This is a genomic window from Klebsiella grimontii (assembly GCF_900200035.1).
Classification (GTDB): Bacteria; Pseudomonadota; Gammaproteobacteria; order Enterobacterales; family Enterobacteriaceae; genus Klebsiella; species Klebsiella grimontii.
Genome location: NZ_FZTC01000002.1, coordinates 1 through 57,671, shown reverse-complemented (window position 1 = coordinate 57,671; position 57,671 = coordinate 1). Strand labels below are relative to the sequence as shown.

General features: G+C 42.3%; 59 protein-coding genes and 1 pseudogene (1 of these 60 running past the window's edge). 42 read left to right on the top strand and 18 right to left on the bottom strand.

Translation table 11 applies throughout. The features are described from left to right. Positions 1-467 carry the 5' portion of a hypothetical protein gene (locus tag KOSB73_RS00835; RefSeq protein WP_042927319.1) on the bottom strand. It extends 301 nt beyond the left edge of the window, so 467 of the gene's 768 nt are visible here — the first part of the coding sequence; the start codon lies at positions 465-467; its stop codon lies off the left edge, out of view. Between the two features lie 22 nt (positions 468-489). After that, a complete protein-coding gene (locus tag KOSB73_RS00830; RefSeq protein ID WP_052544821.1) occupies positions 490-1,197 on the bottom strand; it encodes a hypothetical protein in 708 nt (235 codons plus the stop codon). A gap of 1,428 nt (positions 1,198-2,625) precedes the next feature. Here KOSB73_RS00830 and KOSB73_RS00820 point away from each other — a divergent pair. The 10 genes from KOSB73_RS00820 to KOSB73_RS00775 all read left to right on the top strand — a co-directional run bounded on the left by KOSB73_RS00820 (position 2,626) and on the right by KOSB73_RS00775 (position 12,103). Next, the gene (locus tag KOSB73_RS00820; protein WP_009652482.1) at positions 2,626-2,994 is read left to right on the top strand and encodes a hypothetical protein; all 369 of its coding nucleotides are present in this window, start codon (positions 2,626-2,628) and stop codon (positions 2,992-2,994) included. A gap of 81 nt (positions 2,995-3,075) precedes the next feature. Further along, complete coding sequence (locus tag KOSB73_RS00815; protein WP_042927287.1) at positions 3,076-3,396, top strand: type IV conjugative transfer system protein TraL; 321 nt, start codon at positions 3,076-3,078, stop codon at positions 3,394-3,396. A 16-nt stretch (positions 3,397-3,412) separates the two neighbouring features. Then, positions 3,413-4,276, top strand: a complete 864-nt coding sequence (locus KOSB73_RS00810) for a TraE/TraK family type IV conjugative transfer system protein (RefSeq protein ID WP_009652413.1) — start codon at positions 3,413-3,415, stop codon at positions 4,274-4,276. A gap of 1 nt (position 4,277) precedes the next feature. Then, positions 4,278-5,435, top strand: coding sequence for a TraK domain-containing protein (locus KOSB73_RS00805; protein ID WP_085551590.1), 1,158 nt, complete (start codon positions 4,278-4,280; stop codon positions 5,433-5,435). Then, entirely contained in the window at positions 5,428-5,946 is a 519-nt protein-coding gene (locus tag KOSB73_RS00800) for a hypothetical protein (protein ID WP_223290585.1), read from the top strand. Before KOSB73_RS00805 ends, KOSB73_RS00800 begins: the two co-directional genes overlap by 8 nt. After that, the gene (locus KOSB73_RS00795) at positions 5,906-7,273 is read left to right on the top strand and encodes a TraB/TrbI/VirB10 family type IV secretion system protein (protein WP_170967394.1); all 1,368 of its coding nucleotides are present in this window, start codon (positions 5,906-5,908) and stop codon (positions 7,271-7,273) included. The genes KOSB73_RS00800 and KOSB73_RS00795 overlap by 41 nt, the downstream gene beginning before the upstream one ends. 2 nt (positions 7,274-7,275) lie before the next feature. Beyond that, entirely contained in the window at positions 7,276-7,740 is a 465-nt protein-coding gene (locus KOSB73_RS00790; protein ID WP_044349322.1) for a hypothetical protein, read from the top strand. 1 nt (position 7,741) lies between these two features. Further along, on the top strand, positions 7,742-8,593 hold the full coding sequence (locus tag KOSB73_RS00785; RefSeq protein WP_044349324.1) for a thioredoxin domain-containing protein: 852 nt from the start codon (positions 7,742-7,744) through the stop codon (positions 8,591-8,593). 9 nt (positions 8,594-8,602) lie between these two features. Then, positions 8,603-9,337, top strand: coding sequence for a type IV conjugative transfer system lipoprotein TraV (gene traV / locus KOSB73_RS00780; protein ID WP_072046535.1), 735 nt, complete (start codon positions 8,603-8,605; stop codon positions 9,335-9,337). A 48-nt stretch (positions 9,338-9,385) separates the two neighbouring features. Continuing rightward, positions 9,386-12,103: a TraC family protein gene (locus tag KOSB73_RS00775; RefSeq protein WP_094645256.1), complete on the top strand. Its 2,718-nt coding sequence runs from the start codon at positions 9,386-9,388 to the stop codon at positions 12,101-12,103. A gap of 28 nt (positions 12,104-12,131) precedes the next feature. Here the strand turns inward: KOSB73_RS00775 and KOSB73_RS00770 are convergent, their stop codons facing one another. From KOSB73_RS00770 to KOSB73_RS00755, 4 genes are read right to left on the bottom strand one after another with little or no spacing between them, the layout of a single operon-like run. Next, positions 12,132-12,545: a hypothetical protein gene (locus tag KOSB73_RS00770; protein ID WP_042927279.1), complete on the bottom strand. Its 414-nt coding sequence runs from the start codon at positions 12,543-12,545 to the stop codon at positions 12,132-12,134. Next, on the bottom strand, positions 12,520-13,020 hold the full coding sequence (locus KOSB73_RS00765) for a hypothetical protein (protein WP_098140168.1): 501 nt from the start codon (positions 13,018-13,020) through the stop codon (positions 12,520-12,522). Before KOSB73_RS00765 ends, KOSB73_RS00770 begins: the two co-directional genes overlap by 26 nt. Further along, positions 13,007-13,723 (bottom strand): hypothetical protein, encoded by a 717-nt coding sequence (locus KOSB73_RS00760; RefSeq protein WP_098140167.1) that lies wholly within the window; start codon positions 13,721-13,723, stop codon positions 13,007-13,009. Before KOSB73_RS00760 ends, KOSB73_RS00765 begins: the two co-directional genes overlap by 14 nt. Continuing rightward, on the bottom strand, positions 13,713-14,516 hold the full coding sequence (locus tag KOSB73_RS00755) for a metallophosphoesterase (protein ID WP_098140166.1): 804 nt from the start codon (positions 14,514-14,516) through the stop codon (positions 13,713-13,715). The genes KOSB73_RS00760 and KOSB73_RS00755 overlap by 11 nt, the downstream gene beginning before the upstream one ends. A 144-nt stretch (positions 14,517-14,660) precedes the next feature. On the opposite strand from KOSB73_RS00755, the pseudogene KOSB73_RS31075 reads away from it, so the two are divergent. Beyond that, positions 14,661-14,869: pseudogene (locus tag KOSB73_RS31075) on the top strand (zinc ribbon domain-containing protein); the annotation flags it as partial. 488 nt (positions 14,870-15,357) lie between these two features. Here KOSB73_RS31075 and KOSB73_RS00745 read toward each other — a convergent pair. After that, positions 15,358-16,470 (bottom strand): RNA-guided endonuclease InsQ/TnpB family protein, encoded by a 1,113-nt coding sequence (locus tag KOSB73_RS00745; RefSeq protein ID WP_098140164.1) that lies wholly within the window; start codon positions 16,468-16,470, stop codon positions 15,358-15,360. A 106-nt stretch (positions 16,471-16,576) separates the two neighbouring features. On the opposite strand from KOSB73_RS00745, the gene KOSB73_RS00740 reads away from it, so the two are divergent. The 4 genes from KOSB73_RS00740 to KOSB73_RS00725 all read left to right on the top strand — a co-directional run bounded on the left by KOSB73_RS00740 (position 16,577) and on the right by KOSB73_RS00725 (position 22,305). Beyond that, positions 16,577-17,029 carry an HtdA gene (locus KOSB73_RS00740; RefSeq protein WP_098140163.1) on the top strand — a complete coding sequence of 151 codons (453 nt, stop codon included), beginning with the start codon at positions 16,577-16,579 and terminating at the stop codon, positions 17,027-17,029. Further along, positions 17,019-17,414 carry a hypothetical protein gene (locus KOSB73_RS00735; protein WP_098140162.1) on the top strand — a complete coding sequence of 132 codons (396 nt, stop codon included), beginning with the start codon at positions 17,019-17,021 and terminating at the stop codon, positions 17,412-17,414. Before KOSB73_RS00740 ends, KOSB73_RS00735 begins: the two co-directional genes overlap by 11 nt. Further along, positions 17,399-17,938, top strand: a complete 540-nt coding sequence (locus KOSB73_RS00730) for a plasmid transfer protein (RefSeq protein WP_098140161.1) — start codon at positions 17,399-17,401, stop codon at positions 17,936-17,938. Before KOSB73_RS00735 ends, KOSB73_RS00730 begins: the two co-directional genes overlap by 16 nt. A 125-nt stretch (positions 17,939-18,063) precedes the next feature. Then, positions 18,064-22,305 carry an Ig-like domain-containing protein gene (locus KOSB73_RS00725; protein WP_098140160.1) on the top strand — a complete coding sequence of 1,414 codons (4,242 nt, stop codon included), beginning with the start codon at positions 18,064-18,066 and terminating at the stop codon, positions 22,303-22,305. Between the two features lie 37 nt (positions 22,306-22,342). On the opposite strand, the gene KOSB73_RS00720 is transcribed toward KOSB73_RS00725, so the two are convergent. Next, positions 22,343-23,530 (bottom strand): RNA-guided endonuclease TnpB family protein, encoded by a 1,188-nt coding sequence (locus KOSB73_RS00720; protein WP_098140159.1) that lies wholly within the window; start codon positions 23,528-23,530, stop codon positions 22,343-22,345. Between the two features lie 57 nt (positions 23,531-23,587). On the opposite strand from KOSB73_RS00720, the gene tnpA reads away from it, so the two are divergent. The 5 genes from tnpA to traN all read left to right on the top strand — a co-directional run bounded on the left by tnpA (position 23,588) and on the right by traN (position 30,271). Continuing rightward, complete coding sequence (tnpA, locus tag KOSB73_RS00715; protein WP_065954408.1) at positions 23,588-24,013, top strand: IS200/IS605 family transposase; 426 nt, start codon at positions 23,588-23,590, stop codon at positions 24,011-24,013. A 160-nt stretch (positions 24,014-24,173) separates the two neighbouring features. Next, positions 24,174-24,698, top strand: a complete 525-nt coding sequence (lepB, locus tag KOSB73_RS00710) for a signal peptidase I (RefSeq protein WP_065954409.1) — start codon at positions 24,174-24,176, stop codon at positions 24,696-24,698. Continuing rightward, positions 24,685-26,046: a TrbC family F-type conjugative pilus assembly protein gene (locus KOSB73_RS00705; RefSeq protein WP_065954410.1), complete on the top strand. Its 1,362-nt coding sequence runs from the start codon at positions 24,685-24,687 to the stop codon at positions 26,044-26,046. The genes lepB and KOSB73_RS00705 overlap by 14 nt, the downstream gene beginning before the upstream one ends. After that, positions 26,043-27,080 carry an IncHI-type conjugal transfer protein TrhU gene (gene trhU / locus KOSB73_RS00700; protein WP_009652382.1) on the top strand — a complete coding sequence of 346 codons (1,038 nt, stop codon included), beginning with the start codon at positions 26,043-26,045 and terminating at the stop codon, positions 27,078-27,080. The genes KOSB73_RS00705 and trhU overlap by 4 nt, the downstream gene beginning before the upstream one ends. Before the next feature lie 14 nt (positions 27,081-27,094). Then, positions 27,095-30,271, top strand: a complete 3,177-nt coding sequence (gene traN, locus KOSB73_RS00695) for a conjugal transfer protein TraN (protein WP_065954411.1) — start codon at positions 27,095-27,097, stop codon at positions 30,269-30,271. 71 nt (positions 30,272-30,342) lie between these two features. Here the strand turns inward: traN and KOSB73_RS00690 are convergent, their stop codons facing one another. Beyond that, positions 30,343-31,194 carry a hypothetical protein gene (locus KOSB73_RS00690; protein WP_065954412.1) on the bottom strand — a complete coding sequence of 284 codons (852 nt, stop codon included), beginning with the start codon at positions 31,192-31,194 and terminating at the stop codon, positions 30,343-30,345. 508 nt (positions 31,195-31,702) lie between these two features. Between KOSB73_RS00690 and KOSB73_RS00685 the strand changes: the two genes are divergently transcribed. Further along, on the top strand, positions 31,703-35,647 hold the full coding sequence (locus KOSB73_RS00685) for a conjugal transfer protein TraG N-terminal domain-containing protein (RefSeq protein ID WP_098140158.1): 3,945 nt from the start codon (positions 31,703-31,705) through the stop codon (positions 35,645-35,647). Between the two features lie 33 nt (positions 35,648-35,680). Here the strand turns inward: KOSB73_RS00685 and KOSB73_RS00680 are convergent, their stop codons facing one another. From KOSB73_RS00680 to KOSB73_RS00665, 4 genes are all read right to left on the bottom strand, one after another. Then, positions 35,681-35,977, bottom strand: a complete 297-nt coding sequence (locus tag KOSB73_RS00680; RefSeq protein WP_065954414.1) for a hypothetical protein — start codon at positions 35,975-35,977, stop codon at positions 35,681-35,683. A gap of 425 nt (positions 35,978-36,402) precedes the next feature. Then, on the bottom strand, positions 36,403-36,690 hold the full coding sequence (locus tag KOSB73_RS00675) for a helix-turn-helix domain-containing protein (RefSeq protein ID WP_044349311.1): 288 nt from the start codon (positions 36,688-36,690) through the stop codon (positions 36,403-36,405). A 4-nt stretch (positions 36,691-36,694) separates the two neighbouring features. Beyond that, positions 36,695-37,126, bottom strand: coding sequence for a type II toxin-antitoxin system HicB family antitoxin (locus KOSB73_RS00670; protein ID WP_044349313.1), 432 nt, complete (start codon positions 37,124-37,126; stop codon positions 36,695-36,697). A 43-nt stretch (positions 37,127-37,169) separates the two neighbouring features. Then, positions 37,170-37,340 (bottom strand): type II toxin-antitoxin system HicA family toxin, encoded by a 171-nt coding sequence (locus KOSB73_RS00665; protein WP_375339640.1) that lies wholly within the window; start codon positions 37,338-37,340, stop codon positions 37,170-37,172. Positions 37,341-37,466: 126 nt separating this feature from the next. Between KOSB73_RS00665 and KOSB73_RS00660 the strand changes: the two genes are divergently transcribed. Next, entirely contained in the window at positions 37,467-37,838 is a 372-nt protein-coding gene (locus KOSB73_RS00660) for a type II toxin-antitoxin system PrlF family antitoxin (protein ID WP_223884736.1), read from the top strand. Positions 37,839-37,858: 20 nt separating this feature from the next. On the opposite strand, the gene KOSB73_RS00655 is transcribed toward KOSB73_RS00660, so the two are convergent. Together KOSB73_RS00655 and KOSB73_RS00650 are read right to left on the bottom strand one after the other, a co-directional pair. Continuing rightward, positions 37,859-38,143, bottom strand: coding sequence for a type II toxin-antitoxin system RelE family toxin (locus KOSB73_RS00655; protein WP_004181778.1), 285 nt, complete (start codon positions 38,141-38,143; stop codon positions 37,859-37,861). Beyond that, entirely contained in the window at positions 38,133-38,381 is a 249-nt protein-coding gene (locus KOSB73_RS00650; RefSeq protein ID WP_004181777.1) for a type II toxin-antitoxin system Phd/YefM family antitoxin, read from the bottom strand. Before KOSB73_RS00650 ends, KOSB73_RS00655 begins: the two co-directional genes overlap by 11 nt. 291 nt (positions 38,382-38,672) lie before the next feature. Here KOSB73_RS00650 and KOSB73_RS00645 point away from each other — a divergent pair, with 291 nt between their 5' ends. From KOSB73_RS00645 to KOSB73_RS00560, 17 genes are all read left to right on the top strand, one after another. Continuing rightward, the gene (locus tag KOSB73_RS00645) at positions 38,673-40,472 is read left to right on the top strand and encodes an ATP-dependent helicase (protein ID WP_064371185.1); all 1,800 of its coding nucleotides are present in this window, start codon (positions 38,673-38,675) and stop codon (positions 40,470-40,472) included. Between the two features lie 328 nt (positions 40,473-40,800). Further along, positions 40,801-41,805: a hypothetical protein gene (locus KOSB73_RS00640; protein WP_064371184.1), complete on the top strand. Its 1,005-nt coding sequence runs from the start codon at positions 40,801-40,803 to the stop codon at positions 41,803-41,805. A gap of 135 nt (positions 41,806-41,940) precedes the next feature. Then, positions 41,941-42,294 (top strand): hypothetical protein, encoded by a 354-nt coding sequence (locus KOSB73_RS00635; protein WP_042927270.1) that lies wholly within the window; start codon positions 41,941-41,943, stop codon positions 42,292-42,294. Positions 42,295-42,353: 59 nt separating this feature from the next. Continuing rightward, positions 42,354-43,211, top strand: a complete 858-nt coding sequence (locus tag KOSB73_RS00630; protein WP_064371183.1) for a hypothetical protein — start codon at positions 42,354-42,356, stop codon at positions 43,209-43,211. Beyond that, a complete protein-coding gene (locus tag KOSB73_RS00625; protein ID WP_009652428.1) occupies positions 43,208-44,269 on the top strand; it encodes an ATP-binding protein in 1,062 nt (353 codons plus the stop codon). Before KOSB73_RS00630 ends, KOSB73_RS00625 begins: the two co-directional genes overlap by 4 nt. A gap of 92 nt (positions 44,270-44,361) precedes the next feature. Further along, on the top strand, positions 44,362-45,438 hold the full coding sequence (locus tag KOSB73_RS00620) for a DUF3150 domain-containing protein (RefSeq protein ID WP_044352295.1): 1,077 nt from the start codon (positions 44,362-44,364) through the stop codon (positions 45,436-45,438). Between the two features lie 64 nt (positions 45,439-45,502). Continuing rightward, complete coding sequence (locus tag KOSB73_RS00615) at positions 45,503-47,395, top strand: vWA domain-containing protein (protein ID WP_098140157.1); 1,893 nt, start codon at positions 45,503-45,505, stop codon at positions 47,393-47,395. Between the two features lie 71 nt (positions 47,396-47,466). After that, the gene (locus tag KOSB73_RS00610) at positions 47,467-47,697 is read left to right on the top strand and encodes a hypothetical protein (RefSeq protein ID WP_042927269.1); all 231 of its coding nucleotides are present in this window, start codon (positions 47,467-47,469) and stop codon (positions 47,695-47,697) included. 110 nt (positions 47,698-47,807) lie between these two features. Next, positions 47,808-49,052 (top strand): DUF7146 domain-containing protein, encoded by a 1,245-nt coding sequence (locus KOSB73_RS00605; protein ID WP_044351634.1) that lies wholly within the window; start codon positions 47,808-47,810, stop codon positions 49,050-49,052. Positions 49,053-49,121: 69 nt separating this feature from the next. Then, positions 49,122-49,661, top strand: coding sequence for a hypothetical protein (locus KOSB73_RS00600; protein ID WP_064371181.1), 540 nt, complete (start codon positions 49,122-49,124; stop codon positions 49,659-49,661). Positions 49,662-49,924: 263 nt separating this feature from the next. Then, positions 49,925-50,623, top strand: coding sequence for a hypothetical protein (locus tag KOSB73_RS00590; RefSeq protein WP_223884737.1), 699 nt, complete (start codon positions 49,925-49,927; stop codon positions 50,621-50,623). Beyond that, positions 50,610-50,852 carry a hypothetical protein gene (locus KOSB73_RS00585; protein WP_044352267.1) on the top strand — a complete coding sequence of 81 codons (243 nt, stop codon included), beginning with the start codon at positions 50,610-50,612 and terminating at the stop codon, positions 50,850-50,852. Before KOSB73_RS00590 ends, KOSB73_RS00585 begins: the two co-directional genes overlap by 14 nt. A gap of 69 nt (positions 50,853-50,921) precedes the next feature. Then, on the top strand, positions 50,922-51,362 hold the full coding sequence (locus tag KOSB73_RS00580; RefSeq protein WP_064371180.1) for a hypothetical protein: 441 nt from the start codon (positions 50,922-50,924) through the stop codon (positions 51,360-51,362). Between the two features lie 9 nt (positions 51,363-51,371). Further along, entirely contained in the window at positions 51,372-51,779 is a 408-nt protein-coding gene (locus KOSB73_RS00575) for a hypothetical protein (RefSeq protein WP_064371179.1), read from the top strand. 41 nt (positions 51,780-51,820) lie between these two features. Next, complete coding sequence (locus KOSB73_RS00570; RefSeq protein ID WP_044350441.1) at positions 51,821-52,780, top strand: DNA replication terminus site-binding protein; 960 nt, start codon at positions 51,821-51,823, stop codon at positions 52,778-52,780. After that, complete coding sequence (locus tag KOSB73_RS00565; protein ID WP_044350439.1) at positions 52,777-53,532, top strand: hypothetical protein; 756 nt, start codon at positions 52,777-52,779, stop codon at positions 53,530-53,532. The genes KOSB73_RS00570 and KOSB73_RS00565 overlap by 4 nt, the downstream gene beginning before the upstream one ends. Beyond that, on the top strand, positions 53,532-53,855 hold the full coding sequence (locus KOSB73_RS00560) for a hypothetical protein (protein WP_098140156.1): 324 nt from the start codon (positions 53,532-53,534) through the stop codon (positions 53,853-53,855). The genes KOSB73_RS00565 and KOSB73_RS00560 overlap by 1 nt, the downstream gene beginning before the upstream one ends. Before the next feature lie 14 nt (positions 53,856-53,869). Here the strand turns inward: KOSB73_RS00560 and KOSB73_RS00555 are convergent, their stop codons facing one another. Then, positions 53,870-54,106, bottom strand: coding sequence for a hypothetical protein (locus KOSB73_RS00555; RefSeq protein WP_044350435.1), 237 nt, complete (start codon positions 54,104-54,106; stop codon positions 53,870-53,872). 28 nt (positions 54,107-54,134) lie between these two features. Here KOSB73_RS00555 and KOSB73_RS00550 point away from each other — a divergent pair, with 28 nt between their 5' ends. After that, on the top strand, positions 54,135-54,452 hold the full coding sequence (locus tag KOSB73_RS00550; protein ID WP_044350433.1) for a hypothetical protein: 318 nt from the start codon (positions 54,135-54,137) through the stop codon (positions 54,450-54,452). A gap of 61 nt (positions 54,453-54,513) precedes the next feature. On the opposite strand, the gene KOSB73_RS00545 is transcribed toward KOSB73_RS00550, so the two are convergent. After that, positions 54,514-55,647 carry a tyrosine-type recombinase/integrase gene (locus KOSB73_RS00545; RefSeq protein ID WP_044350431.1) on the bottom strand — a complete coding sequence of 378 codons (1,134 nt, stop codon included), beginning with the start codon at positions 55,645-55,647 and terminating at the stop codon, positions 54,514-54,516. Between the two features lie 174 nt (positions 55,648-55,821). Between KOSB73_RS00545 and KOSB73_RS00540 the strand changes: the two genes are divergently transcribed. Together KOSB73_RS00540 and KOSB73_RS00535 are read left to right on the top strand one after the other, a co-directional pair. After that, positions 55,822-56,076, top strand: a complete 255-nt coding sequence (locus KOSB73_RS00540; RefSeq protein ID WP_064371177.1) for an Hha/YmoA family nucleoid-associated regulatory protein — start codon at positions 55,822-55,824, stop codon at positions 56,074-56,076. Between the two features lie 85 nt (positions 56,077-56,161). Beyond that, complete coding sequence (locus KOSB73_RS00535) at positions 56,162-57,223, top strand: hypothetical protein (protein ID WP_094645203.1); 1,062 nt, start codon at positions 56,162-56,164, stop codon at positions 57,221-57,223. Here KOSB73_RS00535 and KOSB73_RS30585 read toward each other — a convergent pair. Further along, positions 57,204-57,512 (bottom strand): hypothetical protein, encoded by a 309-nt coding sequence (locus KOSB73_RS30585; RefSeq protein ID WP_064371152.1) that lies wholly within the window; start codon positions 57,510-57,512, stop codon positions 57,204-57,206. The genes KOSB73_RS00535 and KOSB73_RS30585 overlap by 20 nt on opposite strands. Positions 57,513-57,671 lie beyond the last annotated feature (159 nt).

The following is a 57,671-nucleotide window of genomic DNA, read 5'->3' as shown; positions in this document are numbered from 1 at the left end:
CTTGTTTCAAACTCATGTCTTACCTCTGTAAACATAGCTATGGTCCGAACACAATTGTTGAGAACAATTTCTAACCTGAACTCAATCAAGAGCAATAGAAAATATGAGACATCGGAAAGTGAATATTTGATTGCTCGTAATCCAATGGCCTGGCAAACACGTTCTGACTTTTCAATCAGTTCCACAACTACAAAATTAAAGTCAAACACATCTAACTCAACATTTTTCCTTACGTTCAAGTCAAGCAAGATAGCTAACCACAGAGGTTGAAATCGTGTATGCATGATAGGGCCTGATAATTTTATCGAATCAGGGCGAGAGCATTTCTTACCGTTAACCAAAAGTGCGCTGATGTCGCAGGACGCTATCTCTATCTTTGAATGATCCAAACTTAGGGAAGCCTTATGGTATTTCTTGAAAAATACCTGCAACACCTCGATTTCTTGAAGATTTTTATGACTATTCATATCCAAATTAGCCCTTAAATACTTAATAAGCATTATCTGACTGATTTACAGATGAGGAGCTTTTAACATCAGAAATAGAGAGTAATTTTACTTGTAAAATACTCATGTTATTGATCCAAAGCCTTTTGGTTGTATAGATCTTGGCATCGATGACATCACCTATTTTATACTGCGAAGGGTAGGTGTCATATAGAATAAAATGCCGGTGTTCAGGGGTTTCCATAAGGAGTGATGAAAATTTCTCTGTTGAGAATTTCCTCGTAAAAACGTCAATATGCTTCACGAAAAGAGTCACAGAAATAGTTACCCCAAGTTTTGCATTAAAAGGCATAACTAACCGACCGCCAGATGGTTTTGTTTTGTCGGCAGCAGGCAAAATATAACGATATTGGAGTCTTGTAGGAAAGTTACTTTTGTTAAGTGATGCATAGATAGATGAATAAAAGTCACCTTTATCTTGCTCCACGAATGCCAACCGTTCAACCAGATGTTTTTTCAAGCAAGTCTGCTCTACTGATTGATTGAAAGGTAGCTTCAGCCCGTGTAGTGCAGCCCATTCATAAACGGGATAAACTTTTTCAAGAGCCGGTGGTAATGACCCGATTCCAGAGCAGACCTGACAATTGATACCAGACCCTAAACAGTTGGGACATGGGCGATGTATATACATGTGACCATCAGAGTTAGGCTGATTATCTACGATGAAAATGTTATCTGTCGTTACCCACATAATTACCTCACCTGAAATATGTTCCAATCCTATCAGGAAAAATTTATCAGGTAAGGGGGTATTTTTTTTTCATTAGTTGATCGATGAAAGGGACTATGGCGCTTAAAGCCGAACATCCCTTTAGAGGTTAAAACTATCGTAAGTCAATTGAGCTTTAGACATGACATTGTATCTGTCATTTCGTTCCTAGAAGATACCTGATGATTTACCAAAGGTATGATGCTGACGTTGGAATTTAATACATTGATGATATGTTTTATATTTTTGGAAAAAATTTTAAAGACCCATTCCGAGTCCATCTTTTCAAAAATCTCTGATTCAGAGAGAATAGAGTTGCTAATAATGCGGCGGGTTTCATAGTTACAATGTCCGTCAATATTGCAACTCAGAACTAACACATTGTTATAAAGCGATATTTTTAGATTTAAACCCGCAACTTCAAGTAACCTCGTTTTCATGATTTTCCATTCACGTCCTGCATCAGAATGATCCTAAATTTACAATTTGAAACGCATTTATGGAAGAGGGTAATGTTGTAAATTTCACCAAAGATGGCAGATTATATTCCAGATTACATGCTGCAACCGTGTACATTTAGGTTAAAAAACTATAAAAATAGATTTAAACGATCAATTTCAATGATTTATATATATCACACTTTCTTCAATATTACTTCATTTTTCGTAACATTTTGAAGCATCTGCAGCCCAAACACCCCCATAATTATGGTAAACCACCAAATTTTGTAGTTTAGTAGCCTCTATAGGTTTGGCCGCTAAGGTGACCTTCTCAACTCGAAACCAACCGTCAAAAGTTACTTTCGTCAATGATAGCTAGATTTCATAACAACAGAAGTTCCAATCTCTTGCTTTATGTTTACTGCTCTCAACTAACCACACTCCTAACGACTATGTTGAGATTATGGACAAGTGTGTCCAAAAGTTACTTTTCCAAGGTAAGGATCTTAACCTGGCAGTATTCTTTTATGGCATAGAAGAATGAATAGTGATGAATTTGATAAAAGTGACTTTTGCATACGGTAAAGTTGAAGCTTGAGAATGAATCTAAAGGACATCTGGTGTGGTTTTGGTGAGTCATAATATGGGTAAAAGTGACTTTTATCAGCTGAAAATGTTGACAAAGAAACAGGGGAGATAGAACAGAATTATCAACAAATCCAAATTATTAACATATCTTTCATGAGGTTACGACATTTTAGACTATGTACTGCGCTCTAGTTCTGAATTTATAACACTATAGGAGATGCTCCTACTTCTATAAAAGTAACTTTTAAATGGATCTCATTTTTTGTTTTTTTTATAAAAAATATCATCCATATATTGAAATTTAAAATTATCTCCTAGGTATTCTGAAATGGCTGGTTAGTCACCAGATCACATAAACAATTTCAGTCTTCAGGAGTTAAACATGATCAACAAATCCATGGCTATGGCCCCGAAAGCAGTTTCTTTCACACTGTCCGAAGGTATGCGTAATCTGCTTAGCAATAAAATGTTCCAGGTATTTATCGCACTGATGTGTGCAGCTCTGTTCTCATCAATCGCGCTGGCTGGCGGTGATGACGGTGCTCTGGGTGAAATTTGGACCCAGTTGTCTGAAGCACTGAGCGGAGCGCCTGGTAAAGCGTTGGCAGCATGTATGCTGATCTCTGCTTTCTATTTCTCTATCGGTCGTCCGAACCCGGGCCTTGCTCTCGTTTCCTTCCTGATGATGATGATTTTGGCTAACGGCGAAAAGATCATCACTGGTTTCCTTGATGCAGGTGTAGCACTGTAAAAAATAAATTTTGCTAAACGGGCAAAACAATACTGAGGGGACGAAAGTCCCCTTTTTTTTACCTATACAATAGGGGTCATTATGAGCAATGGTACTGACACAATGGATAATTACACATACCGGTTTCCATTTAGAATTAATCTCCCTTTGTTAATTCTCTTCTTTGATGCGAAGCAAATAGGGGTCGTCATGGGGTTGCTTTCATTTGGTAATATTTTTGAATGCATGTCCATAGCAACATTTGCAGCAATCGGATATTGGATTGCATACGGCAAAGCTAAGGAGAGTGCGATCAGGGGGAGATTAAAACATAAGTTGTGGTGGAATGGCTTTCTACCGGGTAAATCCGTTTTCCAAAGTCGCTATTTTTCTGACCCCTTTATGAGAAGATTTTACAGCTAAAGTTCCCGGAGAAGTAATGAACGAAAAGAAAAAGTCACTTTTAGATTACGTCACGAGCTTCTTCTCGTTTAAACCTAAGAAGCTGGTTGCTGACAATGTAGTAGATGAAGAGAAAGATGATGGAAGACGTCAAAAGAACGAAAGCTATAGTACTGATAAAATACAACGCAGGAAAAGCATACTCAATGTTTCTGAGGAACTGAATTTACCTAAGAAAGGTAAAAAAACAGGTGCAGAACTGACATATTCCCAGTTAATTCAACGGGACAAGAAACTAATATTAAACAACCGTTTGTTGACTGTTATTGCTGGACTTCTTGTTGTTAAAGTGGTGTTTTTTTCTACGACGGAAGTGATTGCCATACCCCCAGATATGACCGAAGAAGTTTCTGTAGCAGGTGCCAAGGCTAGCGAGTCCTATAAAACACAATGGGGTCTGTTTATCGCCACCACTCTTGGAAACATTAACCCAAAAAATGTCACATTCGTAACGAACTATATTTTAAAAATGTTTCCGGCTGCAAAACAATCAGATTTAGAAGCTGAGCTTAAGAAAGCATCTGATTTGATGCTTGCAAGAAAAGTTGACCAAACTTTTATTCCGGAAGATGTCAACTTTTTGCCTGGTGACAATGTGCTGTATGTTTGGGGCACCCGTAAAACCAAATTTCTCAACGTATCAGATAAGGAACAATCTGAGCGTTGGACGTATGAGATGGTATTAAGTGTTAAAAGTGGTCGCCCAAGAATCCTGTACCTGAACCAATACTCCGGCACACCTAATATCAAGAAAGTAACCGTTAATGGGAAGGTATTGGAAACAGAGTTCACCGAAAATACCGACATGATCCAGCCACAAGATGAAGCAGAAGCCCAATAATATGAAAAGAAAACTCATAGGATTACTTATCACTTTAAACGTGCTTGCTCCAGCTGTTCATGCAGATGAAACATTTAATATTCCTGCTTCGGCAGTGAATACACAAGCTTTTGATGAACCGCCTGATTCCTCTGAAGCTATGAATATTGTGACCAATGCAGTGAAACAGGTCCCCGGTACGGTAACGAGTACTAATGCTATTCAACCGCCAATAAATACTAACCGGCCGACTACAACGTTGCCAGCTGCTCCAGGGCTTTCCCCAGCTAGTGCTTCATCTCCTGCAGTTCGTTCTATGACGGATACATTGATGAATAATGCTCCAGCTGAAGGTCCAGGACAAAAAGCTGTTAATGAAGCAAAAAAACGCTATCAGCCAATGCAAAATGTCACTGTGCCGCCAGGCGGGAACATTGTCTTACCTGTGTCTCTTGGTTTGCAAAACCGGATCCAGACAACATTCAAAAATGTAAGTGTTTCAACAACTGCACCACCAGAAGATACGACCATCTATGTTGATGGAGGAAGTGTTTTTATTACGACGGAGAAAGACGCTCCGGTTGGAATAATGTTATCTGAAGAAGGGGTGCCTGCATCCACTTATAATTTGACCTTGATACCAATTGATGTTCCTGGCGCTATGATTCATGTCCAAACACAGTTAACCCAGAATATGGCTATCGAACGCGATCGCCATATTGCTGAAAACACGAACAAGGAACTTCTGGAGCAAGCTCAGTCCGGTGAACTTGATGAAAAATCGATCGCACAGGATGACCGTAAGCAACGTATCATTGATATTCTTTATCCCGTCGCTAACGGTGAAGTTCCTACCGGCTTCGCGCTTCAGCTTGATAAACTTTCTGTAATACCTACTAAGGAACGGACGCCTTGCAGTTTTAACTTTTATGCAAAACTGGGCCAACGGTTGGTCGGAGCTCGTGAACTTGTTGATGTAATTCTTGTTCAAAATAACTTGACTTATCCATCGGTTATTGATGACCAAAAATGTATTACTCCTGGAGTAATTGCCACTGCAATTTTTGATAAAGCATTCCTACAACCTGGTGAAAAAACGGAGCTGTATATACTTCGTGACAAGCTTTATCAGGAGCGTGAGTCTCGCGTAACTAAGCGGCCAAGTCTAATCAATGATTGATAAGAAAAGTTACTTTTCTAAGTTCAAATTGGCCATTTTGTTTAGTGTTGGTTTGGGTGTGGGTTTTTACATCGCTAACATTGAAAATGAACGCTCTCAGTTTGTACAAATTGTGCCCTCTGAATACAAATCGTTCGAATTCCAAAAAGCTGATTATGATGCTTTCAAAGTATATGACATAGACAATTTGCTCTCTGATGAGATTGACGATCGTGATGCTCATTTAATATCAGGGCAAAAAATACCCACTGAGAGCGATATCAGCCATTTCGAACCAGAAACTCATGAGCAGATTAAGGAGATATCTCAAACTGCACTGGAGAGCGAAAATCAGTTCTATGAGCATCTTGAAAACAACACATTCAAAAATTTACGGGCTGAGCCTCCTTACTCTGTTCCGCAAATCGATGAAAAGGTCAGATCATTGAGGGTAAAGAGATTTTTACCTCCCGGTAATAAAGGTCAACGTAATGAAAACATTGAAGCTGAAGGAATTGTGGGCAGAAAATAAAGCCATTCGTATGGCATTTTTGCTCATCGTCGCATTTGCTGCTCTTGTGATGGTGACCCTCACACTAATGGGGGGGGATGACTCAAGCAAGAAAACGAAAAAAATAAAGCCGGTTACTAATCTGCTTGATACTTCTTCGGTTGAAAATATGGATGAAGAAGGGCAGAAGCGTTTTTTGCAGACAGTACAGATGCAAAACCGTAAAGACCAACAAAGTATGTTGGACCAGGTAAAGCAGATGGAAAAATACAAATCTGAGAATTCTGGTGAGATTAATGAGCTTAGAGGCCAGATTAAGCAGTTAACTCAACAGATTTCAGATATGCAGAATGGTAAAGGTCCGGCAAGCAACCGCAGCCTCGACAGTCGTGGCATTCAACAACCTACTGACAGCCAACAGCCGAATTCTGCATACCAACTTAATGGTAATGCTGCAGGTAATCGCAATCAGGAAATACCTGTTGCTGGGGGGATATCCCCTCAACGAAATCAACTGGTTCGCACCATTACAAGCAACAGCATTACAACGGCCAATAATGGTGTGCTGGAAGTAACTCCTATTGTTGAAAAGAACATTACAAATGCTAACCAAAAGAGAATAGTTAAATCAGGTTCACCTGCGTTAGCTGGTGATGGAACTAAACCCATAGATAGCAACGCAAAACACTCAAGACGTTCAGACGATCAGTATTTGCCAGCAACGTCACAGTTGTATGGAGTCTTGATTACTGGTGTTGAGGCCCCGACATCTCTGTCGTCGCAAGAAGAACCACTTGGAGTGACGTTCAGGGTAAAACGTGATGTGTTCCTGCCTAACAACTACAGAATGGATTTGCGTGACTGCAACCTTTTAGGCACAGCCCGGGGGGATATGGCTTCAGAGCGAGTCTATATCAGAACGACGAACCTTAGTTGCGTGAACTCTAAAGGAAAAAGCTTTGATATTAAACTGGAAGCATACGCCGTCAGTGAGATCGATGGTAAAGCAGGAATCAAAGGCACACTTATTTCCAGAAATGGTAATGCAATCATGGGGAGTGCTCTTGCCGGTGGTTTAAGTGCGCTTGCTCAAGGTTTGAGCCCAAGTAAGGTTAGTCAACTAAATATCGACCCCAATTCACAAGCTCAATATCAGGGACCAAATATTGGTGCGTTAAGTGCGGTCGGTGCGAGCGGTGCTGTATCAGGTGGACTGAATAAAATGGTCGATTGGTACACTCATATCATGGATCAGCAATGGCCGGTTGTTGAACTTTCCCCAGGAATCAACGCTACTTTTGTTGTTCTTAGCGGCGCGTCCATTCCAACAAACTTAGCGGCGAAATGACTATGACTGAACAGAATAATAAAAATGAACATAATGACGCGGACTTTGATCAAGATGTCAAAGAGAGAAAAAATCTGACATTTTCTGTATCATACTCTTTTGCAGAAAAGTCGCTGAAATTTATCATTCTGGCTGCAATTATTTCTGGAGTTGGTGTATTTCTCTGGAAGCAAATAGATGGAAGATTCAGCCTATTTAATGAGTCCGTAAAAATCGCAGTGCTGAACCCTTCAGCACTAAATGAACAATATCTGAAAGCACATAACGGAAATAATAACGATTATATACCCTATATCCGTAAGCTAATGGCGCTTTACCGTGCCAGAGACGTACTTGTCCTTGATATGAATTACGTGATTACCCGACCGTCATCTGTAAGTGAAATTTCTTACATTAGCGACACAGACGTTGAGAGTGAACTCGCTGAATATGGAATAAACCCGAAAATGTTTGAGGAAAAGCAGTAATATGAAAAAGTTACTTTTCAATTTACTCATTTTGATTGCATTACTACACTCGTCATATTCATTCTCGAATGGTCAATACAATGCAGATGCTGCTGCATTAACCCGTTCAGCATCTGATAACGGTCTTGCTCTGAATCAGTCGACACGTGGTTTGGTAAACAAGCTAGGGGCCTACCAGGCGAAGGATGCAATCTACTTACCTACTGGTGGACTTTTCTTATTTGAAGATCAACGAAGTGGTTTGACGATTGTTACAACAACAGGTCGTTACTCATTTTCCGAAGGTAAAGCCTATGACGTAATCCGCAAGACTCAGATTCAGACAATTGCTGATATCAGGAAAAGTTACTTTTTACCGTTGAGTGAAGCACCGTTCAGAACTGAGGATTCCTTTACCATACAGTTTGGGAACCCATCACTAAAACGTCAGGCAGTGATATTTATTACACTGGACTGTGCGGATTGTGTTGCATTTATCGGAAAAATGAATGAAATAAAAAACGATGTGCGTTTTGACATTGTAATTCTACCGAGTCCAGGAGAGGCTGCAAAGAGAGTCAAGCAGATGTGGTGTTCTGTTAAAGCCGGTAAAGTAACTAATTACGATATACTTCAGTCATTATTAGGTAAAGTAAGCGATATTAATACTCGTCTTATTCCACATGAAAGCCTGACTGACTGCTCTGTAGAACCGATCATAACAGGTTTATATCTTGCATCTATTTATAACGTTCAAGGTACACCCTCTGTTGTTCGCGAAGATGGGCTTTTAGGAAATGGGATACCCACAGACTTTAAAGCCTGGTTGAAAGTGAATTTACAACCTTTGCTGCAAAACCCATTTGATAAATAAAGGTCAAATATGAAAATTTTCATAAAACTCATCATATCAGTTGCTGCAGTATCAACATTATCTGGTTGCATCGGACAATCTGAAAGTTCCTGTCCCGGCATTGAGGAGGGGGTACTGTGCATGGGTCCTAGGGCTATTATGGAAGCAACCAACAATCATGACGATCTCAAATATTTAAAGAAGGAAGGTGATGTGGGAAAGCAGGATATTGCGGATAGTCAGTATCCAACTACATTAACACCTCCTCCGGGCGTACAGTATCCTAAGAAACCTGTTGTGAATACTGGGCCAAAACCGTTATTTTCAGGCACTCCGCAGCCGGTTAAACCACTTACAACCGCAAGCTATGTATCTCAGCAACATGTTCCGGCGGGTAAAGGGTTGTATTCAGAATTTGATGGTAAACCTGTTAACCCAACACTTAGCGCTTATCAAGAGCGTCAGTACCAGGTGCAGGGCACCAAACAAGCAGTGATTGCGCCAGAGCCTCTGGCTGTGTTGCGACAAGGCAAAGTTATGCGTGTTCTTATCGCACCCTACACTGACGATAACGACGCGTTAAACCTACCTGGTTATGTATATGTCAATGTCAAACCACAAACATGGGTCGCTGGAGATTCAGCACTGAAAAATCCCGCCCGAATTGTACCTTTGGAAGTTCAGGATCGTGCTCGCGATAACATGCAGCAGCAGCAACGCAGCGCTAAAGGTGTAACGGCTGCTGGAGTCACCGGCTCATTCTAGCTCGTTCCATGAAGAAATGAATAGCACCACGGAATGTAAGGTAAACGTATGAACAATTCTCGTCTTGCAAAAGAACTGGAAAGATTAAATCTTGGACACTTCATTCCTGTAGTGGACAGAATGGTAGACGTTCCATATTTTTTACTGGAAGATAATGCGGTGGGCATGTTTTTCATTTGTAACCCATCTCCAGGATTGTATGACAACCAACAAAACCTGATGACTGATTTGTTTAAAATGGATTTCCCTGCTGAGTCCATTATGCAGATGTCGTTGGTAGCATTGCCTGATGTTAATACGTCACTCTCACGTTGGTTGCGTCGTCGCGGTAATCGAATGGGCGGTCGCGACAATGAAAAAGCAGACCTGTTGACCGTATATTCACTTGATTATCTTTCTAAGAGTCAGTATGACCCGTTGAAAGTTGCTGATGGTGTAAAAATTACCCATGCCGATGATTTAAAACTCAGGAACTTTGAGCTTTGGATAACTGTCAGAATACCAATCAATAGTTTTGTGCCAAATGAATCAGAATCAATTAGGCTGGATGCAATTTATAAAGATTTACTGGCTAAATTGAAAGGGCTTAGTCTATCACCGGTTACTGGTGATGCTGATATGTGGTTGTACACCGTAGATAAAGTTATTAACCCTGGAAAAGATGCTCGCTGGAAGTATGGTGGACTGGAATCGAACTCACTTCAGCCATTAAATCAGCAGGTAAACGTTCCGGGAAGAAAGTTTGAAGTCGGTGAAGATTATTTCGCTTCACTTACTGCTGATGGCGAGGAAACAGCTCAACGATATTTTAAACACCTGTCTATGACAAAGTTCCCTGAGTATGTGAATTTTGGGGCTATATATGAATTAGTTGTTGACTGGATGACAGGAAGCAAAACTATATTCTCACCATTTATAATTAATTTCTGCATTCAGTTTCCGTATCAAAAGAAAATTCAAAAAGAGTATCTGCGTTATAAAGCAATCACAGATAACCAATCCAAAATCCCGATCGTGTTGAAATACCTTCCACGTCTTGCTGATATGGATAAAGATTATTCGGCATTAACCAGAGAGTTAGAAGACAAAGCAAAATTATTAAGAACCTACATGACATTTATTGTTATGGATAACACTTTGGATAGAGTCAAAGTTGCTGCGAAAAGCCTTATAAGTTACTACAGTGAAAAAAAAATCACTGTTGTTGACGATAGTTATATTTGCTTTTCCGGTGTCATGTCAGCTTTACCTCTCTGCAATGACCCTCCCACATTCAGAGATATGGATCGTGGTGATGTGATGACAAATACGGGGGCAGCTCATTTAGCTCCAATTTTTGGCCCATGGAAAGGCAACACACAAAACCCGGTGATACCATTTGTCACTCGTGAAGGGCAATTGGTTATGATTGATATTTTTGAGACTTCTGCATCTTATAATGTCTGCGTTGGTGCAACATCGGGAGCGGGAAAATCATTTGCAGCTAACAATATCATTCTTAACTATCTGTGTTCAGGTGAACATATAAATCCTTTGTATCATTTTGATGATATTAGAGAACAGCTTACAAACGATAAATTTTCCCCTCCACTTGATTTAAGCGGTAAATTTAATGCTTCTGCTGATGGTGCTCAAGTGTTTGTAGTTGATATCGGACGTTCATATCAGGGGCTTGCTGAGCAATTTGAAGACTCTCAGTTTATTGACTTCGGTGTTGATGCTAAGTTTTCTCTTAACCCTTTCGCTTTCATGGTTAAAAAATACACCGATGATGAATCATTGGAGGGAGTAACGGGGAATTCAGAAGGTTCAAATAAGGAATCAGACATTATATCTCAGACAATCATGGTCTTGAATCAAATAAAGCTAATGGCATCAAGCAACGGTAATATTAGTTCTTACCAAGAAGCCGAAATGATTCGACTTATTGTTGAAGAAGCAAAAAACCCGGAAGATAATTATCTTCCTTCTGTTACTGGGTTTGCAGAAAAATGCAAAAAGCAAGATAAACAGGAAATTAAAGATATCGGCGTCCAACTCGGTCCATGGTGTGAAGGAGGTATTTACGGGAAAAGATTTACAACTTCCTTACCACCAATTGATTTTGATAGCCGGTTTATTGTATTAGAGCTGGAAGAACTTAAACCGACCCCTCATCTTCAGTGGGTTGTTTTAATGTCAATTATTCAAGCTGCACAACACGCTATGTTTATTAAGAAAGATGGTCGACGCAGACTGTTTATTCTTGATGAGGCATGGGAATACATAGGTGAAAGTAATGGTGATGATGCTGCAGTCACATTCTTCACTAAATTCCTTGAAGCTGCGTGGCGTCGCTTCCGAAAAACTAACTGTGCAGGCATCTGTATTACACAGAGTTTTGAAGACTTCTACAAGTCTCCAATAGGAATTGCAATCGCGAACAACTCACCATGGAAGTTCATCATGAAGCAATCTCCGGAAGCGATCGATTCAATGCAAAAGAACAAATATATCTCTGCAACAGCATCTGAATATGAAAGAATGAAGTTGATAAGAACTGAAAAATTTGTTTTTTCTGAAATCATGATTCGTTTCGAAAACGTACAGCAGATAGTACGTCTATATGTAGACCGTAAAATGGAACTTTGCTTTACTACAGACCCTGCTGACAGGCGTAAAATCTGGAATCTTATTGAGGACGGATTTACCTACGCAGAGGCTATCGACAGAGTGTATGAACAGGAACAAATTCAATTAGGGCTTTCCAAAAAATTAGTTGCATAAATGAATATAGGGGCTAACGCCCCTTTATTCATTGGATATTTACGCGTTCAGACATTACCGGCCTCAATTCTACAATGACTTTATCCTGTGATTCATCAATGTTAACGCCCAACGGATATTCTCCCGGAAGGGCACTTGTGACGACAACGGGGGGGTTATTCGTAAAGGCTCTCTCAGGCGTTGGAGCTGGTTTGTATATCATGAGGGCAACGTTCCGGTAGTCCTTATATGAGATACCAAATGTTCTTCCTTCCTGTGTATCTGGTATTTCTACTTTCACAGGAGTTACCCCTATTTTTTGTTTTGTGACAACGTTAATGATTATTGCCCCAGGAGGATTCGTATCTATAGTGTAGGAAAAGGCCCATGTAATCCCAGTTGTAAAAAATAAAGTGAATAGAGCGAAACAAGAATTTTTAATCCCACTGGCTATAAATAACATTAACATACTCCTCATATTTTTTAGTTGAAGTAAGCTTAAACCGCATCACCACTTCTACAGGAACGGCCATTTTTTTGTTCTCACTAGATAAACCATTGAACCTTTTGCTTACAAAAACCATTTTAATATCATCTGTATAGCACAATCCTAATAATGCGATATTCGGGACCATAAATGTACTGACCGATGATGGTGGAACTATAATTTCATTCTGAGATTCATATCCACAACGATTCCCATATAAAGCGAGTTTATCAATCATCATAAACTCATTATATCCATTATCTATAATTACATATACTTCTAAACCTGCATTCACTACGTGAACCGTGTATTTAGCTGTAAGTTTACCCGGTACATCGATGGTTTTAACAGGTGTGTAGCTTATCGCAGGTAGATTCCTGTGCCAATCTAAAGGCTGCTGACAAGCAGAAAGTAGCAATGTTACAAATAGAATTAAGCTATTTTTTAACATGAGTCACCCCGGTGGCTTTTATTATAATATTTTCGTTAGGGTAGGCAATAAGGTTCTTTGTGAAATACTGTGAACCTCCTAACATCCCATTTCTCGAAATTATATACACCTCTTTGTCGAGATTTATTGATGTAAACCTGCTAACTTTTAGATTAGAAAATCCACTTTTAATTTTACTGACTTCATCAAAATTTGATACACTGTTTACAACATCATTATTAGTAATTCGAATAAATTCAGGCGAGTCCTTATAGGTGATAATAATGGACTCTTTAGCTGCATTTATTTCTTTACCCGTCACAACTGTTAGAACTTTAGGTTTCTTCTTCCCAACCATATAAACTACAGGAATGAAATCGTAAAATTTCACACCCTCATTAATACGGAGAACTACGTCACTTCCAGGCTCAACCCACACAAAATTTTTACCTATTGATGCAATGGTACCATGTCCATTTTTTGCGGCAATTGAAAAATCAATGTCTGGGAATGTTAACATTAAGGGTGTTATGACAGTTTTATTGGTAATCCTTATATATTTTGTATTGTCACCTTTGTTTTTGAAATAATTAATCTTCGCATTTAAATTATTATTATTTTCTTCTACAATAATATCAGCACTAAGATTAATTCGTGAATCAGCTACAACATAAGTCGCAGGCAACAGTAAGAAGAGCAGGCAGGATACTAATCTAAAATTCATATAAACGCCCCAGTTCAGTATCAGTGATATCAAGAATTTTTATTTTAAAATCCAATGGAGCAGAGGATAACCCATCCCAGTCATTAGGAAACAGGCAAGTAATTTGTTTATTCAGCTTTACGTTGGCTTTCTGCCCATTAGCAATATCTTTAGGTTGTTGGGCACCTAATACTACAAGTGAAACGTTGTCTATTACTTTCCCAGACTCAAGAAAATACCGACTTCTGGTAATGTTACTTGCCATAATACGCAGTTTTTGACTGTCCATTTTGTTTAGGGTTTCTATAATATCTTTCCATTCCCTCCCATAATGGGGAATATCAGACGAACCAATTATGTAAACACCGTGCTTTGTTTTTACATTAATAACCAATGGGTAATCGATTTTGTAGATGTCACGTTCAAGTAAGATTTGATCGTATTGGTCATGCCATTTTCCACCCAAACTTCTCCAGTGTTTACGGGTATGCGTGTCTGGATAATAACGCAGGTTTTTAATGTTTTTTTGAGTTATAGCATCAGTCATGAGAAGCTCATGAAAACCTACGACTGAAAAAAAATGTACTTTTTGATCACCAATTTTTCTTTGTACGATTGACCTCAACAGACTCTTAGCAGATGGTCCCCAGTCAAAAAGGTTACCGGTAGTTATAATTACGAGTTCGTCACCAACCACTGTCAAGCGTGACAAACCTTTGCGCAGTAAATCAAAGTGTCCGTACAGATCACTCACGATAAGAATTCGTCCGTTAAAGCTCGTCAGGTCAATGTTTAAATTTGAAAGAATAGTCATTTTTCACCTCACCTTGATCATACCTTCAAACATACAGATATGAGCTGGCTCTGGAGGCAAAATGCTATTTTTGCCGAATTTTTTTCATGACTTTTAAGATTGTTGAAAAAGTCACTTTTTTACTGTACGTAAACACCATTTTCTGAGGTTATAGGAGTCCCTCCAGCCTATTCCAGTCAGCTGTGCGCTTTTGTGGTCAGAACTCGAAAGAAAACTGTAAGTCTCAAACCAAATTTGCGTATCAGGTATGCGGCTACACTGCGTACGCCGATGTAAACGCCGCAGATTACATTTTAACTTCAGGAGATGCCGTATCGGCCTTTGGTGGGGAGCTGGTGTCGTCAGCCTACCCGTTCGTAGGAACCCTCCAAGGCGATTCAGACTCCGATCTGAACGCTGCAGGAATCCACGACATTCTGGGCGGGGAGGATGTGAATGAATCTCAAATCCAGTTTTTAGTAGGAGCTAATTTGAAGAAGTTCTGATAAAAGTAACTTTTTGGATGTTGACAAATGTTTCTTTCAATTGATGATTTTGTTGAACGAGTTAATAATACGTGTCCTTTACTGTTCGTAGATTACTAACGTTGCGGTTTATATGGCAGAGAACTTCGACGAATGCGCAAATCGGTAGCTTACATGTTAAGATTAGATAAACCTATGGAGTCAGTGAGAAGGTTAACTTTTTTCTCGTTCAGGCTAAGGTAGGAATGGTTTTTGGTATGATTTTTAGAGACATACCATCCACCAAAGCACATGAGTAACTACAGTTGACGTCTTCCCCGCCCGATTTGAGCGAGGATTCCTGTTTCACAGAGCCAGCCGCAACAACATTGAAGTCGTTACGGTCTTACGGTCTCTCCACAGGCTAACACGGCGAGTCCCGCCGCTTTTATATTTCGGGCCGCATTAATATCACGATCATGGACGCTGCCGCATTCCGGGCATCTCCAGTCACGAACACTAAGAGGCATTTTTTGCATGGTATATCCGCAGTCACTACATCGCTTTGAGGACGGGAAAAACTGGTCGATTCTGACCAGCGTTCTCCCGGCCCACTCAGCTTTGTATTCAAGCTGCCGGACAAACTCGCACCAACTTACATCGGCAATTTGTTTTGCCAGTCTGGGATTGCGGATCATGTTCTTCACTTTCAGGGATTCAGCGCAAACAACTTGGTTTTCGTTTATCAGTTTGCGGGATAGCTTGTGCAGGTTATCCATACGGCAATCAGCAATTTTCGCGTGGAGTCGGGCGACCTTCTGGCGAGCCTTCTCGCGGTTTTTCGAGCCAAGCTTTTTCTTACTCAGTCGGCGTTGTAGCTTTGCCAGTTTGTCAGCGAAACGCTCAGTCTGGCGGGGATTGCCGGTTTTGAATCCGGTGTCAGTGGCGAACAGGGTGTTCAGACCAACATCAATACCCACGGTCTTATTCACCACAGGTAGTAACGCTGGCTCAAATTCACAGAGGCAGGAAACAAAGTATCGTCCTGCTGCATCTCTGGAAATGGTGATGGTTGATGGTGCAGAAGGTAAAGGACGCGACCAGCGCACCGCCAGCGGCTCTTTACTTTTAGCCATGTATAGCTTGCCATCACGGTACTTAAACGCGCTGACGGTAAATTCGGCAGATTGTTTATGCCGCTTACTTTTGAAGGTCGGGTATTTAGCGCGGCCTGCGAAAAAGTTTGAGAATGCAGCTTGCTGGTGCCGCAAAACTTGCTGCAACGGGACGCAAGAAACATCGTTAAGCCACTCAAAATTAGGCTCTTTCTTCAGGGTAGTTAAGCGAGCGTTGGCTTGTGTGTAGCCGATTTTCTCCTGGCGTTCGTAGTAGGCATCAGTACGCCAGCGTAGGATGTGGTTATAGACAAAACGCACACACCCGAACGTCTGGGCCAGCAGCTCAGCTTGTTCAGGTGTCGGGTAAAAGCGGTATTTATATGCACGTTTCATGCTTCACATAATATCGGGGAAAATGTAAAATGCAACGCCGAACAAATAGATTGCTCTCCCTTTCCATCCTGCCCGTATTGGGCGAGGTCTCCGCAGGGCTTAACAGATGACAGATGGCATGATTTACCATGGGGTAAGAAAGCATGAACTCCTCAGAATTATTGAGCGTTCAGGCTTAACCTTCGAAGAAGTACCAAATACTTTTGGCTTTGCTGAAACCACTCATAATCCACTTTCTTTGATTCTGGATGGTTACTTTATTCAGATTACTCCTATGGCCCGCGAAGATTACAACTGGGAAATAGCGCCGGTCGACACTGTTATTTTGTCTATTATTATTCCACCTTCACTTGATGAAGATCTGGATGAAAACACCATGACGATTATGTCTGATTGCGGAGTTGCTGAGTTTGAGCTTGAGGACGCCGGGACAAGAATTAACAGACTGATAACATTTGTCGGTGGAGCAACGGCAGGCAATTTCTTACATCAACTGAGGCTTCTTTACATTACAGCCTGCCAAACTCAAGGGGGTTTTGAAGATAACGATGAAACTTAATCTTAAAAAAGTGAGTTTATTTGTATTACCTATGATTTGTCTGGCTTTCATTTATTCACTAATGATGGCCGAGCAGAGCCTGTTAAGTTTTAAACAAAAATCGGTACGTGCTTTAAGCCTTGCTGGAGATGAAGCTAGTTTAAACTTTCAGATAGTTGATAATAAAACAATTCTGATTAACAACATACCTGCTGTCGTAAAAAGAGAATACACTAAAAAATTAACTTCTGAAGAACTTCCCCCCGGAGCACCTTCGGGGAGTTATCTAATACTGGAAACTAATGCTTATATTATTGCCATGAAACGTTCTGGTGAAAACACCTACATTGGGGTCCTTAAAAACTTAGTTAACGAAGGTGAGAGAAATATATGGTGGAAAATTTAACAACAAAGTCAATATGCCAGTCGCAATACAGAAACGAGAAGGTATTTAACTCCGGAAAATCTGCGCTTGAACTCAATACTTCAGCATCCAATGGTGACGTTAACCTGATTCTTACCGGTTCTTCTCCAGAAAAGTCTGGGTCCTTTGACTGGACAGGTAATAAATGTATTTCAACAAAGCTAAGTGACGATGAAGTCATCACTTTATGCATGGTGTTCCTTCGCCTGACTCCTGAGGCATCGCTTAAAGATAAGAAAACGAAGCATCAGGGGATCTTGGTCTACAAAAACATAAAAGTAACTTTTGACGGTAAACCAACAGCTACGCTTGAAGGTGGGGTTCTTGCCATAAACAAGGCAGAAAGTGGAGTCAATTTCGTACATAAAATTAGTATTGAACCTTCGGCTTGTCTGAGGTTAGGCCTTTTCCTCCTCTCAGTCATTCAATCTCGAAATCCTGGCTTACCGCCCGATACGATACTGACGTGCATGCGTCTTAATGCAAGCGCTCGATCGCAAAAGTAACTTTTACCTTATACAAACGCATTTTGCGAAAATTAAATAAAATCACGTCACTTAATTCGGTAATTACGCTTGCCTCATAAGATACAGTAGGTGCAACTATGGCATAACTACGTGCAGAGCTTCCCATGACTAAAATTAATAAAATCTCATTGCTGATGTTCTGTTCTGTGTTCAGTGCTTTGTCTAACGCAGAATCTATCATGGTTTCCGGGACCTTAGAGACCGCCTTACCTGATGTCAAATTTTCGACATCACCACAAGTAAATACAGCGTTTGTAAAAGAAAACACTGTAACTGCCATACCAGTTTCGGATGGATGCGATATATCCTCTGACCCTAATGTCAAAAGCACGGCTGGAAGCCTGAAATGTGTTTTCGAGTGGTTACCCAATAACTCCGGTATGCCGGTTGCCAATGGCTTTTCACTCAAGGGTTACCCCGCAATTGCAGGTGACATTAAATTGCCCTGGCAGATCGCCTACTACTCTGGCTCAGAAAGAGAAAAAGTGATTGTTCGTGAAGGGGAGTATATTTTTAAGACTGTGGAACCCATAGCCCCTGTTTTTTCAAGTATTAAAGGGTCAATGAGTAACGGCACCTCGGGCTCCACACTAATTTCATACATAAAAAACGAGACTCTCTCAAATATTGAGATCTCTGTGGAGCCTCGCGATTACGACATAGTTGCTTCTGTCGGTTCCGGAACCTCATGTGCTATCGCGACTGGCGCATCAAAATGCTCTATCACGACTGGAAGCGTAGGTATCAGTGACGGCAGTTCCGATTTCGGCAGCCGTGATGTAGCCATAACATTGAACTCAGCTAATAACTTTTTTTCCCCACCTATCTCAGCTAATGTGAGACTAAGCTGGGATTACCGTGCTCCGGCAGTCGATAGCACTTTCTGGAACGTATCTAAAGAAGCCCGGGCTTTTAAAGTTGGTGATAAAGACATATTTGTCGGTCCGAAAACAATCGCTGTTGCTGTATCGGTTCCAGCAAAGTCTGATACCGGTGACTGGTGGAAACCAGCGGCAATGTCGCTGACATTAGCTCCTGATGGTAGTTTCTCGCCAACCACAAAAGTTACTTTGGACGATGGTACTGAACTCAATTTTAACAAAATCTGGTCTACTCCTTCCCGGAGAACTCTGCAGCCAGTTGCTGGGTATCAGGAAGTTGCCGGGAAATATGTTTATTTCTTTGATATAAGTGATCTTGCCAGTGCGTCATACATTGCGACTTTCTCTGTCGCAAACACAGCCGGAAACGACTCAAGTTATACAGAACCGGACTCGAAATTAGTACTTTCAGATGAGCCCACAGTTACTGTCTACAAGGAAGGTGCGGAGCTCGTTAAGCGGGATCAAGTCTATTTTCTGAATGAAATCGTTATTGCAGCCTTCCAGGGCGAAGAGGGCGTGGCCGATATAAAAAGCGTTGCTATTGATAATGTCATGGCCTCATACAGCCCAACTAATGTGAAAGGCATTTATCGTTTAAATCAGATGACGTCACTGGAAACAAACAAAGTACATACTTTGACAATTGTAGCTGAAAACGTTAATGGAATATCTAAAACCTATTCGATTGATTTTACCTACATGCCGATGACCTTCACCCTGAAGTCCATCGACTCAGCATCCACAATTTACAGTTACGTACGTCCCTATACCTCTCTGGTCACTCAACAATCAGGAAATACCTGCAAAATATTCTCTACTGAGGAAGATGCTCAGGCTCTGCTTGGTCAGTTCGGCAATGGGATTTACGCTACTGCCTGTTATGTACAGTGGAACAACGTTCCTGCAGGTATGGAGTTTTACTCTAAATCTAAAGTGCCTGGCCTGACGGGTTACTTCTCTAAAGTTGGGGATAACATCCTTGATTACAACGTTTATGTGATAAACACAAAAGGCTCAAAAGCTCTTGCAGCTCATAACCGTAAAACGATCCCGGCAGTAGAACCTTTCGCGCCCGAGATTTCTTACAAGTTAAGTAAAACGGTTAGTACCTTAGGTAAAAATACCGCTCTGGTCTATATCTCTGGAGGCGATGCGGCAAAAGTTCTGGCGAAGTCGGTACCGGCCAACATTGTCTTGACGTCTAAGGTTGAGGGTCAGGATCCGGAAACGACGACTTATAAGAACAAATCGAGTGGTGACACGCCTGTAACTTATTCCGAGCGAATTAAAGTTCCAGCAGCTCCATTATGGACACAAACCAACGTCAACATTGATGTTGCCTATGAGAACGAACCGAGTATTAAGTCCTCCAGTATTCTCAAAGTGTATACCGTTCCTAACTTCAGCATTCGTGCTTACATGAAGGTGGAAGAGCGTAAATCGGCAACGAGCCTCAAAGTGCCTGTGTCGGTTAACATTGGTCAATGGAATAACAGCTGTAGTTGTACTCTATACGACGAAAAAACAATGGGTAACTGGGATGTAGTGGTTTACAAAGTTACTTCAAAATGGGTGACAGATGCTGAAACTGGTAAAGATTATTCAGTTTCTGAACGAACTCCATTGACCGGTAAGTTGGCAGTCAATTCAGAGGGGATTGCAGCTGGCGAGCTTAACATGGATGATCTGACTCTGGGTAGCCACCGGATTATTGCTGTAGCAACAGTAAGGAGCCCGTTTGATGACTTTGAGCTCCAACGTGAAACGTCCACAACTAGTATCCGGGTCTATAAAGGAGCTGACCTTGAAGGTGGTCTTTCTAAATCGCTGATTGTTGGCCGTGTACCACTTTCGGCAATGGTCTCTTTCAGAACCAAAAGTACTGATGATTATGATTCACTTAGCCCGACTGAATGGCAGATCTCCAGTAACAATGGATCTACATGGAGTACTCTCGAGGATATGACTGGTCTTCGCAGTGTCAGTATTAAACAAAAAGAGGTGGGCAAGTGGCTCTATCGTGCAAAATTAACGAACAAATACACGGGTAAAACGTCATATACCGATAATCTCACTGTGGTCGCATACAGAGAACCTAAGCCGGTTATAACGGTAGGCAAGGTGCTTGAGGGGCACAGTATCCCTGTAACGCTGACCGACAACAATGAAGAAATCAAAGGTAGTGCTGTAGACGTGCAATGGTCTGAGGATGGCGAAGATTGGACTGAAGGGGGGGTAAAATACACGATCACCTCCTCGGAGGTCCCGAAGTATATTTTTGCGAAGGTCCGATATACCGAAACCGATGAAATGGCCGGTACATCCGCTTGGAAAGAAACACGAGCTCGTGTAACCGTCATTAAGCACAAGAAATTGTCAGTAAAGGTTGAGGGTAACGCGCAAGTAGAGGTTGGCAAAAAAGTAACTTTGCAGGGAACTTACACGAACCCGAATACTGAGTACTCATCTGATGCAGAGGTTTTAGAGGAGTGGATACTGCCTGATGGGAGCGTTAAGAAGGGCGGGCTTCTCGATACTGTGCTAACCGAAGATATGCTTGATGCACGTGGTTACGCTGCGTTTACCTATCAGGCATACATGCCAGAGGCTAAGGAAAGGACATTAGCGAAGCGAACGATTAGCGTTAAATCATGGGTATATAAATTCCCTGAGCCTCGCCTTAATACAAAGCTCAAATACACAATGATCCCATCCGAATTGGCAGTATCGGTAACGGGAGTGGATGTTACCTATCCAGGTGTAGTTTTCACTGAGGAGTGGCAATACAACAAAGATGTCATGACACTTGATAGTGATACTAATGGGAAAAAAGTGTTCCAGGTGTTCAAGTCAGGGACGCATACACTAACCTATGTTCTGAAAGATAACCGTAATAATGAGGCAAGGGTTGAATATACTTTCGTTGTAAACGAACAGAACCCAATGGAGATTACGGTTAACCCCAAATATTCAAACAAGTTCATGAGGGCACCATTAGATCTATCTATGAGGTCGAGTGTAAAACTAGCTCACTCAGCCGACAGCATTGATAATGTCTCCTTTAAGCTGAATGGCAAAGCTGTAGATGGAGGAAAAAACTACTGGTCCCAGACATTTGAGAACATTATGGAGGGCAGCTACAAGCTTGAAATGGATGTTGTCAGTACGCAGGGCCAGAGAGGGAGTGTAACGGTCGACTTTGACGTGATACCTAACACACCACCGAATTGTAGCCTGACTTATACAGAAACACCGCTGAGCTGGGCTTTTACGGCTAAATGTAATGACCCGGATGGAAAGATATCCAGTTATGTATGGAAGGTTAATGACCAGGTTCGCGGCGTTTTTGGTAGCACAGCTACACTGTCAAAGTCACAAAACAAAGGTAAGCTGGTGGTATCAATCACTGCTTATGATGACAGTGGTGATACGGCAACAAGTTTTATCACACTAAATAACTGACATCATACTGCCCATAGCCCCGTGACTGCTCCCCGCCCTAAAGGGCGGGGCTTCCCACTTCATAGGCCGCAACCGTTGTTATAACGGACTTACGCAGGCCTCCGTGGGCTTTGACGACGTGACCCGCCGCCATTAGTTCTGTTATGCCCTTCAGCCTGATGTTCATCGCCGCATTGATATCGCGATTATGGTGAGTCAGGCAGACAGGGCATTGCCATTCACGTACTTTCAGTGGCATTTCTGCCATCTTGGGACCGCAACAATGGCATGTTTTTGAACTGGCGAACCACTGATCCAGTTTGACCAGGTGGACGCCGGACGCCTCCGCTTTATAGGCCAGTTTCGCCACGAAACCAGACCACGCGGCATCCCCGATATGACGGGCAAGGCGTTTGTTTTTCATCATGTTTGCCGTTTTCAGTGTTTCCACAATCACCGCTTGATTTTCGACGATAATATTTCTGGAAAGTTTGTGCTGAAAATCGTTACGGGCATTGGCTACCCGATCGTGTTGTGCTGCTAGGCGAATACGTGCCTTGCGACGATTCGCGCTTCCCTTCTGTTTACGGGATAGCGCCTTGCTATCGCGACGTAAGCGGCGATAGGCATTGACCAAGTGACGCGGGTTAGGCGTTTTTTTGCCGTCATCGCGTATCAGATAATCTTTCAGGCCAATGTCATAGCCTGTCAGTTGGGTTATGTAGGTCGGCTTCGCTGGCGCTTCCTGTCCATCATCGGCAAGGATTGAGGCGTAGTATTTGCCAGTCGGTGCGCGGCTGATGGTGATGCTTTTCACCTTGCCGACAATCTCCCGGTGAATGTTCGCCCGGATAGGGGAAATCTTCGGGATCTTGATTGTGTCGGCAGTGATTTTCAGGCTACTGCAATGATAGGAGGATTGCGGTCCGTGCTTGCGTTTGAACTTCGGATATTTCGCCCGTTTCTCAAAGAAGTTTTGGAATGCACGATCCAGATTCTGCAAAGATACCTGCAATGCGTTGGAGTCTGCTGCCTTGAGCCAGCTATAGCGGCGGGACTTTTTGGCAATGGGTAGCAGAGGCTGAATATGCTTTGCATTATTCAGCGATACGCCATGTTTTTTGTACCAGTGAGAGCGAATATACAGGGCTTTATTGTACGCAAAATGCACCGCGCCGAATTGCTTTTCCAGCAATTCAGTTTGTTCTTGCGTTGGGTAAATGCGTACTTTTGTCGCTCTATGCATAATGAGTGCTCTGCGATAATATCCATATATCATACGTGTCTAGAGAGATATTTTCAAATGAGTGAGCAGGATAATAAATTTAGCGATTATCTTCGCCGCCGTCATTCGGTAACGAAGCTTGTTGTTCACCTGATTTTCTGCACGAAGTACCGACGCAAGCTGTTAGACGGCACAATGATTGTTCAGATACAGGAAGCGATGCAGCACGCAGCTGAACGGCTGGAGATAGATATTCTGGAAGTGAATGGAGAGGAAGATCACGTTCACGTCCTGGTGGCGTACCCGCCGAAATTATCCGTTAGCGTGCTGGTGAATAACCTGAAATCAATCAGCAGCAGGATGGTGCGCCAGCAAAACACTCACCTGCGAAAACAGTCTAATACAGGCGTTCTCTGGTCACGCTCTTATTTCGCCTGTAGTGCTGGCGGCGCAACAATCGAAACATTGAAGGCTTATGTAGCCTCGCAGAAAACACCAGATTAGCTCCCCTTATATCCCCGCCCGCATTGGGCGAGGGTTTACGGGGCAATTGTTAAATCAGGGCTATTTTTTTATGTAAATCATGAAATTCATCCTGTTATCTGGGAAAAAATACTCACCATTGGGGCATAATGAACTGAAATAATCTTTCAGGACCCATTTTATGTTGATGTCTCTAAGGTATCTTTCACCGCAACGAAGGGGTTTTTTAAAAGTCGACAAATCAATTATTTTGCACTTTGTTATAATTTCCTTATTGATACATTTATTTTTTTCCAGGTTCACTCTGGGCCACGGCCTTCTCTATGGCTGCATCCCTGCAGAATATTACATGGTGGACAACCACGATAAGCAATATGAAATAGGGGATATGATTAACTTTACAATGGACAGAGACGCGAGATTCATTAAGGCTGGTGATAAAGTAATAAAAATTGTCGCCGGTAAGGGGGGGGACAAAATCCAGATTACCGATACATACGTTAAAAACGGAGATCGTGTATTCCCGGTGGATGGAAGTCGCATTGTCAAAAAATACCAAATTGCACCAGAGATTCTGAACCGTGAAGTGACGGTTCCCGCCGGACATATATTTGTTGTAGGACAAACCGACTACTCATGGGATTCCCGTTTTTGGGGAACAGTACCAGAAACGACAATCACAGGAAAAGCATATGCCATCTTCTGAATGCCTCAAAAAGTTACTTTTTTGCTGTCTGCTAACAACTCCTCTTACACATGCTAGTGACTCAGCTGAACCAGCTGGAACTCAAAGTATGGAGTCGATCGTCGGCACGCCTCGTTACAATCCAAGCTCTGTATCTGACAGCGTCCGGGCTGTAATTGAACATACAGGTAAGCTACGAGAAGCGAACACCATGAGTGAAGTAGCTAAGGACATTAAGGAAAACCAACCCACTGAAGTGTTTTCAGAGGATGCTGAAAAGATAAATCAGACAAAAAACGAAACGATGAGAACGCAGTCATCAAGCATAGAAAAAATGTTCGGGAAGTCGGGAATTACAGCACAGGACTTTGAACGGAAACTGGATAACAATAAAAATGAAGAACTATCAACTGATAATGGTTTGACGATATTTGCATCATTCAGCATGCCAGATTATGTTTTGACTGACCTGATTAAAACGGCATCAGAAAATAATGCACGCGTTGTGTTTCGGGGACTTAAGGATGGTGTTGAAAACCTAATTCAGATGCAGATAGTGTTGCGTAATTATATAGCGAATGCCAAAATAAAAAATGAACCTTTAGTCACTCTCGACCCGGAAAGTTTTACGCAGTATAGCGTTAAAGAAGTACCAACTATGGTTTACAAAAAAGATGATAAGACCTATAAGATCAGCGGGTCGATTAACATCAAGTACTTCATGAAACAGATAGAAGAAAACCCTGAAAAAACATCCTTCCCGGTGACTGCCCAAACATTCCCTGTAAAAGAGAAGAGCATAATACAGGAACTGGAGGAGCGCAGTAATAAATATGACTGGGAAGCAGCCAAGAAGAATGCATTAAAATCGACATGGCAAAATCAATGGATGGCCTCCCTTCCTGTATCAGACGAAAATAAAATCTGGTATATCGACCCAACTATTCAGGTAAATGAAGATATTAAAGATAATCAAGGAAATCTTCTGGCAGCTGCCGGTCAAAGAGGTAACCCTCTAGCACAATTACCTCAGAAACTTACCATGATCATCTTCGACCCAATGAATTCAGAGCAGTTAACCTGGGCGAAGATACAGTTTATGCACCGTTTTGGAGAAGGAAAGGTCATGCCTGTCTTTACGCGAATCAAACGTGAAGATGGCTGGAAACATTTGGAAGAGCTCCGTGGACAGTTTTATGGACAAATGTACAAAATCAACCCCGAAATCATTAACCGTTTTCTAATCAAAGCCACTCCATCAATTATTTCCGTTGAAAACACATATTTCAAAGTCCAGCAATTTGCCCAAGCTGATGTGCGCGAGTACACCCGAATTAATCAGCAATCAGAAAAAGAGGTGGCGCAATGATTAAAAAGTTACTTTTACCTGCGTTCACAGCAATTATGCTAAGCCTGGCGCTGCCTGGTATGGCAATAGGTGCTGAAAACGGTAGTGGAATTTGTCAATCAGCTGGCGTATGGAAAGGGTTGATCAAAAATATTTGCTGGAGCTGTATTTTCCCTATGAGAATTATGGGAGTAGGTAAAGCACCAGAAGGAGCCGCCCCTTCAGAACCTGTTTGTTTCTGTACTGACCAGAACGGGGTTCCTGAGGTTGGCTGGCAGCTTTCGTTCTTTCAACCAGTAAAAATGGTTGAAGTAGTTCAGTCCCCGTGGTGTTCACCAGTTCTCGAAGGTGTAAGCCTGCAGGCATCGAGTTTTGATATGGGCAAAGGCGCTACCAATAAACCGAAAGGTGGTAACGAAGCGGGGTTTTATGATGTTCATTTATGGGAATTCCCGATACTGGTCATGCTAAAGCTTCTCATCATGGGGGATTGTACGGCCGAGCCATACATTGATCCGTCTCTGACATATATAAGTGAGGTAGACCCTCTTTGGGAAAATGACCTTCTTACGCTCGTTCTGAATCCAGAGGCTGTAGTGTTTGCAAACCCTATTGCTTCTATGTGGTGTGCAGCAGACTGCGTCAAAGTGACTGCAGGGGCAGATAACTTGAGTGCACACTTTTGCGCCGGATGCGATGGCAATCTATATCCGTTAACGGGCCACGTATTTGCGAACGACGATTCAGTCAGAGTTTCATCTTTGCTGACACAACGAATGATAACAAAGCTTCACAGACAAGGAATGCTGATGCAAACGATGGGTAAGGATGCGATGTGTGAGCGAGGATTTAGTTACTTCATGCCAAGATCGCAATATCGTTTGTCGATGTTATACCCCGTTCCGGAAGCAGAAGGGCCTGAGTGTTGCCATCGATTAGGTGATTCAGTCCATGACTGGTCCACTAGAAAAGGCGGGCGTAAACGAATAGGTGTTAATAACTACGTATATATGCTGTGGAGATATAATGACTGTTGCGTTAGATATATCCCTTGATAACGGTAAAACATATGAAAAAAATTATTTCTTTGATTTTATCCGTATCCATAATAACTAACACACTGAGTTGGGCATATTATGTCACCCTGATAAACATGGTATTGACCCCAAGGGTTTATGCCGCAAACGAAATATATGAGAGTCTTGAAAATACCTTTGACCTAAGTAACCCCGCTGCAAACAGAACCGCAACGGTTACGACAGATGATATTCTGGAAAAATATAAGAGTAGTGAAGGTGGTTCATACACTGAGAAACTGAATTCATACGACAACACTGGCTCTTCAAGTGTTGATATGAGTAAGTACAGTGGTAAGCAGTTTTCTAATGAGGATGTATTAAACTTTGCAAAAACAGACGGAGCTGATATAGCAGGAACAGTTTCACTTCCAAAGATGAGTGGGAATAACATAACAATTAATGGAACTGAAAATGGAGGAAAGTTACTTTCCCGGAATGAAGATGGAAGTATATCAATTAAACCTAACCCTAATGCTGGTGGCAGAATAACGGGCACCAATACGGCTGAAATGTACAGTTCAGAGCAAAATAATGCTGATGTTCAGTTTAATGCAGATGACAGTTATGGGGATGAGAAGGGGTTTGTAGAGGATATTAAAAACAGGAAAAGTCAGCTTTTTACAGCAAACAGCTATGACGGCCAGGCCTACCGGTCGCTGGTGTCTGCTACCAAGTCGAATCCTATACCTAATATTTCACCAAATGACCCTATGTTCACGAGTGGAAGAAGCGAGATTGCCAATGCAGCAGCCGGAACAGGGCAGTGGCTACAGAATTGCTCAACGCAGACAACTACTTCAACAATTGACAAACACACTCCAGATTATAAGGAGTATTACTGTAATGCACCTAAAAAGGATAATTACAGCAGTTGTACGATAACTCGTGAATTTAGTGTTCCTGTATACATTTCAGGAGGAAATGGCGACCTAAGCGTATGTGGTGACAATTGTATAAGAGTCTGGTTCGGACGACATGGTGATGACTATTTTGATGAGGGCGTGCATGAAAATAGTATGTCACTTCATTTTCACCAGGATGCTGTCATTAAATCTGCCAAAATAGTTTCTGCAGAATGGGATGATCACATGCAGGTCAAAATAGATAACACCCAAATTTTCGCACATATAGATGGTGAATATCGTGATCCGGGTTATGGTTCGCCAAGAAATGGTCTTGAGAGAAAAACATCAAATAAACTACAAGAGCCTATTGATGTTACTGAACAAGTCAAAAAATCAGTATACGATGAGTCAGACAATGAAGTTGAAATGTCATCCACTGTATGGGTAGGTGGTAAAGGCGAAGGGTATTTTGAAGTAGAATTGATATTTGAAAATATTAAACTTGAAGACAAACACATACAAGAACCAGCAGGGTGCTATGAAGCTGTAAAAAAAACAGACTCATTTTGTCGCTTTGATAGATTTAACGATTTGGATGTTGGAACAAAACGACTACCACAGTCTATTCTGCAATATGCGTCACCTCTTTATGACGGAGACACAAATAATATAACCTGGAAAACAAACCTAGAAGGTTATTTCTGTGACCCACTAGGAAAAGAAAAATTATGTCAGTATGACGCATCAGGTAATATCTTGAAAGATGCTGATGGGAATGATGCCTGTTACAACTACGATGATATAAAGACCATGCCAGATGCATGCTCCAAATACTCCACAAACTCGTCGTGTTCGATGTCAAAACAATCGTGTGCAGAAGGATGGTTCGATGAAGGCACGAATCAATGCTATATGTATGAACAAAAATGGACTTGCGATGAAGGCACAACAAGAACCGTTACTATTACTAATGAGTCTAATACTTGCATAGGTATGATCCCATGTTCTGGTGGTACGTGTAATACTGGTGCAAATGAGGAAAATAAAGATTTTGGAAAAGTTGTTGCCTACACAAGCATGGTCCAGAATATGCAGGGTGACGCAATGTGCAGCGACCCAAATGATTCAAACTCCTGCATTGTTTTTTCTGGTGAGAAGCAATGGTGCGGTCGCTCTGTAGGTTTTGTTAATGGACTCGCAAAAACTGACTGCTGCGAAGCTCCTGAAGGAGCAGCTGGTAAGCTTGAAGCCATTATCCTGGCAGGTACCATGTTGAGAAATACAAACTGGAGTAAAATCTCAGCTAAGTTGACGACCTGGACTGGAGGCGAATCCGGTACCTGGGCCTCTATGACTAATTCAGTAGGGCAATGGACGTCCGGAGTATCGTCAAGTGTGGGTCAAATGTGGCAACGAGTGACCGAACCCCTGACGTCAGTGTATGAGTCAGTTACAGGCAACGTTTCTAAACTGATTGGATCTACCACAGTAGAGGGGGGTGGTTCCGCAGCCGCAACTGAGCTTACCAAAGACGGGTTACAGACTGGAGGACTCGCTGCAATTAAACAGCAGTTAATGAATAAAGCTTACGACATGTTACCAGATCAAATCAGAGATTTTGTTTTCAAAAATGCAGCTGAAACAGGCGGGCAGGCTGTATTTTCATCAGCTGTCACCAACTTCATGTTGGCATTGAATGTTATTGGTTGGATTTATACAGCATATCAAATAACAAAAATGCTTCTAGAAATGCTGCTGGCATGCGATCAGAAGGAAATGGAAGCATCAATACACAAGAATCAAGGAGCATGTTTTGTAATTGATACCGAACGTTGTGTTAAATATCTGAACGTCGGATTTACAAAAAAATGTATCAAAAAAGCTACAGATATGTGTTGTTACAACTCGTTATTATCGAGGGTTATAATGCAGCAAGCTTACCCTCAATTAGGTATTAATCCCGTAGAAAGTGGTTGTGTAGGGTTATCAATATCACAGGTTCAGCAACTAGACTGGGATAAAATAGACATGACTGAATATATTGAATCTGCCGTTGTAGCAGGGGAGGTCCCAGATGAATATGCAACATTTACTGAAAGTACTGTTGCTAATATGGGGCCTTATAAGAATGACAATGCACAGTTACCATCAGAACGAGCATTAGAGTCGATGGGTGGTGAGTACAACATGACTAAAGCGAGAGATGAAAATTCGCAGGCATTAAAACCCGAAAATGTAGATTGTTCATATTTACCAAGACCTGCGATCTGTGAAGTAGGATCAGTTTACACTGACCCTATAACCGGAGCTGTATTAAATTAATAAAGAAAGCCGGGGGAACCCGGTTTTCTTTATCACTGAAAAGGTAATACTTGGCTTTGTGATGTTATATTTTAATCTACTCGTTTTTTTAGAGGGAAACCTTTTTTACCAGCAGCACCTTTAATGAAATAGTATTCTTTTCCATTGATCGTGACGCTCGCAAAACCTGGAGACGTACGAGAATCTTGTGGCATCAACCGAAAACCAGGAAAAGAAGATGTATCAAAGACTAGGTCTTTGGGAACAAACCCCATATAGCGAATTATTGAATAATTACCCTTAGGCAGGTTTAATGCTGGAAGTTCATCTCCTGTAGCAGGACGTATAGCTTGGAATGTCAGAAATTCCTTGCCACTACCACCTGCACCTTTTACAACAGAAGGTGTATCACAAGTATCCCAATTATTTATGACTGATTTATTTATGATACATTGAGAGAGCGCGATTTTCTGATTTTCATAAGTAGAATTATTATATTTGGGAGTATCTTTGAGAGCTTCTATAATGATTGATGCCCCAGACTTAACTAGTGTTATATCATCGATCGGAAGTTTGTGAGGATTTTCGACAAAAACAACAAACTGAGGTACCTGAAGATACTCAGCATCAGCTTCAGAATAAAAAGAAGCAGTAAACATCCCAATACCAGCTTTGAGTCCGCCGGTGATAGCTCCTGTCGCCGTATTCAAAAGCATTTTAGAGGCAAGCCCTTCATCGACACCTCCAGAAGCATTCTCAGCTTCTTCGACGTTTACCTGAACCCCAGCCAACGAATACGCGTTTACTGCCATGGATTTTTGAGAATCAGCATGCCAATAAACACCATGTTCTTTTGTAAACATACGGTTATCTGGACTCGTTGGTTGAGAGGCGCAACCGGCCAGAAAAGTGCAGGTGAGGATAGCTATTAATGTTTTTTTCATTGAAATGTCCCAGTGGTTGTTTTCATCATTATTCCATAGAATCTTGCTCGTGCAAGATACTATTTTTTGGCTGGACTACAGAGCAACCAAAATCAAAAACGCTCGTTAAAGTTGAAAAAATCAAGCATAAAAAATATCTAACTTTTTGAGTTTCTCTCCTCTTATTAGGTAAAAATAAATTTCTTCTATGTGAAAATCTATAGATTGGCATCAGGGGAGTAGAAAAGATGAGAAGACATAGTAAGAGACTCAGTGTCGTTAAATGTTTGTATGACGCGAAAAATGTGAACCCTCTACTAAGTGGCATAAGTGTTTTACACAATGCCTCAAAACCTACTATGAGTAACCACAAAAAAGTAACTTTCCGAGAAAAGTTACTTTTCTCAGTCGTTATACCAGGAGTCGTTTCAATGCAACTGTCGCACTCAACAACTGACATCGTTCTCGCCAAGGATTCCATGTATCTTAAGGCTGTCAGTTTCCCTCGATACAGTGGCGGGGAGGTTAAATGAGCAACTTCACTATCTATACTATTGGTGAGACCGATTTCGTCTATACAGCTTTTAATGGGATCGCACTGATTTTTTCCAGCCACGGCTCAAATGAATGGATCAAATTTGCGGCTTATGCTGCCGCTATTGGACTCTTCTATAAATCGATGAAGTGGGTACTAGCACCGAATAAAACAGATGTCCCAATATTCTCATGGATAATGGGGCTGTTGTTCTATTCAATTGCCGTCATTAAAGCCGATGTCACGCTGGAGTCGGTGAAAACAGGCGAGGTCAGAAATATCGATGATGTCCCGCTGTTTATTGCTGCCTCGGGAGAGCTCACTACCGGGTTATTACATGGACTTATTACAGACTGGCGGGCAGCGTTTGACCCGCTCACCCCGGTAGGACAGGTCAGTGATACGCTGGATGACAGCCTGACACTGGGTCCCATGACCAAAATGGTCAAATATATGGAGTGGGGCGGGGAGTCGAGCGGGTTCTGTCAGGCATTCCCGAATACGATGAGCGGAAGTGAAAAACCCGTGACATTCGATGTGTGCAGAATCATTCAGTCTATTGCCCGAGACTGTATAAAAACGACCCAGGATTCAGAGGTTCAGACAGCACTCAGAGGTGTTGCGTTGAATGAAATCTATGCCACTGACCTTGGATCAGTAATAAATGTTATGGACTCAATGACGGCTAACAGCCTGAAGACGGCCAGCGTCCCCATGGTGACATCTACCGGACTGCAGTATGCGTCGTGTACGGATGCATGGGCGGCGGTAAAAGCTGCATTCGCCTCGCCTCAAGGCGCTTCAATTATGAGAAATCTTGGGCAGATGAATCAGTTTATTGCGCCGCAACAAGAGGATAACGGCCAACAAACTGACTTTATCGGCGGTGCGGCCACCACGCTTTTTGGAAGCGCTGGTCAGGCTCACAATATCACAACAGCTGCATTCGTTCTGAATCAGGTCGACAAAGGCGTTCTCCAGTACAGGAAGGCGCTAGGTATAGCGGCAGACTATCAGCTCTTCGAAGCGAGCATGAAAAGAACGAATGCAATGGTTAGTCAAGGGCAGCTCTGGCTCAACATTTCAGGCGCTGCAATATCGTTCCTGGAAATGTTCAGCTACATGGTCGCCCCTTTTGCCCTGATTGCGATCCTGTTTTTAGGGGGGGAAGGTATCGCTTCAGCCGCTAAGTATCTGCAGCTAATTGTATTCGTTAACATGTGGCCGATAACGGCAGTCATGGTAAACGCATACGTGAAGATGGTACTGAATCAACAGTTTGATACATGGACGTCGCTGGGAGCACAGACAACGATGAACTGGGCAAATATGGGGAGCATTCAGGAGACGTACGGCAGCTACCTGTCTGTGGCCTCAGCTCTGTATTGCATGGTACCGATGCTGACTCTGTTCCTGTTGACCACCAGCATTCACCCGATGATGGGGGCGTTGAAAAATGTCACACCAGATGCCCCAAGCAATACCGGCCACGTCACACCAGAGGTTTGGTCAGCGGGGAGTGCGGGTAAACAGTCCTTTGGTGACCAGACACACACAGCAGCCACTTCAACCGGTGGTGGCATGTCGTCAGGAGGGCTTCTCAATTCACCAACCAGGATGATGCCTACCCTTGGCCTCGGGTCAGCTCTTCAAGATACTGTATCTGCAGCAGGTCAGAACAGCATAGGGACTACAAGGCAATCAACCAGGACCGCCTCTCAAATTGTAAATGAAGCCTGGTCCAACTCCTCTCAGGGCAGTCGGACCCAGACTGGTTCGAGCACAACACAGGGAGGAATGAAATTAATGCAGGATATAGGGGCAGCCATCAGTAGTGGCGTAGGCTCTGAAGCAGGCTTATCCACGGATGCCAAGCAGACAAAAGGGTTCGCGGCAGCTTTTGGTGGTGCTGTAGACTTTGCTCTTGGTTTGGCTAAAGGCGGAGGAGGTGGAAATGGGGGAGGGAAAAATGCCCCTCAGGATGCAGGGCAAGCTATAGAAATGGGGGGCGGTTTGAGGGGGTATATACAAACTCGAATTAATAACGATTCCTCTTTAACCGATAGCCAAAAAAAGGCATTTACCGACAGTCTCAATAACGTATTGAAAGATGGAAGTTCGTTTGCCAAAGATATCGCTAAATTTGAATCAAACAGCATCCAAAACGGATTCACTGATTCAGACAGTTATCAAAAAGTAGCACAGCAGATGCAACAACATGCCCAGTCCATCAGTAATTCCGAAACTAATGGATTTAGTAAAACTGGAGGCCAGGCTTCCCAACTTTCCATGAGTAACAGCCTCAACATTGACGGAGGAGTGCTGTCAGACACGATGAGCAAACCGGCCACTGAAAAATCTGTCGGAGATTTCTGGTCGTCACTTGGCGGGAACCGCGAAGCTGCTGTTGCAGAATGGAAATCCATGAAAGATACGTTGAACGGTAGCAATACACTGGGAGACACGAAAAATGGTAATGATGCATTTGTTAAACAGATGTTTAACAAAGCAGATGAGTTAACCAGGATGGGCTCCGGTGAAACGGTAGCGCAGAATCTGGGAGACATTCAACAAACATCGAAAATGTTTAAAAATGCGATCAGTATGATGGGTGCTAACGCCGGGATCCTTGCGCCAGCAGCGGAAAAACTGGATCAGTTCGTTGGTCTCGGTAGCGGTGGCAATTATGCCAGCCATCAGGAACAAACACAGAAAGCCCCTGATACTTCTGCTGTACCTGGCACAGGCGACATTTCTGGCAACTTCAATAGCCAGCGTGGTCAGGTTACAGGTGGACTGGGCGAACGCCGGGAAGCAGCGAAAACACAGCCTGGAACAACCATCGGGGGAATGTCAGCACAATCCCTCAAAGAAGATGATGCTAAACAGTTTGTCGCTAATCGGTCTGGTGAGAATGAGGGCAGGATCCTTTCTACGAGTCAGAGAGAAGCTCTTCAAAATGTCCGGGAGAAATTACCAGAGAGCAACCAAAAAGAAACACTGGGAAAAGCTCTGCAGGCAGCTGATAAAGACTCCCTGCCGGTAAAAATCGCCGGTGGCGTTCAGTCTGCAATACTGGGTGATGCAGAGTCAGTAGATTACGATGCAGCAACACAGCAAACCATGAGTAATATGCAATCAAGAGAACCACCAAAAAATGCTGAATCATTCCGTCCATCTGGAGATAAAACAGCGGATGCTAAAGAAACGTTAACCCAGGCGGCATTACACAGCGAAAATGCCCGACATCAGACTGGTGAGGCCAGGGAAAAAAGCCTCGCCCAGAGTGAAGCTTACCGCAATTCATATAACAATGTAACCGGTGGTAATCTGACAACATCGGATGTTTCTCGTGTTGCTCGATTAGGCGCAGACGGAAAAAACAATGGATTTGAAAATGGGCTATCAGATGTCGTTAAATCCGTTGTCAGTGGCTCGGGAACGACAGGTGCGCGTCCGGCCACCGGTACAGCTGATTATCATTTGGGTGAAGGCATACGCGATAACAATGGGCATGCGCCAGGAATAATGAACAAAATAGGAGCGGCGGCTGAGAAGGCGGTCGATAATTCCCCACTTGCGCAGCGAATCTTTACAGGTGCAGGTTCGGATCGTCATGTTGCTAATTCCATGGAAATTAGTGGTGGGTCTTCTCAAGGAACACTCATCGGCAATATGACTAATAACATTCAACTGGAACAGACAATTGCTGGTGCACAAAATACCCCAGGCATTACGGAAGATAAATTCACCAGAATGTCCGATCAAAGTCAACAGATGATGAGCAATGTGCAACACCGTTTATCTGAAGATCCTAGATATGGGCCAGAAGCAGCAGCAGATTATCCCCGGTTTGTAGGTAATCTGTCTGGAAATCTAAGCGAAAGAGAGTCGTCTGACAAGGCTAAAGAATTCCTTGATAAACATCGGAAATCCTAACCAAAAAGGCCAGCTAATGCTGGCCTTTTTATTTTAGTTATCGTCAGAAGAACTATGTGAGTCTATTTCTTTGACGTAGTAAAAATGTTCGAGAGAACGCGGATCAGATATATCCCACTCTCGTACCTTTAAAAAATTCTCATTTATTTTGCGACCACTGCCACTAAATTTCGAAGTGTGGTTCACAGAGCTATCTTTGACTTTTTGACTCCGAAATAGCGGGTACTTACGCCCAACCGTGATGAAGCGGTAGACGAGAATTGCCAGACAGAAAAAATAAAACAGATACTTGTAGTCGGCAAGGTAATCAGCAACAAAATCAGCATTCATGGTTGCATCCTCAATTCGTCATCATTGAATAGATTATAAACTATTTGAGCGCTGCACCAACCCCCTAATTTGAGCTGATGTCCAGTTGGGAAAGTTACTTTTTGCTGAAAAAGCCTTAAGCGATAACCCCCGCATACGGGGGACAATCATCTGGGTGATATCCAGCAAGCATCTCAAATGCGATAACCCCCGCGACCGGGGGACAAACGCCTACCCACCTGTTTTACTGAATGCATTGCTCCGATAACCCCCGCGACCGGGGGACATACTTTCGGTACAAGTTGATTGACCACCGACTTGTTGATTATAGGCGATCGACTCGCCGAACCAAGCCTCTAATTTGTACTGAGGGGCAAAGTGAAAAAAGTTACTTTTTGCTGAAACGACAGTTATCAATAACCCCGCTTGTGGGAAGGATATCAAGTTCAGTACACGGCCTGGATGTTAATTTCAGCGCCGCATGCTTGCGCGTATTTGCTCAGTGTCTTCATGCTGGCCCCCAAAGGGTTCCCCTCGAGGCGGCTAATAGCAGATGGAGTGATCCCCATCCGTTCCGCTAGGGCAGATTTGCTTAACCCAGCCTTTTCTCGCATGTCGTACAGCATTTCGACCAGTGCCAGCTCTTTATCTGCTTCCTGGTAAGCCCGGATTGCCTCCGGGGTGTTGAGCAGACTTTCTTTGACCTGGTTAAATGGGATGCCTTCTACTTTCATTTTTTTACCGCATAGAAGTGACTGACACACCAACGCTTTTATTTAATTGATGTAATGCCAGCTCAATAGTTTCCACTTTGGACGAGTGCTCGACATCGAGCAGCCTGTCGATTTGAGTTCCATTTTTCCCAAGCTTACGGGCCAGCTCTGCTTTGCGTGTTCCTGTCTCGATCATTGCATTGTGTAATGCCGCCTTCATTGCAGGCAAGACGGGTAGCGAGACCACATATTCATTTTCCAGAGGCTTGCTTCCAACAGGAACGGGGCGTCGCTCTTCTATCTCAATAGCTACAGCTGCCACCAGACCGAAGCTGGCTTCAAGCAGCGCCTCTTCTACAGTATCGCCCACAGAATTAAACAGGGGCAGATCTCGGCATGATACGATATACGCGCCGGTGCTTTCGTCGCGTTCCAGTTTTACCGGATAGTTAAACATAGAGAAGCTCCAATAGGGCGTTTTTGCTGAAAAAGGCTGGGGCTTAAAGCCCGAGGTCCTTCAATATTTTCTTACGTAGCGGTTCGGGCATTTCCTTTGAACCGTGATCTGGAAATACAGACCGCTTCCCGTTCAAGCTAACTTTTTGGTGGCTACCGCCTCCAGGTGCCTTCTTGAACTCTGCCCCCTGCTGGATTAGCCAGCGTCTGAACACTGAATATTTCACAAGTTTCCTTATGCAATTTATCCTTCATGGGCAGGAAGAATAATAACACACCAGAGATAAAATACAACAAAAAAGAAATTAAAAATAACATTTATGTGTATAAAAAGACTGGATGTGTTTAGCGAAAAACGCCGTAAACCCTCGCCCAGTTCGGGCGGGGATATAAGGCGAAAAGCCCGCAGGGCTTTAAAGATCAATCAGGCGTTGACTGACTCTGAAATTCCAGCAGTAATACGCGATGCTTTACATCTCAAGCCCGGTGAGTACATCAACTACACCTTGCTTGCTGGTGGTAAGGTCATCATGTCCAGACAGGAAGGGAAACAGAACGACCCGGTTGTATCGAAGTTTCTGGACTTTATTGAAGATGACATGAAGAAAAACCCGCAGAACATAGCACCTGTGCCGGTCGTATTCTGGGAAGGTATCAAAGCATTAACTGCTGGGGTTGAAGTCGATTTGGACGCACTGATTACCGATAACTAAAGACCTGAACGAATGCGCTCTTAATTTCTGTGTTTGGTCAAATTGTAAATATCATCATTCTCACGTTTACCGACGCCAATTACGGTGACCGTCACAACATCATCGTTGACACTGTAAACCAGTCGGTAGCCTGCGCCACGGAGCTTTATTTTGTACTGGTCTTTGCGTCCATGGAGTTGCGATGCGGGCACCCGTGGGTTCAACAGGCGCTCAGCGAGCTTCTTTTTGAATTGTTCCCTAATGGTATGGCCCAATTTTTTCCATTCTTTCAGAGCTGATTCATTAAAGGCCAGCTTATAGGTCATCTAGACTGACCTCGATTACAGCCTCACCAATTCGCTCATCAGCAATACGACCCAACTCCTGATCTTCAAGAAGCTCCATCAGTTGAGCATACAGAGCAGGCGGTACACAGTAAAAAGCGGGTTCGTTGCGATTGAGTATGGCTACCGGGGCACCTTCTCCTGCATTGAAAGTACCCATAGGATCACGTTTAAGCTCTGTGATGCTTGCTGCAGTAGTGGTTAGTACCTGAAATGCCATAAAAAAACTCTCCTATTCAGAGCCTCAATAATAGCACGCTTAAGAGTGCTTTTAAAGGTGCTTTTTATCAGTTAAGCTCCCTAGAAACCTCGTCCCGTGCGGGTTGGAATCCTCGCCCTGTTTTGAACTGCATCCCAAAAGTTGGACTCCAACTGAGTAAAGGTGCAGTACATTCTGGGCGGGAGCAGTCAATGATACAAAATAATGAAGAAAAAACGAAAAACAGCCTCTATTTCAAAAAATACTTTCCTCAATGTGCCATGATTTATGCAGAAACATGAGGGAGTTAAGATGTCATCAAGTACTGAAGAACAAGAACGTGTTATACGGAATATGGATAAAAACACGATGGTGATTGCTTGTCCTGGGAGTGGCAAATCTTTCACTATGAAGGAGGGGACAAAAGCCATTTTTCAACGTCATCCTTTGGCCAGGGTATCCCTTGTGACCTTTACCCGAGCGGCCACAGACTCTTTAAAAAATAGCCTGCAGAAAATGATAGAGCCGAGGTTTATTAACCGTATAGAGGTCGATACTTTTCATGGTTTTATAAAAAAAATGGTAAACCAGACCGGTTGGAAAGGAGGGCTTCTAATCGGACACAAACAAATGGCGATGGTATCCCGCGTACAAAAACATCTTAACTACCATGAAAGTGTGAACGACATAATGCCATTTATTGACGGGATTGGCCGTGAGCTCAATCCTGATATTATTAAGATAAAATATACACGTGACCAAATAGCATTTTACAACGAGTACATGAATTTTTGTAAAAAAGATAATGTTGCAGATTTCAACTCGTTATCAAAATATGTTGTTGGCATGCTAAGTACAGATAAAATGAGGCCATTAGGGATCACTCATCTGATTGTAGACGAAGTACAGGATACCGATGGAATTCAATTCACATGGATTTCAGAACACGCCAAAAGAGGGATCAATACCACCATAGTTGGCGATGATGACCAGACAATATACAGTTTCAGAGATGCAGGTGGAGTGAAGATCTTTCGTCAATTTGATAAAGCGTATAACCCAAACGTTTTTCACCTGACCAAATGTTTCAGGTGCGCACCGTTGATCCTAAAATTTGCTGATACTGTGATCAGGAAGAACAAAGCCCGCTATGAAAAGAGTCTCGTGTCAGGCAGAAAGGGGGATAAAGGAAAAGTAACTTTTATAAGATCGGATAACGCTGACGACCAATTTGATGTGATCAAGGAGCTGGTGGAGAAAAACCCTCATGACTGGGCGATTTTAAGCCGAAACAACACGACACTCGACAAAATGGAAAGTTATCTTGAAGTACCGGTTGCAAGGATAGGGGGGAAATCCTTCTGGGAAGGGCTGGAGCCCAGTAATATCCTTCACCTGTTCACCTACTTCAGGCAACCTGGTAACGTAGGTCTGATGAAACGCGTGCTTTCGTTTCTAAATGAAGATGAGCAAATCCTTGATGTGTTATGGAAACAGATGAGTGCCAGAAAAGTTACTTTTCAGCAAACGGACTTACCCAATGATTCTTCTGTGCTCACTAAAATGCTGCATAAGCATATGACCCTGATGTTGACAGACACGCAAAGTAAGGAAGAGATAGAAAACCGGTTCAAAAAAATCAAAGAATGGTTAGAAATGGCCGGATACAAAATGTTCAATACAAAAGGTGATCCATCAGTTACCCGGATATCGTTAATGTCATGCTATCGATGGGCAATCAAAGATGGATGGCTGAAAATGCTTAATATTGCTGCTGGCATGACGATGGGGAGCAAAAAAGAGTCAACTGATACTGAGCAGAGTGGAATATGTCTTTGCACATTACATGGCTCAAAGGGCTTGGAATGGAAAAAAGTAATAATTATAAATTGCAACAATGACCAAATACCATCACCAAAAGCCATTGAGGATGATGGTATTGAGGAGGAGCGTCGATTATTTTTTGTAGGGATGACACGCGCCGAGTTGGAACTTTACATAACATGGCATGGAACACCATCTGAGTTTATAACTGAATCGTTTCCTAAAGTAGTTGAGTTATCAGAGGAATATGCCGTGGTGGATGGGGAAGAAGATTTCTGTTTACAATGAAAGATTGTTGATGTATAAATTTATCAATAGTTAGTTTTAATACCTATACCCCTTCTAAGATATCCATAAATGGATAGCTCATTTTTGAGTTGCGACACCAGAGCCTCTTCTAAATAGAGTGGCGCTGGTGCGATTACTCACGTCTGCATTTCCACAACTCGTAGCTGATTTACTTTTAAAAAGTAACTTTCTACGGACTTCTTAATGCCAGAAAAGTATAAATTCAGGCGGTTTGTTACTTCCGGGTGATAAATGACGGCATATGCCATTTCAACTAAAACTGAATATATGGTTTTAGTAAATTCGATCCCAACCAAAGGTATTTAAAATGACTACTTCCGCTACAACTGCTACTACTGCTACTACTGCTAAATCTACCCCTATTAAAGCTTCAGAAGCTTCAGCCACCGCTGCTATTATTTCACTACCGGATGCCACCCAAATTGATAAAGATTCAATTTTATTGGCTTATGTAAAAGAATTTTATGGTGAAGTAATTCCACCATCTAATACTGGTAGTGATATTTGTAAAATTGATAAAGGCACTGATGACGATAAGGCATACATTTGGTATATGACAGATTCTGTCAGTCGCGTAATCGAGTTAAAGGCGCTTGAAGAAAGTTCTAAACTGAAGCATCTTGTTGGTTCAGAACGCTCGGTGATCTACAGTGTAAATGTTAGCGATACCTTCATTAAGAAAATCACCCTCGATGAGGCTGAGCAACTTCTTGAAGAGTTTCCTGATATTCCCCGCGAAAAAACACTAGATGCATTCTTATCATCACTGGATGTTAAACTTGAAGAATTAAATATCAGCTCTATTGTTTCGTCGGAAAATCTTAACTTCGGTAAAGACAAACTGATAAAACTGGGTGCTATTAAAGTTAGTCAATGGCTTGAACTAGTAATCGATGAGATCCACGTTTTTTATAAACGTGAGCACTTTACTGAAACTGTTGAATCTCATCATGAGGACCTCAATGATTTTTACAGTAAATTGAAACCTCTAATGAAAGAGTTCGGTCTCAAAGATAAACATTACGGCTTATCTTTTAAAGAGATGATGATTCACAAAGTTACTGGTTTTGACTTTGTTGTAGCTGATTCAATGTCTAAGTTGCTCAAGCTTGAAGCATCCTTGAAAGATGATGAATCAAGAGCCGCGGCTATCAATCAGGAAACATCGCTTAATGATGTCATCTCTGAAATTCCAGAGAAAGCAGTCTCAATTTTTGACAAGGTCGTATCAAGAGTACTCAAAGGTGCTGCTTGCATAGGCATTCTCTATTTTGGGGCTTCAACTATTATTAACTTTGTTAGTTATCTTTAACAGCTACCTTATTGATTAAGGTGAGTTAAAGAAAGATGAATACTAAAAACACTGTTTTTTAATTATATACTTCCCATCCATAAGGAGAAAAGAGACTCCTTCTGGGTCTCTTTTTATTTTTTAAAAGAGGCCTAAATGTTTACTAATCATATTAATACTGTCTGTGTTTCCGGTGAGGTTAATAAGGTTATAATTCGTCCAGAATATGACACTATTATGTTAATACTGGATAACAAACAAGAAATGGAAAATAATGGTAAAGTCGAAATGGTCGTTTCCCCTATCCAGGTGAAGATACCACAAGACCTGTATGATAAGGAATTTAAGGAAATTATTCGAGGTGATAGCCTTATGATTTCTGGTTGTCTTGTTACTGATAAAGTGTCTTCTGGTGAATTCACGGTCGTCAGAGTTCAAGCCCAGAAATTGCTTCATAGAGTACCTAAACCGATAGAAGGCTTTGGTGCTTCAAGGTTCTTAACGCGTTAAATTTCTTTAACCCTATAGGGAGAAATCCCTTTTGGGTTTCTCCGTTGGAGAGACCTATCATGCATTTATGTAGTAAATTTAAAAGGATTGTTAATGAAAACCAACTTAGTTTTAGCTTCTTTTCATTCGAGGAAGATGAAGTTAAGGAGAAGGTATATAAACCTGTGGTTTCATCTTCAATCAATGAATCTGATATAGGTGACGTATCAACCTATGAATATCAGGAGCTTGATGATTTCGTTTGGTCTGATGAACATATTTCCACATTGTTCTATAAGTTGATGGAATCATCATTTGTAACTGTTCAGTACCATATAGACCATTCCATGGTTTATAAAATCGATTCACATGGTTATCGATATTTAACACCTAAATTAAAATTGGAGTTAGACTGGTACTGTACTAAACAATTTCAAATCGTGTGTCATTACTTTGGATATGACCCCGATGAAATTATTCTGTTTATAAAGTCAAGGCTCTTACTTGAGGTGCGTTCAAGAGAGTCAATGCAAAACCTTATCAATTCATTAAACACTGACAACTTAACATTTTCACACCCTATTATAGGCCCGCTGAAATGGTCAGATTTTTTGGATCCAGGTTATTGCGACTCAAGGAGATCGTTAATTATAAAATGGTCAATAGCAGACAGATTGAAACTCTTTAAAAAGATTTTCGACGAGCAAATGCTAATCCTTGAAAATTTAAGTGAGAATGGTGCATGGACATGGGATCGAATTAAAGATTCATACGTCCTAAAAACTGAAGCCGTTGATTATATTCAGTGGTTATATTCAGATGCATGTAAAGTTATTTCTCATGCATACGGATTTGATTACGGATTACTTTTAAACACTTCAAAAGCCATTATCAAAAACAGACTTTACTTTACATATATGAAATGGGGTTATTTATGACACACGCTACCGCCGCTAATAATACATTCAATATTGTTTCTCTTACTGCTAATGAAGACTCAGAATCGGAGATTAAATATTTCGAATCACATGAATTAACCAAAGCAGTAGAATACGAAGATTGTGATGATTACATTCTTGTTCGTGCGAATGAGCATTTTAATGTAAGCAGCTTTTCTGAAAATGACGTTGTACCAATTTTCAAAAAAGTCACTCCTTTTCGTGCACTACTTAATAGTAAGTACCGTCCAAATCCGATAACCCTTCGTCGAATGATCAAGTTGCTCATGAATAATGAGATAACAGCTGGAATTTGTCTGCAAGGAGAGTCAGGGTCTGGTAAAACTGAGCTGGCATTATATATCAGCCACATGCTTAACTGGCCTATCACCATCAAGCAAATCAATAACGAATTATCTATTGATGACCTTGAAGGTATGAGAACGCTGGAAAATGGTAATACACGGTATGTATATAGTGACCTTGTCCAAGGCTATCGTGATGGTCACATCATTCTTCTTGATGAGATTGATAAAATAAATCCCGATACTGCTGCTAAGTTACATATGCCATTAGAACGTAAACCGTGGGCAACTGCGAAAGAAGGAGGCGATTTGATTCATGCAAATCGTTTCACAAGATTTATTGGCACTGCTAATACGAACATGAGCGGAGATGATATGCGTTTCGCTTCTTCACAGTCTCAAGACTCTGCATTTATTAAGCGGTTTTTAATATTGCCGATGTTTAGACCTGACGAAAAAGATATGTATAACGCTGCAGAGGCTCACTTCCCTGAACTGAGTCCTTCATGTTTGAGAGTGTTTGCTAAAGTTGCTTTTGAGCTCAACAATCTGAAAGACGACGAGTTGGTTATGGATATTCGTGAACTCATATCATGGATTGCCACTTCGAAAGTTCTTGATGAAGAAATTTCTGTAGGGTTCACAATTGCATTCACTTCTAAGTTATCTTCTGAAGCAAGAAGTAGGGCGGATATATTGCTTGAACAATTGTTCCCAGAAGAAATGTTTCTTTCAATTTCACAATTGAAGTAGAAAGTTAATCTTAATTCCGTACTTTATAAAACCCCACCGGGAAATATTTTCCCTCTGGGAGATATTTTTCCGGTGTACACTGGAGAAATATCATGGCTAAAATCAAAATTGCTGCTATTGCCGATACCACTCACATCAGCAAATCCGTTCAAACTTTCATTGATCGCCATCCTGAACTTCAAGATGGTGCCGTTATCATTAAGGTAGATGTCGAAGGTTCGCAGGGTCGCCGTCGTACTAATGAAATAAGACAGTTTTTTGTTGAAGATGAAGTATCAGACCAGTCCAGCGTTAGCAAGGTTGAAATTCAATGGATTTCCAGCAAGGCTTTGAACTTTAAAAGCGCCGTGCATACGCGACTAAGTAATTTAAAGCGTAAATATTGCATTCCATTCAGCTCAATGAACATACTTCCGACATCTAAACTGGAGGAGTACTTAATTGAAGTTGAAGCCGTCCGAGAGTACTTCAAAGAAGGTATCCAGAATGCTTTAGAACGTTATGAAGAGTACATTCAGATGGAAAAAGATAGAAGTCCCAAAATTGCAGACTTGATTGAAAAATTGAGAATGACAAAGACAGACTTCGAAAATTCTTTTCTTTTCCAGGTTAGCCACCCTATACCTTTCACACCAATATCAATTGATGGGGAGGATTTAGGTGACCGCTATACAGTGGGTTTAATTAAAGATATCGCGGCGACTGCTGAATCTATTTATGCTTCCTGCACTAAGCCAAAGATTGACCAGACTTTTGTAGAGAAACTTGCTAATTTGAAGGAAAAGGTTGTTAGTTTTATGTTTATGGATAATCGGGCAACTAAAATTGCTGATTCAATTCAAAGCGTATTAAACCACCTTCCGAATGGAAATTTGGATTCGGCCCTTCACATGAGTTTGTTCCGCGAGTGGTTATTACTTTTAAGTGATACTGACCGTTTGAACAAAATCATGGATGGAGATGATTTAGTAACTAGTTTCATTTCCGAAATTAAAAATAGATTTAATGATTTAGATGATAAATTGGTCAATAATTCAAGCTTGAAATTTGTCGATCCGTTTGCAACTAAATCACCTCAGGCTAATACCCAGAGTAGTTCATTACCTTTAGTGTCAAAAAATGATGGCGTGCAGAAAAAAGTAACTTTCGGAACGTCACTCAATTTTTGATTATTCAATTCCCTCGTGGGCATACCCACTTGGGTGCGCCCATTTAATATAATATGGGTGTTTTATGTCTATTAAATTAAGTTCTTCTTTGCGTTCAAAGTTAGCAGCTCAGAATATCGCTCGTGTCATTGGTGCTGACCCTGACCTTACCATTAGGTTTGCCGGTCGCAAAATGAACCCACGAATTGATATGGTTAAAAAAATAATATATTTACCTGATGGTGACTTTAGTAATGATAAATACTGGAAGTTATGCTCTGGTTGGATTAGTCATGAAGGTGGTCATAATCGTTTTACTGAATTAGAAACCTGCATAAGTTTTGAGAATGAGTACCTTTCAAAATTACCAGGTTTTGATCATATATTAGCTGATGGTGTTCCTGTTTTCTCTTCAGAAAACGATGAGAAGAAAGCACGAATTAAGTTAAAAAGACTTCATCGGGAAATCAACCTTTTTGAAGACATTCAGATGGAGGAGAAAACTGGGAATCTTTTTCCATTATCTAAATCGATGCTTTCTGAAGTGTATTCTTTAATGGTTCAAGATGGTTACATGACTGCAGATGGAAAAAATATAGTTTCATATGTGGAAATGTACATTTTAAATAAACTCCGAGTCAACCAATTAGGGCAAGAAGGCATTCCTGAGATTTTAAAAAATTTCTTTGATCTTGCTGATACTACTCTATTAGGTTTGAAAGATCGTTTTGATTCATTAATCGCAGAAGCTACCGGTGTTAATTCAACTCTTATGGCATGTGATTTAGGATTAAAACTTCATGAAGAGTTTGAAAAATTACGTGATGATCTAAAAGAGAAAGAAGAAGAGCAGAAGAAACATGATGATTCTGATGACTCTGATGACTCTGATGACTCTGATGACTCTGATGATTCTGATGATTCTGATGACTCTGATGACTCTGATGACTCTGATGACTCTGATGACTCTGATGACTCTGATGACTCTGATGACTCTGATGACTCTGATGACTCTGATGATTCTGATGATTCTGACAGCTCCGATGATTCTTCTTTAAGTGATAATTCAGATCTAAAACCTGTTTACTCACCCGAACAGATAAAAAAGGCCATAGAGGATCTTGATAATTATCTTGATTCTGACAATGACCAAACACCATCGCATGATTTTCATGAAGCTCTTAAAAAAGCAATTACCGTGATGGCAGCATCATTCAGTGATGAAGATGTTACAAATTACGGGGTTCGCATCGGTTTTATCCGTCTTACTGAAGAGGACTATACTAAAGCACAAAATAATTCACGTGACCTAAGAAAGTTACTTTCTTCTCTATTAAAACAGAATGTCCGCCGTAACAACCGGCTTACAGACCGTGGAGCTCGCCTTCATGGAAGAAAGCTTGTTGAGGTACCTATGGGCGCAACATCTGTCTTTAAGAAAGGTGGGGATGGATGGAAGCGATCTGACGTGGGTATAGTTAATCTACGTGATATCTCGGCATCTATGTATGAAGTTGGTGAACTAGCTTTAAATGCTAACCTCGCTTTTACCTTGGCTTGTGAGTCGGTAAACAATATTGATGTTGCTGATGTTGTTTATCCGGTCCAGAAAGAAGGTTTTATAGACATTCTTAAGCCATTTAACGAATCAGTTGCTCACAATTTCTCTGATTACGAAAATGTAAGTAGCGGATTACATACTCCAACTGCTGAAGCGATAAATGAATGCGTAGAATATTTATTACGTTTCAATTTTACACGTAAGGTTATTTTTATAGCGACAGATGGTTTACCGTCTAGTCCTGTAGAATGCGTTAGCAGAGCAGTTGAACATGCCAAGAAACATGGTATAGAAATTGTCTGTATCGGTTATGGCATTGAAAAACCACAAGGCTTCGACGGCGTTTATTTTAAAACAATAAACGATATATCTGAATTAATTCCTTTGTATAAGGAATTAATCAGAAGTCTGGTCTAAATTTAAATACCTTCCCCTGCGGGCTTATATACCCGCCTGGGTGTATTTGCTCGCCTTTTAGGAGCAAATATATGAAAGGTGAAAAATATATTAAGCGTGTCCGAGTTGACTCTCGTCAATTGGACGGTGGAATGATCGGAACCAAGATATACGTTACTGAAGGAGAAGTTGTTGACGGTGTATTGCCGGTTGAACGTCTTGTGCGTGATTCCAGCTTTTCCGAGGAAAATTCTGAAGTAATGGACTCAGTAGTTGACAAACTGGTGAGTAAATATCGGAATAACGGTTACGAAATCTTATAAATGAATGTGCCACCCTGTGGCACTTCCTTCATTCTGCGTTGTGGGTTTCTCAATGTTATCTGCACAGCAGTAGGCATTGTGAAACCCACAATGTCAGCCAGGAGAATATTATGAGTCATTCTACAAGTTCTAATTTACCGGCTAAATCACCAATGCAGCATGCACAAGAGACATTTGACCTCGTCAAGTCTCACGTTCATCAATTGGGTGGATGGCGTAATGTTCTGTCCTTTTATCCTGAATTTCATGAGGCGTTAGAAAAAGCACCTCGCTCCGTAAAATGCCCGTTTACAGGCGACGGCAAAACGAAATTTAGATTTAAAGACCGTTCACTAGAAAGTGTTCATGCTATACATGAAGATTATCCACATAATGCATTCATTGATGGCATTGATTTAATTGCTGAACTTAAAAATGTTAGTAAAACGCAGGCAGCTAAAGACATTCTGGAAATGATGGGTGTTTCTAAAGTCAGAAAGTTGAATGAAGCTGATCGCGTTAATATCGTTCTTTATGAGAAAAAAGCTTCATCTTTCTCCGATATCGGTGAGGAGGAAAGGCTTGATCGCATAAAGAAATTAGAAGCTGTATACAAATATACTAACGTTGCGACTCCTGATTCTTTAGTAGCGCGATATCTTTCAGGGCGCGGAATCAAGAGGATTCTCACAAAGTTACCTGCAAGCCTGGGGTTAAATCCAAAAATGCGTTACTGGCATGGTGCTAATAAACCTGCCAGCTTTCACCCCACGATGGTTGCTATCTTTAACGATAAGTTAGGTCGCAATTGCACTATCCATAAAACTCATCTTAGTGATGATGGGCTTGTAAAAGCAGATGTTGAAAACCCAAAGTTAATGATGAAACCGGTCTATCAGATGAATGGTGGCTCGATCCAGTTGTTTAAACCAACCTATGATGAAATGTCTAAGGCTTGGTTTTTGGGTATCAGCGAAGGTATAGAGAATGCGTTGTCTGTAACTGAGGCAACTTCAATACCATGCTGGGCATCTTCAAGTTCTACGTTTATGGAAATGCTGGAAATTCCTGATCATTTTATGCCTCCTTCTGATTGCGAGTTCATCGAATTGACAATTTGGGCAGATAAAGATCGGGTTAATCCAAAAACAGGTAATGCTGCGGGAGAAACTGCTGCACAGGTTCTTAAGACCCGAATGGAACCATTATTCGCTGCACGCTATCCTCACGCGAATGTCCATGTTCACATTTTCTTACCAGAAATTGATATTCCTGATGGTAAGAAAGGTGTCGACTGGAATGATGTGCTGATACTCAATGGGACAGAAACTTTTCCTGGTAAACTTGAAGAAAAGTTTTTCGACCTGATTAAGTAATTATCATAACCCATACAGGGAGAGTTCTCCCTGTGGGGGCTCTCTCATTTAACATTAAGAGAGCCTGTTATGAACAATATTTCTGCAATTGATATTGAATCGGTATTCGCCTGGGTAAAAGATAACTTCATTTTGAAGCATTCCTCCACTCTTGTTAATACACCGTGGTATGACTACGACATAGAGACAGATTTGCGTTTAATCAAGCAAGCCTTAATCAATGGTAACTCTGAATTTATCTACGTTGTTCGCGATCATGGCACCATGTTGCTTTTGTTATCTGAATTTCACTCCTCCATGGCACTTGATTGGGATGGTAGTGAGGACTTTGCATATTATCATTGTAAAATGTTTAGCATGCAGAGCGTCCGTCTCACAAAGCAAAATGCCGGTGTTCTGTTAGATCGAGGGCCTTTACTTAAGTCTTTTAGCGGTGGCAACAAAAACACCTATCTGAAAGAGATTTTAGATTTTGTTAATAATAAAGGTTTTAACTCCGATCCCGTACGGTCACTCTTTGACTGCCTTCACATCGGAGAGGAGTTAAACCTTCCCTCAATGAAGAACTTCATTGCGCGAGTTGAAAACCATCTTCGCTGCTTAAATTAATTCTTCATTGTTGTCTATAAAAAATAGCGCATATTTTATGCGCTTTTTTTTTGCCAAAAATTTTTCTCTAAGTCTGATTTTTAGTCCCTTAGTCCAGAAACTTTGCCTTTCTACTGTGATTTAATAGTTTAAAGGAGGGCTGATGAACTACAGACACGAATGCTATGGCCTAGAAAAGTTACTTTTGGCCGATGATGATTTCCTTCTCTACCTTTTTGGTGGGGACAATGCTGAAGCTTTACGTACGGACTTGAAATTGCGTTATGCAGCCGGTGAACGACTTATCACAACGCAAAATTGTCCAGACTTTTCACCTGTCAGGGGTTGCCCTGGGCATGAGAGAGAGTGTGTTGATGAGTAACCCGTATGACCTTTCAATGTATTCATTACTGGTTGTGATGGTCATTTTGGCCCTTGTTTCAACGTGGTATGCAAAAGACCACAAAATAAACTTTTATTTGTTCCTTCTCAGCATAGTTACTTTTGTTGCTTTATTGGCTGTCGGGCTTATCAACTGGTTCGTTGAAGGCTCAGTTTATGGTGCTTTAATCACAAGTGCAGGTATCATTTGTCTCAGTATGACCAGACTGAGACTGTTAGTTTATCGCTATAGCATTAAGGCCAGTGTTAAAAGCATCGTATCTTCGGTTACTGATGGTAGAAGGGTGGTTTTCATTGCTCACGATAATTTAGACCTGAGAGAAGTCGTCTTATCCTTGTTCAGCCATCACTTACCAACACAATCACGCATAGTACGTGGTCCTCTGGGTTTCGGAATGGATAATGATATTGATTTCATAAAACAACATAACCTTTCTGATAAGGGGTACCTGGTTATCTTCTTAAACCAGGAAGATTCATACTCATGGTTAAAGCTCATCGCAGATGGTGCACCAGAAAAGGCAGTTGCTTTTAATTTTGATTATATTCCAGATCTGGAGAGCAAACATGAAAACGAATGATGTGCATGGCGCAGCTGACGGCTTGCCGGTGAACACGCTTGTCATTGACACAGCAACAGCACGTCGTTTTGAATGTGTAAAAGAGAGGGTGCGTAGACTCGGGTTCAATAACATATCCGACCCTGAAATTATTGACGCAATCTTGTCTGAAATAACAACAGCTGATGCTGCTGGTATTATTATCGAGTACAAATTAAAAAATACCAAACCTCTGCTCTCGATAGATTAGGGCTTTACAGAGCATTTTTTTATGCTTTCATATTCATTAATGAAAAAAAAGAGAACCTAAAAATTGAATATGATTTTCAAAGAAGAAATAGTCCTGGGTATCTACAGCTGGTTGCATATGACACCTGTCAGCATATTGGTCAGAAATATTACCAGTGATGGTGGCTCTTTTGCCATCGTTCGTTTGACGGTTGACAGCAGAGGAGTTCAGATGGGCCCAAAGGCCCAGGGCCAGCTCCTCTGTTCATTTAGTTTTAATGTTGATGAGACCTATGTGGCAGATACCGAGGAAGGCCCCCGGATTATGAAAGCCGAAATGATGAACGCGGTTATGCAGATTGTTCCTGACTACATTGAGCTTACGGATCGTCAAACCCATGCAATCAGGGAAGAAGTTTCCGTGTTTGATCGAGTTTGTGCAATGCGCCTTACCGGTGGTCACGGGAGCTCAAAGTCGCTGTGGGAGAACGATATCCTCCCACGCATGAAGAGCCATAGCCAATTACAGTGAGGCAGGACGATGGGTAAAGTGCACAGTATCGGAAACATTACTTGGAAGAACTACGAAAGTGCATCGTTTAAAGCCTATGCCGGTATCGGGGCAATTTTAAGCCTTGGACTCATTACAGCGACGGTGCGTAACTATGAAATCCTGCAGATGACGGTTCCGTATTCATGGTATCTCTACTTTACGGCATTCTGGCTACTTTATCCGTCCTTTAGGATCTCTTTCAGCGAACACGCCGGGCGAATGTTCATTTCGTGGGGATTTTACGGCCTGAAGCTGATAACGATTAACCGGCCTGTCCCTGCTGGTTACTGGCTAGTGTCGATGGAGAAAACACGATACCGGTTGATTCGGGTGTGTCAGGACGGACGTCGCCTGCCGCTATGGCTGACATTCAGAACTTTACCTGAATTCATTTAACGACTAACGTCCGCCCTCGGGAAACATGATCGGGAGATGAAATGAATACTGACTTCGCACATTACAATGAAGAGCAACTACGCAAACTCGATGAGCTGCACAGTTTACTCCAGGATAGCGAGATCGGATCAGCTTACCTTGCTTCGCTCCCGGAGCCACGAAGCATGGAGGAGTATCATCCCCCACAGGAAATTAAGGTGACTCACTCGGTGCCTGGCCTCGACACCCTGGTGGACATTTACCGGCAGCAGCGGGTTGATAAAGGCTTGGCGAAAAATGAACCTTATTCAACCAAAATCACCCGTAAATACCCCGGGTTTATTGTCGTCAATAATAATCATGACGAAGTGTTGGCGCTGGTAGGAGAAATCAACCGGCTACGGGATAAGTTTGCTGATGCGGTCAAAAGTATCACTCAATACAGGGACTCCCGGTCAGAAATTCTGCATCAGGTTTGCCCGTGGCTGGTGACCCTGCAGGCATCCCGTAACATCCGCATCGTGACTGAGAAAATTCGCACACTCGGTTTCACCTGGCAAATTCCGGTCGTTCATAAATTCACCCGCCTGGAAACGGTTATTGATCGCTTACGCAGGGAACTAACGGCACTACAGCCTGATATCAGGTTGACTATACAGGATGTTAAGCGACTGAAGCAGGAGCGTAGTGAGGAAATCATGATGTTGTCATTGCTCAATGAAGAGGTCAGCCATGAAGATGAGCAGTTGAGGAAGTTTCGCATCATCCGGGAAAGTAACTTTCCTGCTGTTAACGTCAATATCAGGTACACCAGTCCACATGATCCTGATGACGTGTCCGGACCGTACAAACTCAACTTCAGAGCCCCTTTACCGTTAATTTTGTTCAGTGAGCCGGGCCGTTTTAACCCGTTAAAAGATTACGAAAAAGGTGAAAGGCAGAAGCGCGGAAATGTTGATGAAAAATATCGATCTGTCCTGCCCCGAATTGGGCTGGTGGAAGTGATTAAGGAGTCGGCATGAGCAGGATTTTAACCGGTATTTGTCATGCGGACCCGGCCAACAGGCTTTACGAGGTCGCGGTCAGTCGGGGAATATCGTTTGTGAACGCGAAGGAACGTTTCCGGGTTCAGATCAGTTTTAAAAATGCTATGACGCAACCGAGTGAAGACAGATTTCTGGCTGAGTTACTGACAGTTCATCATTTCCTCTCGGATCCCTCCATTCTGTGGCATATGGAGAAACAGGTTTATGCCAGTACCACCTTATGGGCCAGTACATCGGCCTGGCTGCCTGATATCTATCAGCGCAAAGCCAGTACGCCCGGCGTGGTAAAGATCATCCGGTATATGCATGCTCTGTTCCCGGGACTCAACACATCGGTGGAAACCAGTGAGCAGGGCTACGGGCAGGCTCTGACCAGCACGAGTCTTGAAGTTCCTTCCTGGCCTGCGATGCCACAGTTTGACTGCGAACTGGGTACAGTCCAGATCACGATGGGAGGGATGATCCGTTACACAGAAACCATGAGCAATAAAAATTGCAGAAACCCACTTGCACTGATGATGAAGAGTTTCAGGAAAGGGATGATCCCCGTAGATAAACTGCCAGAGAGCAAGACAGCAAGACTTTTGCCACTCGATATGAATACCGCTGGTGAGGTTTTTTCTCACACCACCTGGCCGAGATATCGCTATGTGTTTGCTCCCGGCGAGGGCGGCATTAAGAAACTGGTAAATGTGGTCAGGCTGAAATTAAAACCCCTGGAGGAATAATGAATTATGCAATTTTCATGGTCGTAACCGCCCTGTGTGCGTATGGCCTTAATTTTTTGACAAGCAAAATCGGGGCCGGTGCGAGCCAGAATATTCGGGGCGACGGCACGGAAGGGATGTACTTACGGTGTATCATTTCATTTATTCTGCTTCTCGTAGCTTTATTTTTGCCCATCAAACCGGCAGTGATTCATCTGGGGGTGGAATTTGCTGCACTGGTAAATTTCATTGCCTGTGTGGTTCTTTACACCCTGGCGGGTATCAAGGAAAAACGGAGATTGAAAAAACAACGGAAAGCCGAAAAGGCAGACCAGAAACGCTAACAAATTAAATCACCCTAATTTTCCTTCGTGAAACGCACCAGAAGCCATTCTGGAGCAAGATAAGACATTTCTTCGTCTTCCTGCCGTACGGCCGCATAATGAAGGAACAGGGGCGTTTCACAATGACAGGGTAAATGAGGCTGAGTCTGCATCCATTCAGAAAGGCGCTGAGTATTGATTTCCCTGATTGTGTGGTTTTGGCTGAAACTTTCCCCGCCTGCAGCCAAGGTGAACACAAGCGTAATAGCCATTCTTTTTTACATTCCATCCGGAGGGACAATGAATAATAAACGAACCATTACTACTCGTGAGCAAATAAAAGTAAATGGAGAGATTAAAGAAAGAACAGCCACACATATTGTCACAGGTGCACATGGGTACGAAACACTCTGCACAAGTGGTTATAATATCGACAGGAATGAGCAGGGTGAAATTATCCATAATTGCGAGAAAATAGCCGAAGATGAATTACCGGTTACCTGTCCAACGTGTCGTGTTGTCTGGTTTCATACCCATGAATTCAGTCTGACTGACTTCGACACACTATCAGAAAAAGGTAATTTTGTATTAACCGGTTTAAAGGAGATTAATATTTAACGACGGTTCATTAACCCCCACACCACGTTAACACCTGCCTGCCGGTATCTCAGGACTCTGGTTATATGTCGTCCAGATGATTGCGCATAAAGCTCACCATGGCTTTTTCACTGGCAAGGTATGCCCTGATATACCGGAAAACCATTTTCGGATCAGACCAGTTCCCCATCTCCGTAATTTTCTCCAGAGTGTATCCGTCCCTAAACAGTTCAATAGCCCCCCCGACTCGCACACTGTGCCCTGTCCACTTAATGTACCGGCCAGACTGCCGGTTATCACCCACTTTACCGGCTATATCCCACAGGCGCGAAAATGCCTGGTTCAGTGAATTGGAGGACAGAATACCGACATCCTCTCGTGTGACCTGTGAGTCCTTCTGCAGCTGAGTGAGCAACGCCTGATTGAAGCCAGCCTTCAGGAGCATGTTATCTATAGATTTGCCTCTGGACAGCTTACTGCTGGTGGCCGGAAAATACCGGTTTGTATGGACGTTGACAGGTTGAAACAGGTAACGGTTCCCGAAGGTTTCTGTATCCGTATACTCCACCGTTTCAATCAGTCGCCTGACGTGTCGGCTGCACTGTGGCGAAAGTTGAAACGTCAGGTTGCTCGACAGGCTTGTTTTGGTCCGCATCACATCCAGAAGGTAACAGGCACTGTCATTTTGCCATTTGAGGTCACCGGTTTTAATCCTCCTGATTTCCACGTTGCGCAGCAGCGTTTCAAAACCAACCCAGATCATAGCCAGGTCACGGATATCCCTGACGTCGTCGCTCTTCTGGAGGGCCCGACGGAGTATATTGAGGTCTGCAACCATAAAAGGAAGCGCCTGGCCGGTAACCACTTTTTTCTCATTTTCCCGCGCCCGCCAGACCTGGACAAGCGCTTTAATAAGAACGTTGCGGAAGTCAGGGAATCCGAGACTCCCGTTAACGCTCGCAAGGCAAGCAATGAAATGAGAAATGGTCGCCATTTTGACGGATCCATTCAGCCCGTTGATATAACGTTCAACATCAACAGCAGCCACAGGGAAGGGCGTCAGGCCATTTTTGGCACACCATGACGACCAGACACGGGTGGTCCTTAACTGGCTTCTCGCAGTGTTGTAGCGGCGGAAACGTAATAGCTTAAGCGCATCCAGTGCGCTCATGTCATCGGGCCGGGATAGGGCTATCAGCTTCGTTCTATCTGTCATGGAAGATCTCATGTCTTTTAACAGCACTGGTTTTATAACCAGTATACTAACAGTATTTTTGTTCAAAGCCAGGAACAATAACAAAAAACCAGAAATGCCCGACTTGCCAGTCTGTTGGCATTCATTTATTGTTTTCGAAAGTATTGAGTGTTTTAAACCTGCCCCGGAGCGCCGTTGTTGAAAAGCCCAAATGCTGAAAGCAACCTCAGAGAAGTTTATCTCCTGAAGTTCAGAAAATGCAGTACAACAGAAACCCTTGATAAAGTTTTTGAACGTATCCAGGATAAATTAAACGAGGAAGGTGGACCAATAAACGAGATTATCAGTCTGAATGGGGCTTATGACCACCGCAGGGCTGAGATTTATATGAAAAAGATATATGACAAAATACCCGCCTCTGTGTGGAGTCTCATTCCTGATGATATTTAAATAACTTCCAGTTAATCATGTTATTTCCGGTTTGAGTAAAGCGGTTGATGTAGAATATTTTATTTGCATTAAACGAGGAATCAACATGAAACGTAATGCACGAAAGTGGATCCCATTTGGTTTTGATAAAGACACAAATAAAATCGTTGATATTGCCAGTGTTGAAAATGGTCTTTCGTGCAACTGTATTTGCCTCATCTGTGGCACCTCTCTCATAGCCAGACAGGGACAAAGTAAAAAATGGCATTTCAGCCACTCCACGGATGTTAAAGGCGTTTGCAGTGAACTGACCTTACAACATCTAAAAAAATACATTCAGATGAAGATACAGGAGAAAAAATTTCTGGCTCTTCCACACCTTTTGCACGGTAAGGAAAAAGGTGTTGTCACACTTAAAAACATCACCGCTGGTGGGATTGTATGCGGGCTGAATGCTGACCTTATCGGGCAGTGTAATGACACAACTATCGGGATCTTCATCAATGATACAGCTGAGGACATCCAGCCAAATCCAGACCTGTTAGCCCAGACCGGCCAGCTGGCGCTGGTTGAGATAGACGCGGTTCGAATAGAAAGCATCGTCGCACCATACCGGGAGAAGGGAGAAGGTATAAAGCTGATGGATGCGGTAGAAAAGTTACTTTTCGTTTCTGAGGAAGCGAAAAAATGGATCTACCATCCAATGATGAAAACGGTTAAGCCTGATGCCTTACACCAGTACAAGAGGGAGTTCACCAGCAGCGGTAATCAGCTTCTTGCGTTGATCCCGCATGAACTGCCGATAAGCATGAATGTATTACCGTCGTCACCGTCTCTGCAGTGGCATCATTTAAGGTGCACCTTAAACCTTCTCTGTAGCTTAAGCCGCGCCGATATCCCTCCAGGAAGTAAAGCGTTTGACAAGTTGGTATATTTTATCCCACGCCTGCTTGAGGCTTCAGAATCTATCAATGTCCCGGCATACGAACGGTGGTACGACTTTTTTTTACGTAAGAGAGGTGATGGTGAACTGAATGAGGCTGAAATGGCATTCATAGGGTTCATCGTCAAAATAATCAACTGGAACATGTCTATCCATCAACTGCCTGGCTTCGATGACAAACAGGCTTTTCATGACTGGTTTCTCCTCAATGATCGGAACAAATAAAACGGTCGCTCACAAATGTACCACCTTTGTATTTAGCACTTAACGTAAAGTCATCACTGCTGGTGGGTAAACCGGTCCCGCAGCGGCCCCCGCGATCAATGATGGCGAGCGAATTCCTGGCGTCCTGTTCAACCTTATCACCGCTGAAGGGTAGACCGGTCCTGCATCGGCCACCGAGATCAATGCTGGCGGGCAGATAGCTCACCTCCTGTTCAACATTATCACCGCTGGCGGGTAGACCGGTCCTGCAGCGGCCACCGTGATCAATGCTGGCGGGCAGATTGCTCACCTTCTGCTCAACGTTATCACCGCTGGCAGGTAAACCGGTCCTGCAGCGGCCACCAAGATCAATGCTGGTGGGGGAGAACAGTTCACGTTGTGTTCAGGCTATCACCGCTGGCGGGTAAATCGGGCCTGAAGCGGCCATGGGTATCAACGCTGGCGGGTA

Bases quoted from the DNA above. Each gene is read 5' to 3' on its own strand.
- KOSB73_RS00650 (WP_004181777.1), bottom strand. From the start codon at position 38,381: ATGGCATTTCAGGTACTAACCACTACTGCAGCAAGCATCACAGAGCTT.
- KOSB73_RS00785 (WP_044349324.1), top strand. From the start codon at position 7,742: ATGAAAAAGTTACTTTTCAATTTACTCATTTTGATTGCATTACTACAC.
- KOSB73_RS00620 (WP_044352295.1), top strand. From the start codon at position 44,362: ATGGCTAAAATCAAAATTGCTGCTATTGCCGATACCACTCACATCAGC.
- trhU (WP_009652382.1), top strand. From the start codon at position 26,043: ATGATTAAAAAGTTACTTTTACCTGCGTTCACAGCAATTATGCTAAGC.
- KOSB73_RS00670 (WP_044349313.1), bottom strand. From the start codon at position 37,126: ATGTTTAACTATCCGGTAAAACTGGAACGCGACGAAAGCACCGGCGCG.
- KOSB73_RS00645 (WP_064371185.1), top strand. From the start codon at position 38,673: ATGTCATCAAGTACTGAAGAACAAGAACGTGTTATACGGAATATGGAT.
- KOSB73_RS00550 (WP_044350433.1), top strand. From the start codon at position 54,135: ATGAATAATAAACGAACCATTACTACTCGTGAGCAAATAAAAGTAAAT.
- KOSB73_RS00725 (WP_098140160.1), top strand. From the start codon at position 18,064: ATGACTAAAATTAATAAAATCTCATTGCTGATGTTCTGTTCTGTGTTC.
- KOSB73_RS00535 (WP_094645203.1), top strand. From the start codon at position 56,162: ATGAAACGTAATGCACGAAAGTGGATCCCATTTGGTTTTGATAAAGAC.
- KOSB73_RS00815 (WP_042927287.1), top strand. From the start codon at position 3,076: ATGAGCAATGGTACTGACACAATGGATAATTACACATACCGGTTTCCA.
- KOSB73_RS00775 (WP_094645256.1), top strand. From the start codon at position 9,386: ATGAACAATTCTCGTCTTGCAAAAGAACTGGAAAGATTAAATCTTGGA.
- KOSB73_RS00590 (WP_223884737.1), top strand. From the start codon at position 49,925: ATGCAGCCGGTGAACGACTTATCACAACGCAAAATTGTCCAGACTTTT.
- KOSB73_RS00585 (WP_044352267.1), top strand. From the start codon at position 50,610: ATGAAAACGAATGATGTGCATGGCGCAGCTGACGGCTTGCCGGTGAAC.
- KOSB73_RS00610 (WP_042927269.1), top strand. From the start codon at position 47,467: ATGAAAGGTGAAAAATATATTAAGCGTGTCCGAGTTGACTCTCGTCAA.
- KOSB73_RS00675 (WP_044349311.1), bottom strand. From the start codon at position 36,690: ATGAAAGTAGAAGGCATCCCATTTAACCAGGTCAAAGAAAGTCTGCTC.
- KOSB73_RS00565 (WP_044350439.1), top strand. From the start codon at position 52,777: ATGAGCAGGATTTTAACCGGTATTTGTCATGCGGACCCGGCCAACAGG.
- KOSB73_RS00720 (WP_098140159.1), bottom strand. From the start codon at position 23,530: ATGCATAGAGCGACAAAAGTACGCATTTACCCAACGCAAGAACAAACT.
- KOSB73_RS00770 (WP_042927279.1), bottom strand. From the start codon at position 12,545: ATGTTATTTATAGCCAGTGGGATTAAAAATTCTTGTTTCGCTCTATTC.
- KOSB73_RS00680 (WP_065954414.1), bottom strand. From the start codon at position 35,977: ATGAATGCTGATTTTGTTGCTGATTACCTTGCCGACTACAAGTATCTG.
- KOSB73_RS00625 (WP_009652428.1), top strand. From the start codon at position 43,208: ATGACACACGCTACCGCCGCTAATAATACATTCAATATTGTTTCTCTT.
- KOSB73_RS00580 (WP_064371180.1), top strand. From the start codon at position 50,922: ATGATTTTCAAAGAAGAAATAGTCCTGGGTATCTACAGCTGGTTGCAT.
- traN (WP_065954411.1), top strand. From the start codon at position 27,095: ATGAAAAAAATTATTTCTTTGATTTTATCCGTATCCATAATAACTAAC.
- KOSB73_RS00800 (WP_223290585.1), top strand. From the start codon at position 5,428: ATGATTGATAAGAAAAGTTACTTTTCTAAGTTCAAATTGGCCATTTTG.
- KOSB73_RS00805 (WP_085551590.1), top strand. From the start codon at position 4,278: ATGAAAAGAAAACTCATAGGATTACTTATCACTTTAAACGTGCTTGCT.
- KOSB73_RS00630 (WP_064371183.1), top strand. From the start codon at position 42,354: ATGCATTTATGTAGTAAATTTAAAAGGATTGTTAATGAAAACCAACTT.
- KOSB73_RS00555 (WP_044350435.1), bottom strand. From the start codon at position 54,106: ATGGCTATTACGCTTGTGTTCACCTTGGCTGCAGGCGGGGAAAGTTTC.
- KOSB73_RS00740 (WP_098140163.1), top strand. From the start codon at position 16,577: ATGACAGATGGCATGATTTACCATGGGGTAAGAAAGCATGAACTCCTC.
- KOSB73_RS00765 (WP_098140168.1), bottom strand. From the start codon at position 13,020: ATGTTAAAAAATAGCTTAATTCTATTTGTAACATTGCTACTTTCTGCT.
- KOSB73_RS00605 (WP_044351634.1), top strand. From the start codon at position 47,808: ATGAGTCATTCTACAAGTTCTAATTTACCGGCTAAATCACCAATGCAG.
- KOSB73_RS00730 (WP_098140161.1), top strand. From the start codon at position 17,399: ATGGTGGAAAATTTAACAACAAAGTCAATATGCCAGTCGCAATACAGA.
- KOSB73_RS00690 (WP_065954412.1), bottom strand. From the start codon at position 31,194: ATGAAAAAAACATTAATAGCTATCCTCACCTGCACTTTTCTGGCCGGT.
- tnpA (WP_065954408.1), top strand. From the start codon at position 23,588: ATGAGTGAGCAGGATAATAAATTTAGCGATTATCTTCGCCGCCGTCAT.
- KOSB73_RS00790 (WP_044349322.1), top strand. From the start codon at position 7,276: ATGACTGAACAGAATAATAAAAATGAACATAATGACGCGGACTTTGAT.
- KOSB73_RS00640 (WP_064371184.1), top strand. From the start codon at position 40,801: ATGACTACTTCCGCTACAACTGCTACTACTGCTACTACTGCTAAATCT.
- KOSB73_RS00735 (WP_098140162.1), top strand. From the start codon at position 17,019: ATGAAACTTAATCTTAAAAAAGTGAGTTTATTTGTATTACCTATGATT.
- KOSB73_RS00810 (WP_009652413.1), top strand. From the start codon at position 3,413: ATGAACGAAAAGAAAAAGTCACTTTTAGATTACGTCACGAGCTTCTTC.
- KOSB73_RS00570 (WP_044350441.1), top strand. From the start codon at position 51,821: ATGAATACTGACTTCGCACATTACAATGAAGAGCAACTACGCAAACTC.
- KOSB73_RS00655 (WP_004181778.1), bottom strand. From the start codon at position 38,143: ATGACCTATAAGCTGGCCTTTAATGAATCAGCTCTGAAAGAATGGAAA.
- KOSB73_RS00795 (WP_170967394.1), top strand. From the start codon at position 5,906: ATGAAAACATTGAAGCTGAAGGAATTGTGGGCAGAAAATAAAGCCATT.
- KOSB73_RS00615 (WP_098140157.1), top strand. From the start codon at position 45,503: ATGTCTATTAAATTAAGTTCTTCTTTGCGTTCAAAGTTAGCAGCTCAG.
- KOSB73_RS00600 (WP_064371181.1), top strand. From the start codon at position 49,122: ATGAACAATATTTCTGCAATTGATATTGAATCGGTATTCGCCTGGGTA.
- KOSB73_RS00560 (WP_098140156.1), top strand. From the start codon at position 53,532: ATGAATTATGCAATTTTCATGGTCGTAACCGCCCTGTGTGCGTATGGC.
- KOSB73_RS00755 (WP_098140166.1), bottom strand. From the start codon at position 14,516: ATGACTATTCTTTCAAATTTAAACATTGACCTGACGAGCTTTAACGGA.
- KOSB73_RS00830 (WP_052544821.1), bottom strand. From the start codon at position 1,197: ATGTGGGTAACGACAGATAACATTTTCATCGTAGATAATCAGCCTAAC.
- KOSB73_RS00545 (WP_044350431.1), bottom strand. From the start codon at position 55,647: ATGACAGATAGAACGAAGCTGATAGCCCTATCCCGGCCCGATGACATG.
- KOSB73_RS00685 (WP_098140158.1), top strand. From the start codon at position 31,703: ATGAGCAACTTCACTATCTATACTATTGGTGAGACCGATTTCGTCTAT.
- lepB (WP_065954409.1), top strand. From the start codon at position 24,174: ATGTTGATGTCTCTAAGGTATCTTTCACCGCAACGAAGGGGTTTTTTA.
- KOSB73_RS00635 (WP_042927270.1), top strand. From the start codon at position 41,941: ATGTTTACTAATCATATTAATACTGTCTGTGTTTCCGGTGAGGTTAAT.
- traV (WP_072046535.1), top strand. From the start codon at position 8,603: ATGAAAATTTTCATAAAACTCATCATATCAGTTGCTGCAGTATCAACA.
- KOSB73_RS00575 (WP_064371179.1), top strand. From the start codon at position 51,372: ATGGGTAAAGTGCACAGTATCGGAAACATTACTTGGAAGAACTACGAA.
- KOSB73_RS00760 (WP_098140167.1), bottom strand. From the start codon at position 13,723: ATGAATTTTAGATTAGTATCCTGCCTGCTCTTCTTACTGTTGCCTGCG.
- KOSB73_RS00705 (WP_065954410.1), top strand. From the start codon at position 24,685: ATGCCATCTTCTGAATGCCTCAAAAAGTTACTTTTTTGCTGTCTGCTA.
- KOSB73_RS00820 (WP_009652482.1), top strand. From the start codon at position 2,626: ATGATCAACAAATCCATGGCTATGGCCCCGAAAGCAGTTTCTTTCACA.
- KOSB73_RS00745 (WP_098140164.1), bottom strand. From the start codon at position 16,470: ATGAAACGTGCATATAAATACCGCTTTTACCCGACACCTGAACAAGCT.